Annotated in this window: 40 protein-coding genes; 29 read left to right on the forward strand and 11 right to left on the reverse strand. The window is 72.1% G+C overall.

The window, feature by feature from the left end; translation table 11 throughout:
* Position 1: 1 nt before the first annotated feature.
* From IF88_RS0107870 to IF88_RS0107900, 7 genes are all read left to right on the forward strand, one after another.
* Positions 2-1324 (forward strand): hypothetical protein, encoded by a 1323-nt coding sequence (locus IF88_RS0107870; RefSeq protein WP_030708653.1) that lies wholly within the window; start codon positions 2-4, stop codon positions 1322-1324.
* Positions 1325-1344: 20 nt separating this feature from the next.
* Positions 1345-2598 (forward strand): 1-deoxy-D-xylulose-5-phosphate reductoisomerase, encoded by a 1254-nt coding sequence (gene dxr, locus IF88_RS0107875; RefSeq protein ID WP_030708654.1) that lies wholly within the window; start codon positions 1345-1347, stop codon positions 2596-2598.
* Positions 2595-3896 carry a M50 family metallopeptidase gene (locus tag IF88_RS0107880; protein ID WP_030708655.1) on the forward strand — a complete coding sequence of 434 codons (1302 nt, stop codon included), beginning with the start codon at positions 2595-2597 and terminating at the stop codon, positions 3894-3896. The genes dxr and IF88_RS0107880 overlap by 4 nt, the downstream gene beginning before the upstream one ends.
* 177 nt (positions 3897-4073) lie before the next feature.
* Positions 4074-5231 (forward strand): flavodoxin-dependent (E)-4-hydroxy-3-methylbut-2-enyl-diphosphate synthase, encoded by a 1158-nt coding sequence (ispG, locus tag IF88_RS0107885; protein WP_030708656.1) that lies wholly within the window; start codon positions 4074-4076, stop codon positions 5229-5231.
* A 173-nt stretch (positions 5232-5404) separates the two neighbouring features.
* Complete coding sequence (locus IF88_RS0107890; protein WP_030708657.1) at positions 5405-6250, forward strand: GNAT family N-acetyltransferase; 846 nt, start codon at positions 5405-5407, stop codon at positions 6248-6250.
* A gap of 113 nt (positions 6251-6363) precedes the next feature.
* Complete coding sequence (locus tag IF88_RS0107895; protein WP_030708660.1) at positions 6364-6906, forward strand: GNAT family N-acetyltransferase; 543 nt, start codon at positions 6364-6366, stop codon at positions 6904-6906.
* A gap of 42 nt (positions 6907-6948) precedes the next feature.
* Complete coding sequence (locus IF88_RS0107900) at positions 6949-8646, forward strand: proline--tRNA ligase (RefSeq protein WP_030708662.1); 1698 nt, start codon at positions 6949-6951, stop codon at positions 8644-8646.
* 137 nt (positions 8647-8783) lie between these two features.
* Here the strand turns inward: IF88_RS0107900 and IF88_RS0107905 are convergent, their stop codons facing one another.
* From IF88_RS0107905 to IF88_RS0107920, 4 genes are read right to left on the reverse strand one after another with little or no spacing between them, the layout of a single operon-like run.
* Entirely contained in the window at positions 8784-9731 is a 948-nt protein-coding gene (locus IF88_RS0107905; RefSeq protein ID WP_051836563.1) for a slipin family protein, read from the reverse strand.
* A 42-nt stretch (positions 9732-9773) separates the two neighbouring features.
* Positions 9774-10676: an aminoglycoside phosphotransferase family protein gene (locus IF88_RS0107910; protein WP_030708666.1), complete on the reverse strand. Its 903-nt coding sequence runs from the start codon at positions 10674-10676 to the stop codon at positions 9774-9776.
* Between the two features lie 16 nt (positions 10677-10692).
* Complete coding sequence (locus tag IF88_RS0107915; RefSeq protein ID WP_030708668.1) at positions 10693-11160, reverse strand: ferritin-like domain-containing protein; 468 nt, start codon at positions 11158-11160, stop codon at positions 10693-10695.
* Positions 11157-11699, reverse strand: a complete 543-nt coding sequence (locus IF88_RS0107920) for a hypothetical protein (RefSeq protein ID WP_030708670.1) — start codon at positions 11697-11699, stop codon at positions 11157-11159. The genes IF88_RS0107915 and IF88_RS0107920 overlap by 4 nt, the downstream gene beginning before the upstream one ends.
* A 156-nt stretch (positions 11700-11855) precedes the next feature.
* On the opposite strand from IF88_RS0107920, the gene rimP reads away from it, so the two are divergent.
* The 9 genes from rimP to IF88_RS0107965 all read left to right on the forward strand — a co-directional run bounded on the left by rimP (position 11856) and on the right by IF88_RS0107965 (position 23978).
* Positions 11856-12389 carry a ribosome maturation factor RimP gene (gene rimP, locus IF88_RS0107925; protein ID WP_030708672.1) on the forward strand — a complete coding sequence of 178 codons (534 nt, stop codon included), beginning with the start codon at positions 11856-11858 and terminating at the stop codon, positions 12387-12389.
* Positions 12390-12391: 2 nt separating this feature from the next.
* Positions 12392-13402, forward strand: a complete 1011-nt coding sequence (gene nusA, locus IF88_RS0107930; protein ID WP_030708674.1) for a transcription termination factor NusA — start codon at positions 12392-12394, stop codon at positions 13400-13402.
* Between the two features lie 169 nt (positions 13403-13571).
* On the forward strand, positions 13572-13859 hold the full coding sequence (locus IF88_RS0107935; protein WP_030708676.1) for a YlxR family protein: 288 nt from the start codon (positions 13572-13574) through the stop codon (positions 13857-13859).
* A gap of 148 nt (positions 13860-14007) precedes the next feature.
* Complete coding sequence (infB, locus tag IF88_RS43250; protein WP_078892758.1) at positions 14008-17130, forward strand: translation initiation factor IF-2; 3123 nt, start codon at positions 14008-14010, stop codon at positions 17128-17130.
* A gap of 185 nt (positions 17131-17315) precedes the next feature.
* A complete protein-coding gene (locus IF88_RS0107945) occupies positions 17316-17609 on the forward strand; it encodes a DUF503 domain-containing protein (protein WP_030161467.1) in 294 nt (97 codons plus the stop codon).
* Positions 17610-17637: 28 nt separating this feature from the next.
* Positions 17638-18099 (forward strand): 30S ribosome-binding factor RbfA, encoded by a 462-nt coding sequence (rbfA, locus tag IF88_RS0107950; protein ID WP_030708679.1) that lies wholly within the window; start codon positions 17638-17640, stop codon positions 18097-18099.
* Positions 18096-19004, forward strand: coding sequence for a tRNA pseudouridine(55) synthase TruB (gene truB, locus IF88_RS0107955; protein ID WP_030708681.1), 909 nt, complete (start codon positions 18096-18098; stop codon positions 19002-19004). The genes rbfA and truB overlap by 4 nt, the downstream gene beginning before the upstream one ends.
* Before the next feature lie 226 nt (positions 19005-19230).
* Positions 19231-22893, forward strand: a complete 3663-nt coding sequence (locus IF88_RS0107960) for a hypothetical protein (protein WP_051836565.1) — start codon at positions 19231-19233, stop codon at positions 22891-22893.
* A 128-nt stretch (positions 22894-23021) separates the two neighbouring features.
* Entirely contained in the window at positions 23022-23978 is a 957-nt protein-coding gene (locus IF88_RS0107965) for a bifunctional riboflavin kinase/FAD synthetase (RefSeq protein ID WP_030708683.1), read from the forward strand.
* A 112-nt stretch (positions 23979-24090) separates the two neighbouring features.
* Here the strand turns inward: IF88_RS0107965 and IF88_RS40125 are convergent, their stop codons facing one another.
* The 3 genes from IF88_RS40125 to eccE all read right to left on the reverse strand — a co-directional run bounded on the left by IF88_RS40125 (position 24091) and on the right by eccE (position 28653).
* Positions 24091-26577, reverse strand: coding sequence for an SCO5717 family growth-regulating ATPase (locus IF88_RS40125; protein WP_063754760.1), 2487 nt, complete (start codon positions 26575-26577; stop codon positions 24091-24093).
* Positions 26578-26683: 106 nt separating this feature from the next.
* Positions 26684-27382, reverse strand: a complete 699-nt coding sequence (locus IF88_RS0107975; RefSeq protein ID WP_030708684.1) for a hypothetical protein — start codon at positions 27380-27382, stop codon at positions 26684-26686.
* Positions 27379-28653 (reverse strand): type VII secretion protein EccE, encoded by a 1275-nt coding sequence (gene eccE / locus IF88_RS0107980; protein WP_030708685.1) that lies wholly within the window; start codon positions 28651-28653, stop codon positions 27379-27381. The genes IF88_RS0107975 and eccE overlap by 4 nt, the downstream gene beginning before the upstream one ends.
* A gap of 287 nt (positions 28654-28940) precedes the next feature.
* Here eccE and eccB point away from each other — a divergent pair, with 287 nt between their 5' ends.
* The 4 genes from eccB to IF88_RS0108000 all read left to right on the forward strand — a co-directional run bounded on the left by eccB (position 28941) and on the right by IF88_RS0108000 (position 32708).
* The gene (gene eccB, locus IF88_RS0107985; RefSeq protein ID WP_030708688.1) at positions 28941-30527 is read left to right on the forward strand and encodes a type VII secretion protein EccB; all 1587 of its coding nucleotides are present in this window, start codon (positions 28941-28943) and stop codon (positions 30525-30527) included.
* 11 nt (positions 30528-30538) lie between these two features.
* Positions 30539-31795: a type VII secretion-associated serine protease mycosin gene (mycP, locus tag IF88_RS0107990; protein ID WP_030708690.1), complete on the forward strand. Its 1257-nt coding sequence runs from the start codon at positions 30539-30541 to the stop codon at positions 31793-31795.
* A 217-nt stretch (positions 31796-32012) separates the two neighbouring features.
* Entirely contained in the window at positions 32013-32354 is a 342-nt protein-coding gene (locus IF88_RS0107995; RefSeq protein ID WP_030708692.1) for a WXG100 family type VII secretion target, read from the forward strand.
* Between the two features lie 45 nt (positions 32355-32399).
* A complete protein-coding gene (locus IF88_RS0108000) occupies positions 32400-32708 on the forward strand; it encodes a WXG100 family type VII secretion target (RefSeq protein ID WP_030708694.1) in 309 nt (102 codons plus the stop codon).
* A gap of 82 nt (positions 32709-32790) precedes the next feature.
* Here the strand turns inward: IF88_RS0108000 and IF88_RS0108005 are convergent, their stop codons facing one another.
* Together IF88_RS0108005 and IF88_RS0108010 are read right to left on the reverse strand one after the other, a co-directional pair.
* The gene (locus IF88_RS0108005) at positions 32791-33036 is read right to left on the reverse strand and encodes a DUF397 domain-containing protein (RefSeq protein ID WP_030708695.1); all 246 of its coding nucleotides are present in this window, start codon (positions 33034-33036) and stop codon (positions 32791-32793) included.
* 130 nt (positions 33037-33166) lie between these two features.
* The gene (locus IF88_RS0108010; RefSeq protein ID WP_030708697.1) at positions 33167-37123 is read right to left on the reverse strand and encodes a type VII secretion protein EccC; all 3957 of its coding nucleotides are present in this window, start codon (positions 37121-37123) and stop codon (positions 33167-33169) included.
* 195 nt (positions 37124-37318) lie between these two features.
* On the opposite strand from IF88_RS0108010, the gene eccD reads away from it, so the two are divergent.
* From eccD to IF88_RS0108040, 6 genes are all read left to right on the forward strand, one after another.
* On the forward strand, positions 37319-38824 hold the full coding sequence (eccD, locus tag IF88_RS0108015; RefSeq protein ID WP_030708699.1) for a type VII secretion integral membrane protein EccD: 1506 nt from the start codon (positions 37319-37321) through the stop codon (positions 38822-38824).
* 183 nt (positions 38825-39007) lie between these two features.
* Positions 39008-39295: a 30S ribosomal protein S15 gene (gene rpsO, locus IF88_RS0108020; protein ID WP_030011220.1), complete on the forward strand. Its 288-nt coding sequence runs from the start codon at positions 39008-39010 to the stop codon at positions 39293-39295.
* A 308-nt stretch (positions 39296-39603) separates the two neighbouring features.
* Positions 39604-41826, forward strand: coding sequence for a polyribonucleotide nucleotidyltransferase (locus IF88_RS0108025; RefSeq protein ID WP_030708702.1), 2223 nt, complete (start codon positions 39604-39606; stop codon positions 41824-41826).
* Positions 41823-43202 carry a M16 family metallopeptidase gene (locus IF88_RS0108030; protein ID WP_030708704.1) on the forward strand — a complete coding sequence of 460 codons (1380 nt, stop codon included), beginning with the start codon at positions 41823-41825 and terminating at the stop codon, positions 43200-43202. The genes IF88_RS0108025 and IF88_RS0108030 overlap by 4 nt, the downstream gene beginning before the upstream one ends.
* 25 nt (positions 43203-43227) lie before the next feature.
* On the forward strand, positions 43228-43980 hold the full coding sequence (gene dapB, locus IF88_RS0108035; protein WP_030708706.1) for a 4-hydroxy-tetrahydrodipicolinate reductase: 753 nt from the start codon (positions 43228-43230) through the stop codon (positions 43978-43980).
* A 7-nt stretch (positions 43981-43987) separates the two neighbouring features.
* The gene (locus IF88_RS0108040) at positions 43988-44440 is read left to right on the forward strand and encodes a hypothetical protein (RefSeq protein WP_030708708.1); all 453 of its coding nucleotides are present in this window, start codon (positions 43988-43990) and stop codon (positions 44438-44440) included.
* Between the two features lie 35 nt (positions 44441-44475).
* On the opposite strand, the gene IF88_RS0108045 is transcribed toward IF88_RS0108040, so the two are convergent.
* Both IF88_RS0108045 and IF88_RS0108050 read right to left on the reverse strand, forming a co-directional pair.
* Complete coding sequence (locus IF88_RS0108045) at positions 44476-45048, reverse strand: PH domain-containing protein (RefSeq protein WP_030708710.1); 573 nt, start codon at positions 45046-45048, stop codon at positions 44476-44478.
* Positions 45049-45096: 48 nt separating this feature from the next.
* Complete coding sequence (locus IF88_RS0108050; RefSeq protein ID WP_030708711.1) at positions 45097-45336, reverse strand: hypothetical protein; 240 nt, start codon at positions 45334-45336, stop codon at positions 45097-45099.
* Between the two features lie 214 nt (positions 45337-45550).
* Between IF88_RS0108050 and thyX the strand changes: the two genes are divergently transcribed.
* From thyX to IF88_RS0108065, 3 genes are all read left to right on the forward strand, one after another.
* Positions 45551-46291: an FAD-dependent thymidylate synthase gene (gene thyX, locus IF88_RS0108055; protein WP_030708713.1), complete on the forward strand. Its 741-nt coding sequence runs from the start codon at positions 45551-45553 to the stop codon at positions 46289-46291.
* 230 nt (positions 46292-46521) lie between these two features.
* Entirely contained in the window at positions 46522-47421 is a 900-nt protein-coding gene (gene dapA / locus IF88_RS0108060) for a 4-hydroxy-tetrahydrodipicolinate synthase (protein ID WP_030708715.1), read from the forward strand.
* 122 nt (positions 47422-47543) lie between these two features.
* Positions 47544-49229: a ribonuclease J gene (locus IF88_RS0108065; RefSeq protein WP_030708717.1), complete on the forward strand. Its 1686-nt coding sequence runs from the start codon at positions 47544-47546 to the stop codon at positions 49227-49229.
* The last annotated feature ends 374 nt before the right edge of the window (positions 49230-49603 follow it).

The raw sequence follows: 49603 nt of genomic DNA on the forward strand, positions 1-49603 counted from the left end.
GATGCCGACGGCCGAGGAAGACCGCGCCAGCCGACGGCTGGCCTGGTGCGTGGCGCACCTGCTGCGCCACGCACCGGACCACGTCGTCACCGACATGACCCGCCGGCTCGACGGGCCCGCCCTCAAGTACCTGTGCCGGGACGAATGGCTGGCGGCCTCGACCGTCACCCTGCTGCTGCGCCACGGCGGCGCGACCGACCGGACCTACATCGCCCGCAACCCCCGCGTCGTCGGCCGGCCGCTGCCCGGCCTGCCCGGCCCCGCCCGCTACGCCCGCCGCCGGACCCCGCCGGAACTCCTGCCGGTGCTCCGCGCCGAGCTCGGCCGGGACCCCGGCGAGGAGCCGCTCACCGCGGCCGAACTGATCGGCCTGCTGCGCCGCCACGGCCGGCGCGGCCCCAGGGTCCCGCTGGACATCCTGGCGCTCCGCCACCGCCCCGATCCCGAACTGCTGCTCGCCGAGCACCTGCGCCGGCCGCTGCCCGCCGGCTCCGTCGAGGCCCTGCTGCTCGTCGAGGACCTGCCCCCGGAGACCGTGCGCGGGCTGCTCGCCACCACGGCGGCGGACGAGCGCTCCTGGCACCGGCCCGCCGTCCGCGCCGTGCGGATGGGCCGCGTCACGCACGAGGAACTCGTCGCCCACGTGGCCCCCGCACGCCACACCCTGCTCCTCGGCCACCTCCCCGCCCTCCGCTCCCTGCGCTGGACCCTGCCCGAACAGGCCGGCATGCAGACGGCCGTGATGCGGGCCCTGCGCCCGCTGGGGGACGACCCGCGCCTGTGGGCGGAGCTGCTCAGGCACGCCCCCGGCCACCCGGGCCCGCTGCCCTCGCTCGTGGCCGCCGTGACCGACGGGACCCTGCCCGAGCCGGCCGCCGCGCGGGAGCCGGGCCCCGAGCTCATCCGGGCGGTGCGCCACCTGGCCCCGGCGGCCGCCGAGCCGCCCGGCGAGGTGGAGCGCGAGCTGGCCCTGGCCAGCCTCGCCGTCCCGATGGACAGCGTCGAGGAAGACATCCGCTGGGTGCGCGACTGCCTCGACCGCGGCCTGCTCACCGGCATCGACGTGATCCGGCACAAACTGCCGGCCTGCTGGGCCCTCGACGAGGACCACTGGCTCGGCGAGGTGGACCACCCCGACCGGCACGACCACCCCGAGGCCGTCCTCGCCGCCCACGCCGAGGCCGACCGGCTGTTCGCCGCGGCCCTCGGCGAGGACCCGGACGCCTGGTGGCGCGTGGCCCGCACCCTCCCGGACTTCGCCGGAACCCTCCCGCACCTGCTGCTCCGCGTCACGGAAGGGGGCTCCGTGTCCGGCCGCTCCTGACTTCCGGCAACAATGGGGGCATGAGCGACCGCCCAGCCCCCCTCGCCGATCCGCACCTCCTCTTCGACCCCGCGGCCGGCCTCCGGGACATCGTCATCCTCGGGTCGACCGGGTCCATCGGCACCCAGGCCATCGACCTCGCCCTGCGCAACCCGGACCGGTTCCGGGTCACCGCACTGTCCGCCGCCGGCGGACGGGTCGGGCTGCTGGCCGAGCAGGCCCGGCTGCTGCGGGTCACGACGGTGGCCGTCGCCCGCGAGGACGTCGTACCGGCTCTGAAAGAGGCGCTGAGCGCCCAGTACGGTCCGTCCGAGCCCCTGCCCGAGATCCTGGCCGGACCGGACGCCGCGACCGAGCTCGCCGCCTCCGAGTGCCACACCGTCCTCAACGGCATCACCGGTTCCATCGGCCTGGCGCCGACCCTCGCCGCCCTGCGCGCGGGCCGCACCCTGGCCTTGGCCAACAAGGAGTCGCTGATCGTCGGCGGCCCGCTGGTCAAGGCCCTCGCGAAGCCCGGCCAGATCATCCCGGTGGACTCCGAGCACGCGGCGCTGTTCCAGGCGCTCGCCGCCGGCACCCGGGCCGACGTGCGCAAGCTCGTGGTCACCGCCTCCGGCGGGCCCTTCCGCGGCCGCACCCGCGCCGAGCTGGCGAACGTCACCGTCAAGGACGCCCTCGCGCACCCCACCTGGGCCATGGGCCCGGTGATCACGGTCAACAGCGCCACCCTGGTCAACAAGGGGCTGGAGGTCATCGAGGCGCACCTGCTCTACGACATCCCCTTCGACCGCATCGAGGTCGTGGTCCATCCGCAGTCCTACGTGCACTCGATGGTGGAGTTCACGGACGGCTCCACGCTCGCCCAGGCGACCCCGCCGGACATGCGCGGCCCCATCGCGATCGGCCTCGGCTGGCCCCAGCGGATCCCGGACGCGGCCCCCGCCTTCGACTGGACCAAGGCCTCCACCTGGGAGTTCTTCCCCCTGGACACCGAGGCCTTCCCCGCCGTGGGCCTGGCCCGGCACGTGGGCACCCTCGGCGGCACCGCCCCCGCCGTGTTCAACGCGGCCAACGAGGAGTGCGTGGAGGCTTTCCTGGCCGGCCGGCTGCCGTTCACAGCAATCATGGATACCGTCTCTGCCGTGGTCGATGAGCACGGGACACCGGAGTCGGGAACTTCCCTGACCGTCCAGGACGTCCTTGAAGCTGAGGCCTGGGCCAGGGCCCGGGCGCGGGAGATGGCGGCGCGGGCCGCCGTGGAGGCGCGCGCATGACACTACTGATGACGGTGCTCGGGGTCGTGGTCTTCGCGGTCGGCCTGCTGGTCTCCATCGCGTGGCACGAGCTGGGGCACCTGTCCACGGCCAAGCTCTTCGGCATCCGCGTGCCGCAGTACATGGTGGGCTTCGGCCCGACCGTCTGGTCGCGGCGCAAGGGCGAGACCGAGTACGGGATCAAGGCCATCCCCATGGGCGGCTACATCCGCATGATCGGGATGTTCCCGCCCGGCGAGGACGGCAAGGTCACCGCCCGCTCCACCTCACCGTTCCGGTCGATGATCGAGGACGCGCGCTCGGCCGCGTACGAGGAGCTCCAGCCCGGGGACGAGAGCCGGCTCTTCTACACGCGCAAGCCGTGGAGGCGCGTGATCGTGATGTTCGCCGGCCCCTTCATGAACCTGGTCCTGGCCGTGGCGATCTTCCTCACCACGCTGATGACCTTCGGGCTGAACACCCAGACCACCTCGGTCGCCACCGTCTCGGACTGCGTCATCCAGCAGAGCGAGAAGCGCGACAAGTGCGCCCCCGGCGACCCGGCCGCCCCCGCCAAGGCGGCGGGCCTGAAGGCGGGCGACAAGATCGTCGCCTTCAACGGCCGCGCGGTCCGGGACTGGTCCGCCCTGCAGAAGGACATCCGCGCCACCGTCGGCCCCGCCACCATCACGGTGGAGCGGGCCGGGGAGCGCGTGGACCTCACGGCGAACCTGATCGAGAACAAGGTCGCCAAGACCGACGGCAGCGGACGGTACGTCAAGGACGAGTACGTCACCGCCGGCTTCCTCGGCTTCGCCCCCGCCTCCGGCTACGTCCCGCAGTCCTTCGGCCAGTCCGTCGACCGCATGGGCGAGATGATGGAAGCCGGCGTGCAGTCGCTGGTCCAGCTGCCGTCCAAGGTCCCGGACCTGTGGAACGCGGCCTTCAACGGCGCCGAGCGCAAGCAGGACAGCCCGATGGGCGTCGTCGGCGCGGCGCGGGTGAGCGGTGAGATCTTCACCCTCGACATCCCCGCCCAGCACCAGCTGGTGTTCTTCCTCAACCTGCTGGCCGGCTTCAACCTCTCGCTGTTCCTCTTCAACATGCTGCCGCTGCTCCCGCTCGACGGCGGGCACATCGCCGGCGCCCTGTGGGAGTCGGTCCGGCGCAATGTCGCGCGGGTCTTCCGGCGCCCCGACCCCGGCCCCTTCGACGTGGCGAAGCTGATGCCCGTCGCGTACGTGGTCGCCGGTCTGTTCATCTGCTTCACCCTGCTGGTGATGGTCGCGGACGTGGTGAACCCCATCAAGATCACCTAGTCGGCGCGGGGTCCCACCCCGCGTCCACGGGAGCCGGGCACACATCGTGCCCGGCTCCCTACGTTCGGGTGGCTCACCCCCCTCGGATGCACGAGGCGCCCCGGGCTTGGCGTAATCTCGAAGCCTGGAGCCCGCCGAATTCGGGACCTTGATCCACACCTTGGGGTTGCACAGCAGATGACTGCCATCTCTCTCGGAATGCCGGCCGTGCCGACGAAGCTTGCCGACCGCAGGGTCAGCCGCAAGATCCAGGTCGGCAGGGTCGCCGTCGGTGGCGACGCACAGATCTCCGTGCAGTCGATGACCACCACCAGGACCTCGGACATCGGGGCGACGCTCCAGCAGATCGCCGAGCTGACCGCCTCCGGCTGCGACATCGTCCGCGTGGCCTGCCCGACGCAGGACGACGCCGACGCGCTCGCGGTGATCGCGAAGAAGTCACAGATCCCGGTGATCGCCGACATCCACTTCCAGCCCAAGTACGTGTTCGCCGCGATCGACGCCGGCTGCGCCGCGGTCCGCGTGAACCCGGGCAACATCAAGCAGTTCGACGACAAGGTCAAGGAGATCGCGCGGGCCGCGAAGGACGCGGGCACCCCGATCCGGATCGGCGTCAACGCGGGCTCGCTCGACGCGCGGCTGCTGAAGAAGTACGGCAAGGCCACCCCCGAGGCGCTGGTCGAGTCCGCGCTCTGGGAGGCCTCCCTCTTCGAGGAGCACGGCTTCAGCGACATCAAGATCTCGGTCAAGCACAACGACCCGGTCGTCATGGTCAACGCCTACCGGCAGCTGGCCGCCGCCTGTGACTACCCGCTCCACCTGGGCGTCACCGAGGCCGGCCCCGCCTTCCAGGGCACCATCAAGTCCGCCGTCGCCTTCGGCGCGCTGCTCTCCGAGGGCATCGGCGACACCATCCGCGTCTCCCTCTCGGCCCCGCCGGTCGAGGAGATCAAGGTCGGCATCCAGATCCTGGAGTCGCTCAACCTCAAGCCGCGCCGCCTGGAGATCGTCTCCTGCCCGTCCTGCGGGCGCGCGCAGGTGGACGTCTACAAGCTGGCCGAGGAGGTCACGGCGGGCCTGGAGGGCATGGAGGTCCCGCTGCGCGTCGCGGTCATGGGCTGCGTCGTCAACGGCCCCGGCGAGGCCCGTGAGGCCGACCTCGGTGTCGCCTCCGGCAACGGCAAGGGCCAGATCTTCGTCAAGGGCGAGGTCATCAAGACCGTCCCCGAGTCGAAGATCGTGGAGACCCTCATCGAAGAGGCCATGAAGATCGCCGAGCAGATGGAGAAGGACGGCGTCACGAGCGGCGAGCCCACCGTCGCCATCGGAGTCTGAGTCCTCAGGGCTCGGCTCGCTCGCACGCCCAAGCTCGATCAGTGGCCCTGGCCCTGGCCCCGTCCCCGCAGTTCGCGGGCGGGGCCGGGGCCTTTTCGTGACCTGCGACGCGGCGTCGCCAGGCATCGCCGGGTACAGTGCGGAGATCAGCAGACTTGCATGGTGAGGCCCCAGTGTTGACGCAGACCACCACCCGGGTCCTTGACCCCAGTGATCTCGACGCCGCGCTCGACATCCTCGGACGCGAGCCGGTCGAGAACGCCTTCGTCACCTCCCGGGTCCAGGTCGCCGGACTCGACCCCTGGCGCCTGGGCGGCGAGATGTGGGGCTGGTACGCCGACGGCGAGCTCCGCTCGCTCTGCTACGCCGGCGCCAACCTGGTCCCCGTCTGCGCCGAGCCCGACGCCGTCCGCGCCTTCGCCGACCGCGCCCGCCGCACCGGCCGCCGCTGCTCCTCCATCGTCGGCCCCGCCGAGGCCACCCGGCTGCTGTGGCAGCTCCTGGAGCCCAGCTGGGGACCGGCCCGCGAGGTCCGCTCCCACCAGCCGCTCATGGTCATCGAGCACCCGTCCACCACGGTCGAGGCCGACCCGCGGGTCCGCCGGATCCGCAAGGACGAAATTGACCTGATCATGCCCGCCTGCGTGGCCATGTTCACCGAGGAGGTCGGCATCTCGCCGATGGCCGGGGACGGCGGGCTGCTCTACCAGGCCCGTGTCGCCGAGCTCGTCGCCGGAGGCCGCTCCTTCGCGCACATCGACGACGGCAAGGTCGTCTTCAAGGCGGAGATCGGCGCCGCCACCGCGCGTGCCTGCCAGATCCAGGGCGTGTGGGTGGCCCCCGAGTTCCGCGGCCGCGGGCACTCGGAGACCGGGATGGCCGCCGTCGTCGCGTACGCGCTGCGGGACGTCGCTCCCGTGGTCAGCCTCTACGTGAACGACTTCAACACCGCCGCGCGAGCCGCCTACCGCCGGGTCGGCTTCCGCGAGGTCGGCGCGTTCATGAGCGTGCTGTTCTGAGCGTGCCTTTTCGATCGGGGCCACCGGTTCCCCACCGCCCCGATCGAAAAGGCCGCCCCCGGACCCCGCCGATGGCATTCCGGCACGCCCCTACCGCGAAGTAAGGTCGCCGCATGCTGCCTTCCGGACTCCGCATCGGCCCCCTCGACCTCGCCGCCCGCGTGGACGAGGCCCTGCGCGTGCAGGCCGTCGCCTTCGGCCTCAGCGAGGAGGAGGTGGGCATCCGGCGCTACATCGTCCAGCGCCACATGACCTGCCGCGGCGCCCGCGCCCTCGGGGCGTTCGCCGAGGACGGGGCCCTCACCGGGTTCGTCTACGGGATGCCGAACGACCGGACCCACTGGTGGTCCACGATCGTCGAGCCCTACCTGCGGGCCGGCGGACACGAGGGCTGGCTCGACGACTCCTTCGTGATCACCGAACTGCACGTCCACCCCGGCTTCCAGGGCCACGGAGTGGGCCGCGAGCTGATCACCCGGATCACCGACGGCGCCGCCGAGCCCCGCTCGATCCTCTCCGCCGTCGACACCGAGAGCCCCGCCCGCGGGCTCTACCGGGCCCTCGGCTACACCGACCTCGCCCGCCAGGTCCACTTCCCGAGCGCGAGCCTCCCGTACGCCGTCATGGGCGCCACACTGCCGCTGAGCAGGCACTGAATTGATTACCGGGGCCCCCGCGGGCCCCGGTAACCTCCCGGCATGTCTACGCAACACGTGCAGCGCATGTCCCGCCTCATGGCCAAGACCCTCCGCGAGGACCCGGCCGACGCCGAAACCCTCAGCCACCGGCTCCTGGTCCGCGCCGGCTACGTCCGGCGCAGCTCGGCCGGAGTGTGGACGTGGCTGCCGCTCGGCAAGCGGGTCCTCGACAACGTCTCGCGCATCGTCCGCGAGGAGATGGACGCCATCGGCGCCCAGGAGGTGCTGCTGCCGGCGCTGCTGCCGAAAGAGCCGTACGAGGTCAGCGGGCGCTGGTCGGAGTACGGGGACCTGCTCTTCCGCCTCAAGGACCGCAAGGGCGCCGACTACCTCCTCGGCCCCACCCACGAGGAGATCTTCACCCTGGTCGTCAAGGACCAGTGCACCTCGTACAAGGACCTGCCGGTCATGCTGTACCAGATCCAGACCAAGTACCGGGACGAGGCGCGGCCCCGGTCCGGCGTGCTGCGCGGGCGCGAGTTCCAGATGAAGGACTCGTACTCCTTCGACGTGTCCGACGAGGGGCTGGAGGAGTCCTACCGGCTCCACCGCGAGGCGTACGTCCGCATCTTCGAGCGGCTCGGCCTCGACCACCGGATCGTGTCGGCGGTGTCGGGCGCGATGGGCGGCTCGGCCTCGGAGGAGTTCCTGGCCCCGGCCGGGGCCGGCGAGGACACCTTCGTGGACTGCCCGTCCTGCGACTACGCGGCGAACACCGAGGCCGTGACCTTCGCCCTGACCCCCGTGGCCGCGGAGCACCCGCTGCCGGAGGAGGTGGACACCCCGGACACCCCGACCATCGAGACCCTCGCGGCGCACCTGGGCGTCCCCGCCTCGGCGACCCTGAAGAACCTCCTCGTGAAGGTGGACGGCGAGATCGTGGCCGTGGGCGTGCCGGGCGACCGCGAGGTGGACCTCGGCAAGCTGGGCGAGCACCTGGCCCCGGCGGTGGTCGAACTGGTCACGGCCGAGGACTTCACGGACCGGCCCGACCTCGTGCGCGGCTACGTGGGCCCGCAGGGCCTGGACAAGGTCCGCTACCTGGCCGACCCGCGGGTCGCGCCCGGCACGGCCTGGGTGACCGGGGCCAACCGGGCGGACACGCACGTGCGCAACGTCGTCTGCGGCCGCGACTTCGAGGTGGACCAGTACCTCGACGTGGTGGTCGTCGAGCCCGGCGACCCCTGCCCGAACTGCGGCGCCGGACTGCGCCTGGACCGGGCCATCGAGATCGGCCACATCTTCCAGCTGGGCCGCAAGTACGCCGACGCCTTCGGCCTCGACGTCCTCGGCAAGGAGGGCAAGCCGGTCCGCGTCACCATGGGCTCCTACGGCATCGGCGTCTCGCGGGCGGTGGCCGCGCTCGCCGAGCAGACGGCGGACGAGCGGGGGCTGTGCTGGCCGGCGGCGGTGGCGCCGGCCGACGTCCACGTGGTGGCCGCGGGCAAGGCCGTGCCGCTGGCGCTGGCGGAGGAGGCGGCGACCGCCCTGGCCGGCTCCGGCCTGCGGGTCCTGCTGGACGACCGGCCCGGGCTGTCGCCGGGCGTGAAGCTCACGGACGCGGAGCTGATCGGCGTACCGTGGATCCTCGTGGCGGGCCGACGCTCCGCGGAGTCGGTGGTCGAGCTCCAGGACCGCGCGTCCGGCACCCGCGAGGAACTCCCCCTGGCCGAAGCCCTGTCCCGCCTGACGCGCTGACCGCGCGGACGCCGGCGAAGCCGAAGGACCGGGTCGCCGCCCCGCACCCCGGGCCTCAAACGCCGGCGGGGCTGAAAGATCGCCTCAAGGACCGGGTCCGGGCGGAGCCCTGGGGGCACAGGAGGCCCGCGCGGCGGCTAGTCGCGCGGCCCGTCAGGCTCATGCTCCGGCGACGGCGCGTCCAGCATCAGGCCGGGCTCCGAGCCGTCGAGCGCGGCCGACGCCCGGGCGTCGGCCGCCGCGTCGGCGACCTCGGCCGGCCCGGGGCCTTCGGAAGCCGGGCCGGCCGGGGCCGGTTCTTCGGGCGCGGCCGTCGCCGGAGGCGAAGGGGCCGCGCGTTCCAGGAACCGCAGCAGTTCCACCGGAAACGGCAGCACCAGCGTCGAGTTCTTCTCGGCGGCGACCGCGACGACCGTCTGCAGCAGCCGCAGCTGCAGCGCCGCCGGCTGCTCCGACATGACCTCCGCCGCCTCGGCCAGCTTGTGCGAGGCCTGCAGCTCCGCGTCCGCGTTGATCACGCGCGCCCGCCGCTCACGGTCCGCCTCCGCCTGCCGGGCCATCGACCGCTTCATCGTCTCCGGCAGGGAGACGTCCTTGATCTCGACCCGGTCGATCTGCACGCCCCAGCCCACCGCCGGGCTGTCGATCATCAGCTCCAGACCCTGGTTCAGCATCTCCCGGTTGGACAGCAGATCGTCCAGGTCGGACTTTCCGATGATCGACCTGAGCGAGGTCTGCGCCATCTGCGAGACCGCGAACCGGTAGTCCTCCACCGCCACGATCGCGCTCGCCGGGTCGACGACCTTGAAGTACACGACCGCGTCCACCCGCACGGTGACGTTGTCCCGGGTGATGCCCTCCTGCGCGGGCACCGGCAACGTCACGATCTGCATGTTCACCTTGTGGAGCCGGTCGATGACCGGAACGACCATCGCGAAGCCGGGCGGCCGTATCTGCTCGCGCAGTCTGCCGAAGCGGAAGACCAAGCCCCGCTCGTACTGCTTCACCACCCGGGCCGCGGCGCCCACGTAGATCCCGACGCCCACACCCGCGGCGATCGCCGCTGTCAGCAGTTCTTCGACCATGACGGCCCCCTGCCGGACGTACCTTCCTACCTACGGTATGCCCTACAGCCAGGCCGCGAACTCCAGCAGCAGCTCCGCGTCGCGGCGCCGTCCGGCGGCCAGGGCCCGGTTGCCCGACTCCACGGCCCGGAAGAGCGTCCAGCCCCGCAGCCGGTCCCGGTCCACCTCCAGGGCGTCGGCCAGCTTGTTCACCCGGCGCCGGGCGCCCGCCGCCCCCGCCGACGAGGCCACTTGGTCCTCCAGCCGGTCCCGGACCAGCCGTGCCAGGTCGTACGCCCGCTCGCCGACCAGCGGGTCGGGTCCCACCGTCAGCCACGGCGCCCGCTCGCCCGCGAGGACCTTGCCCTGCCGGAAGTTGCCGTGCAGCAGCAGTTCCTCCAGCGGGGCCGCGACCAGTTCCTCACGCATCGCCAGGGCCGTGTCGGCCAGGGCCCGGACCTCCGCCGGGGCCACCCGCAGCGCCGCCGCCTGCTGCCCGGTGCGCTCCGCCACCGTCTCCCAGACGTGCCCGGCCGGCGGGGCCACCCACAGCCTGCGCAGGGTGCCGCTGGCCTCCAGCAGCGCCTTCGCCTCCGGCAGCGACCGCAGCGACACCTCCGGGTGCAGCCGCTCCAGCAGCAGCGCCCCGTCGTCCTCGTGATGCCGGGTGTCGAGGATCCGTACGGCGCCGAAACCGCCCCAGTGGGCCAGCGCGGCCAGTTCCCGGTCGGGCCGGGCGTGCGGCGGCGCCAGCTTCAGCGCGGCCGGGGTCCCGTCCGCGTACGTGACGAGGACCACCAGGCTGCTGCGGCCGCCGGGCGCCTGGACCCGCTGGGCGCGTACCCCGCGCCGGGACAGCGCGGCCTCGGTGAGTCGGGGCAACTGCCCCAGCCAGTCCTCGTCCTGCGCCGTTTCCGGCATCTCGCCGAGCGCCCGTACAAGCCGCTGCGGCGGTTCGAAAGCCATGCGTGCGTGGTCCCTTTCAGCTGTGCTGGGCCCGTTGCGCCTCGTCGGCGCGTTCCGCGAGCCCAGGGAAGGCTACGCCGACACCGCGCCAGCGTGCCGCGCGCACGGCCGCGGCGCTCAGCGCGTCGGCCGCCTCGCGGCGCAGCGGACCCTCCGCCGCGCGCACCAGATCGGAGTACGCACCCGCCACCCGGTCCTCGACCACCGCGGCCAGCCGTTCGGCGTCGGCCTGCCCGCGCACCTCGAACGGCAGCGCGTAAGCCGCCTCCGCGGGCCGGGGCGCACCGCCCAGTTCCCGTACGGTCCGGGCGAGCGCGTCACGGCGCGCGAGGTGGGCGCCGTACGCCTCACGGGCCTCGGTCGCGCGGGCGCCGGTGGTGCGGGCGCCGATCACCCCGTAGCCGTAGGCGGCCGCGTGCTCGGCGGCAAGTGCGGCCTGGGCGGCCTCCAGGGCCCGGCCGGCGGCGGGGGGTTCGGGCTTCACGACGTGGCTCCGGGGGTCGAGGTCAGCAGGTACGCGTGGACGGCGCCGCAGGCGGCGACCGAGGCCAGCATCCGGGCCAGCTCGCCCGGGGCCCCGGCCAGATCGATGGTGCGGGCTTCCGACAGGCTCCGCTCGGCGTCCGCGAGGGCGGTCAGGGCTTCCGCGGGCTTCGGGGGCACCGGCTCGCCGCCCGGCGCGGGCGCGGCGGCCCCCGTGCCGCCCGAGGCGGACGCGGAGGGCGACGGCGAGCCGGCCGAAGCCGGGGCCAGGGCCGCGGAGTGCGCGGCGACGGCGGCGCGCAGCGGCGCCAGCCGGGCGGCCAGGGCCGGATGGGCGGCGGCCGTGGCGTCGTAACGTTCCAGCAGGCGCGTACTGTCACGAACGGCCGCCTCCCGCATCCGCCGTTCGAGTGGAATCCCGCTCTCGCCTGCGGCCGGGCGGTCGTCGGAACACCCCGTCAGCAGCGCGGCTCCGGCCACGCCGGCGGCTCCGGCGAGCAGGCTCCGGCGCGAGGGTCTCGAAGGCAGAGTCCAGGGCACGGCGACGTCCTCGGGGGTGATGGCGGGGCAGGGTGTGATCACGGTACCCGGGGCCCCGTCCACAGGGCGGACGGCAACACCCTCCGACACCGGATACCCTTTGACCTGACACACGACGGAAATCACAACAGCACACGCGGCCGAGGAGTCACCCGGATGAGCACCACCCAGAGCGACAGGCTGCGCGGACTGCTGGAGCCGCTCGTCGCCGCCAAGGGCCTGGACCTCGAAGAGATCGAGATGTCGCGGGCGGGCAAGCGCCGGATGCTGCGGATCATCGTGGACTCCGACGAGGGCGTGGAGCTGGACGCGTGTGCGGAGCTGAGTCGCGAGGTCTCCGACAAGCTCGACGAAACCGATGTGATGCTCGACGAAACCGATGTGATGGGTGAGGACGAGTACGTCCTCGAAGTGAGCTCGCCGGGCGCCGACCGCCCGCTGACCGAGCACCGTCACTACGTGCGGGCCATCGGCCGTCTCGTGAAGTTCCAGCTGTCCGCCGGGGGGGACGAGGCCGCCGGGGAACTGGTCGCCCGCATCCTCGACGTCGACGACGAGGGACTGGACCTCGAAGTCCCGGGCGTGAAGGGCCGCAAGGCGACCGCCCGCCGTATCGCTTTTACCGACATCGCCAAGGCGCGTGTCGAGATCGAGTTCAACCGCAAGGACAAGAAGGAAGAGGAGGCGTAGCCGTGGACATCGACATGAGTGCCCTGCGGGGTCTGGTCCGGGAGAAGGAGATCTCCTTCGACCTGCTCGTCGAGGCGATCGAGTCGGCCCTCCTCATCGCGTACCACCGGACCGAGGGGAGCTTCCGCCGCGCACGCGTCGTGCTGGACCGCACCAACGGTCACGTGGTCGTGTGGGCGACGGAAGACCCGAGAGATCTCGAAGAGGGCCAGGAGCCCAAGGAGTTCGACGACACCCCGTCGGACTTCGGCCGGATCGCCGCGACGACCGCCAAGCAGGTGATCCTGCAGCGTCTGCGCGACGCCGAGGACGACCTGACCTTCGGCGAGTTCGCCGGCCGTGAGGGCGACGTCATCACCGGCGTGGTGCAGCAGGGCAAGGACCCGAAGAACGTCCTCGTCGACATCGGCAAGCTGGAGGCCATCCTGCCGGTGCAGGAGCAGGTCCCCGGTGAGGAGTACACGCACGGTCTGCGCCTGAAGGCGTACGTCGTGCGGGTGGCGAAGGGTGTCCGCGGTCCGTCCGTGACCCTCTCCCGCACCCACCCCAACCTGGTGAAGAAGCTCTTCTCGCTGGAGGTCCCGGAGATCGCCGACGGCAGCGTCGAGATCTCGGCGATCGCGCGTGAGGCTGGTCACCGCACCAAGATCGCCGTGCGGTCCACCCGCTCGGGCCTGAACCCGAAGGGCGCCTGCATCGGCCCGATGGGCAGCCGCGTGCGCAACGTCATGGCCGAGCTGCACGGCGAGAAGATCGACATCGTCGACTGGTCGGACGACCCGGCGGAGATGGTCGCGAACGCGCTGTCACCCGCTCGGGTGAGCAAGGTCGAGGTCGTCGACTGGGACTCCCGGTCCGCCCGGGTGACCGTGCCCGACTACCAGCTGTCGCTGGCCATCGGCAAGGAGGGCCAGAACGCCCGCCTCGCCGCGCGGCTCACCGGCTGGCGCATCGACATCCGTCCCGACACCGAGGCGTCCCCGGACGCGGACCGGGACCAGGGCGGGGAATAAACCGGTACCGGCCGGGGCTACCCGGACGGTAGACAGGGCGTACGGCCGCCGCCGAGGCGGTGCCGTACGGCCGCTGCGAAGGCAGCGGATCAAGACAACACAACAGCCGTTCGATTTTTCACCCGCCACTTGTCGGGAGAGAGGTCGGTGCGGGGAGGTAGACTTAGGCGTGTCTGGCCGGACGCAAGCCCGCGCATGCCCCGAACGCACCTGTGTGGGGTGTCGGGAGCGAGCGGCCAAGAGCGATCTGCTGCGGATCGTGGCGATCGAGGACGCATGCGTCCCCGATCCTCGCGGTACGCTGCCCGGCCGGGGTGCCTACGTGCACCCCGCCGTGGTCTGCCTCGACCAGGCGGTCCGCCGCCGAGCGTTCCCCCGGGCCCTTCGGTCCGCCGGAGCACTCGACACGGCGGAACTGCGCAAAGCCCTGGTCGACGAGGCCGGGGCCACACCGTAAGACGTAGAACGGCACGGATACCCCGTGCGGTCAGGTACCTCGCGAGTTGGAAGTAGGTCGAGATTGCGATGAGCACTCGATGAGTACGCGATGAGTACGCCCATGAAGTAGCAACGGTCCGGCGTAACCCGGACCTAAAAGGAGCGAAGTGGCTAAGGTCCGGGTATATGAACTCGCCAAGGAGTTCGGAGTTGAGAGCAAGGTCGTCATGGCCAAGCTCCAGGAACTCGGTGAGTTCGTCCGTTCGGCGTCCTCGACGATCGAGGCGCCGGTTGTGCGCAAGTTGACCGATGCACTGCAGGGGCCCGGCGGCAACGCCGGCAAGTCCGCTGCCAAGCCTGGTGCGCCCCGCAAGGCGGCGCCCGCCAAGCCCGGGGCTCCGACCCCGGGTGCCGTTGCACGTCCCGCTGCGCCGAAGCCCGGCGCACCGGCCCCCAAGCCGGTCGTCGCGGAGGCTCCGGCCGCCGCAGCGCCCGCCCCGGTGACTCCGGCCGCCTCCGGCCCGCGTCCCGGCCCGAAGGCTCCGGCCGCCCCGAAGCCCGCTCCGGCGGCGCCCGTGGCGACCGAGTTCTCCGCGCCTCCGGCGGCTCCGGCCGCCCCGGCGCGCACCGAGCGTCCCGCCGCCGCGGCCCCCGGTCCCCGTCCGGCGCAGCAGCGTCCGGCCCAGGGTGGCCAGGCCGGCGCCCGTCCCGGCGCCCCGCGTCCGGCCGGCGCCACCCCCGGTGGTCAGGCCCCGCGCCCCCAGGGTGCGCAGGCCCCGCGTCCCCAGGGCGCCCGTCCGGCCGGTCCCCGTCCGGGCAACAACCCCTTCACCTCTGGTGGCTCCACCGGCATGGCGCGCCCGCAGGCGCCCCGTCCGGCCGGCGCTCCCCGTCCCGGTGCCCCCGGCGCCGGTGGCGGCCAGGGTGCTCCCCGCCCGCAGGGCGGCCCCGGCGGCGCCCCGCGTCCGCAGGGTCCCGGCGGCGCCCGTCCGACCCCGGGCGGCATGCCGCGTCCGCAGGCCGGCGCCCCGCGTCCCGGTGGTGCCCCCGGTGGTAACCGTCCGAACCCGGGCATGATGCCGCAGCGTCCCGCTGCCGGTGGTCCCGGCCCCCGTCCCGGTGGCGGCCCCGGTGGCCGTGGTCCCGGTGCGGGCGGTGCCCGTCCCGGTGGCGGCGCTGGTCGTCCCGCGGGCGGCGGCTTCGCCGGCCGTCCGGCCGGTCCGGGCTCGCGTCCCGGCGGCGGTGGCGGCTTCGGCGGTCCCCGTCCCGGTGGCGGCGGCTTCGGTGGCGGTCCGGCCGGTGCCGGTGGCGGCGGTCGTCCCGGCTTCGGTGGTCGTCCCGGCGGTCCCGGTGCCCGTGGTGGCACGCAGGGTGCCTTCGGCCGTCCCGGTGGTCCGGCCCGTCGTGGTCGCAAGTCCAAGCGTCAGAGGCGCCAGGAGTACGAGGCCATGCAGGCCCCGTCCGTCGGCGGCGTGATGCTGCCCCGCGGTGGCGGCGAGACCGTTCGCCTGTCGCGCGGTGCGTCCCTCACCGACTTCGCGGAGAAGATCAACGCCAACCCGGCGTCGCTCGTCGCCGTGATGATGAACCTCGGCGAGATGGTCACTGCCACGCAGTCCGTCTCCGACGAGACGCTCGAGATGCTGGCCGGCGAGATGAACTACGTCGTCCAGATCGTCAGCCCGGAGGAAGAGGACCGCGAGCTCCTCGAGGGCTTCGACATCGAGTTCGGCGAGGACGAGGGCGGCGAGGAATACCTCATGCCGCGTCCGCCGGTCGTGACCGTCATGGGTCACGTCGACCACGGTAAGACCCGACTGCTGGACGCCATCCGCAAGACGAACGTCGTTGCGGGCGAGGCCGGCGGCATCACGCAGCACATCGGTGCGTACCAGGTCGGTACCGAGGTCAACGGTGAAGAGCGCAAGATCACCTTCATCGACACCCCCGGTCACGAGGCGTTCACCGCCATGCGTGCCCGTGGTGCGAAGTCGACCGACATCGCGATCCTCGTGGTCGCGGCCAACGACGGCGTCATGCCGCAGACGATCGAGGCGCTCAACCACGCCAAGGCCGCCGGCGTCCCGATCGTCGTCGCGGTCAACAAGATCGACGTCGAGGGTGCCGACCCGGTCAAGGTGCGCGGTCAGCTCACCGAGTTCGGTCTGGTCGCCGAGGAGTACGGCGGCGACACGATGTTCGTCGACATCTCCGCCAAGCAGGGTCTGCACATCGACTCCCTGCTCGAGGCCGTCGTCCTCACCGCCGACGCCTCGCTCGACCTCCGCGCCAACCCGGAGCAGGACGCTCAGGGTATTGCGATCGAGTCCCACCTCGACCGCGGCCGCGGTGCCGTCGCCACCGTCCTCGTCCAGCGCGGTACCCTCCGCGTCGGCGACACGATGGTCGTGGGCGACGCCTACGGCCGAGTGCGCGCCATGCTCGACGACAAGGGCAACAACGTCGAGGAAGCGGGTCCGTCGACCCCCGTCCTGGTCCTGGGTCTCACCAACGTCCCCGGCGCCGGCGACAACTTCCTCGTCGTCGACGAGGACCGTACGGCCCGTCAGATCGCCGAGAAGCGTGCTGCGCGTGAGCGCAACGCCAACTTCGCCAAGCGCGTCCGTCGTGTGTCCCTCGAGGACCTCGACTCCGTGCTCAAGGCCGGTCTGGTCCAGGAACTCAACCTCATCATCAAGGGCGACGCGTCCGGTGCGGTCGAGGCTCTCGAGTCCTCGCTGCTCCAGCTCGACGTCGGTGAAGAGGTCGACATCCGGGTCCTGCACCGCGGCGTGGGTGCGGTCACCGAGTCCGACATCTCGCTGGCGATGGGCTCCGACGCCATCGTCATCGGTTACAACGTCCGTGCGGCCGGCCGTGCCGCGCAGATGGCGGACCGCGAGGGCGTCGACGTTCGCTACTACTCGGTGATCTACCAGGCCATCGAGGAGATCGAGGCGGCTCTGAAGGGCCTCCTCAAGCCGGAGTACGAAGAGGTCGAGCTCGGTACGGCGGAGGTCCGCGAGATCTTCCGCTCGTCCAAGCTGGGCAACATCGCCGGTGTCCTCATCCGGTCCGGCGAGGTCAAGCGCAACACCAAGGCGCGGCTCCTGCGCGATGGCAAGGTCATCGCGGAGAACCTCAACATCTCCGGTCTGCGCCGCTTCAAGGACGACGTCACCGAGATCCGCGAAGGCTTCGAGGGCGGTATCAACCTCGGCAGCTACAACGACATCAAGATCGACGACGTCATCGCGACGTACGAGATGCGCGAGAAGCCCCGCGCGTAAGCGCGAGGCGGTTCGCACCGTGTCGTAACTCGTAACACCGGGGCCGGTCGGCGGAATATCCGTCGATCGGCCCCGGCCGTTGCGTGTACGGTTCTGGTGACCCGGCCGCGCGAGCGCCGGGTGATCCTGCCGGGCGAGGGCCCGGCAGGCCACCGAACCCGCACCGGCGGGATATCCGGAACTGCATGTACGTGGGGACTCTGTCCTTCGACCTGCTCCTCGGCGACGTCCACTCGCTGAAGGAGAAACGCTCCGTCGTCCGGCCCATCGTGGCCGAGCTCCAACGCAAGTTCTCCGTGAGCGCGGCTGAAGTGGGCGACCAGGACCTGCACCGCAGGGCCCGTATAGGGGTCGCTCTGGTGAGCGGGGACACGGGGTTCCTCTCGGATGTACTGGACCGCTGCGAGCGGCTGGTCGCGGCACGTCCGGAAGTGGAGCTGCTGTCCGTACGACGGCGCCTCCACGGTGATGAAGACTGACAGCAAGACATAAGAAGGAGACGGACCAGTGGCCGACAATGCGCGGGCGAAGAAGCTGGCGGACCTCATCCGGGAGGTGGTGGCGGAGAAGCTGCAGCGTGGTGTCAAGGACCCCCGCCTCGGTACGCACGTGACCATCACGGACACCAGGGTCACCGGCGACCTGCGGGAGGCCACGGTCTTCTACACGGTCTACGGAGACGACGAGGACCGCGCCAGCGCGGCAGCGGGCCTGGAGAGCGCCAAGGGCGTCCTGCGCTCCGCGGTCGGCCGGGCGGCGGGCACCAAGTTCACGCCCACCCTGACCTTCGTCGCGGACGCCCTCCCGGAGAACGCCAAGACCATCGAGGACCTCCTCGAGAAGGCGCGCACCTCCGACGCCCAGGTGCGCGAGGTGTCCTCCGGCGCGCAGTACGCCGGCGACGCCGACCCGTACAAGAAGCCGGGCGAGGACGCCGACGACTCCGACGAGGACGCAGCCGCGGAATGAGCACCAACGCAGGGAAGACGCCGGACGGCCTTGTCATCGTCGACAAGCCGTCCGGCTTCACTTCGCACGACGTGGTCGCCAAGATGCGCGGGATCGCCAAGACCCGCCGCGTCGGCCACGCCGGCACGCTCGACCCGATGGCGACGGGCGTGCTGGTCCTGGGCGTCGAGAAGGCCACCAAGCTCCTCGGCCACCTCGCGCTCACGGAGAAGGAGTACCTCGGCACGATCCGGCTGGGGCAGAACACCCTGACGGACGACGCCGAAGGCGAGATCACCTCCTCCACGGACGCCGCCGGGGTCACCCGGGACGCCGTGGACGCCGGCATCGCCAAGCTGTCCGGCGAGATCATGCAGGTCCCGTCCAAGGTCAGCGCCATCAAGATCAAGGGCGTGCGCTCCTACAAGCGCGCCCGGGACGGGGAGGACTTCGAGATCCCGGCCCGTCCGGTGACCGTCTCCTCCTTCCAGGTGTACGACATGCGGGAGGCGGAGGCCGAGGACGGCACCAAGGTCGTCGACCTCGTCGTCTCCGTCGTCTGCTCCAGCGGTACGTACATCCGCGCCCTCGCCCGCGACCTGGGCGCCGACCTCGGCGTCGGCGGGCACCTGACCGCGTTGCGGCGCACCCGGGTGGGCCCGTACAAGCTCGACCGGGCGCGGACCCTGGACCAGCTCCAGGAGGAGCTGACCGTCATGCCCATCGACGAGGCGGCCGCCGCGGCCTTCCCGCGCTGGGACCTGGACGCCCGGCGGGCCTCGCTGCTCGCCAACGGCGTCCGGATCGACATGCCGGAGGAGTACGAGTCCGGCCGCACGATCGCGGTCTTCGGACCGCAGGGGCAGCTGCTCGGCCTCGTCGAGAGCAAGAACGGGAAGGCGAAGTCCCTCGCGGTCTTCGTCTGATCCTTTGACGTGGAACGGTGAGCGCACATGGACTGCTGCTCACCGCTCCACGACCCCCCTCGGGTAGGTCTCTATCCACCCGGACCCCCGTATTCACCCGTCCGAGCAGGCGCTCGGAGTGAATGGAGGGAGCGTAAGGGGGCGCGTTCGCCTCGCGTGCTTTTCGTGCTGATCTTCACCTGCCTACCGTCGTGACCACGGGGCGTTGCGGGGGAGTGGTGCGGCCATGGCGGAGCTCGTCAAGATCAGCGATGCCGCCGGGCGGGTGCGCGGCAGTGGATTCGTCGCCGACGACCGCGGCACGGTGGTCACCAGCCACGAGGCCGTCGCCGGACTGACCCGGGTGCTCCTGCACGGCCCCGGACGGACCTGGCTGGCCGAGGCGGCCGACGTGACGGCGCTGCCGGGGCTGGCGCTGGCGCTCGTACGGACCGACGGGCTCGGCATGCGGCCGCTGCCGGTGGCGATGCGCGAGGCGATCGATCCCGGGACCTACGTACGGCTGCCCGCGCGGGGCTGGCGCCAGGCGCGGGTGCTGGGGGGCGCGCAGGCCGCGTACCCGGCGGTGGAACTGGCGATCGGCACGGACGGCCGGGACGCGCTGCTGCTCGGCGGGGAGGCCTGCGGGGGCCCGGTCCTCGACGCCGCGACCGGAGCGGTGCTCGCGGTCCTGGGCGCCGCTCTCCCCGCGGAACACCGCTCGGCCCCCTTCGCGGTGGCCCTGCGCCCGGCCGCCGCAGCCGACCCCTGCGGCCCCCTGGCCGTCCTGCTGGAGCGCAACGCCGCCACCGTGCCGGGCCACGGCCCCGACCTGAACCTCGCCGGGGCACTGGAACTCACCGCCACCACCCTGGAACCCCCCGGGACAAGCCCCGACCCGGTGGAACGCCCCAGGATCACCTCGGCACTGACGGAGTTCACGGAAGGCGACAGGCCGGTCCTGGGCCTGGTCGGCGACCCCGGCACGGGCCGCACCACCGCACTCGCGGCCCTGGCCGCACACCGAGCCCACGGCCCCCGTCCCGCCCCCACCCTCTGGCTCCGCGGCGCGGACCTCCACCCCGACGACACCTCCCTGTCCAACGCCCTGACCCGCACCCTGACCAGAGCCGCCCGCATCACCGATTCCGATGGGGCCGGGTATCCACAGGCGCTCTCCGACCCCCAGGGTGGTTCCGGCGGGGCCGGGCGTGTGCCGGGGCGATCCCCACAGGGCCCGGACCGCAACGAGGCTCGGCTCTCCGACCCCCAGGGCGGTTCCGGCGGGGTCGGGTGTGTGTCGGGGCGATCCCCGCAGGGCGCCGAACGCACTTCCGCCGAGCTCTCCGACCCCTCGTCACGTTCGGCGTCCGAGGAGACGTCCCGGCGCGCGCCCGGCCCCGCCGGAACCGCCCCCACCCCCACCCCGCCCGGCAGCGCAACCGGCGCGCCGGGTCCCGACCCATCGGCGACACCCCCCGGTGGAACCGACTCAGCACCCCCCGGTGGAACCAACTCCGCACCCCCCGGAACCGACCCGGCCGCACATCTGGCCTACGTGGCCGCCCGGGCCCGACGCCCCCTGCTCGTGGTGCTCGACGCCCCCGAGGAGATGCCGCCGGAGCTCGCCCACCGCCTCGGCCCCTGGACCGAGGCCACCGCCGCCTGGCTGCGCGGGACCGGCGCCCGCCTCGTGGTCGCCGCCCGGCCCGAGTACTGGGAGCGGGCCGGCGCCCTCCACCCGCCCGACGCCCTGCACACCCCGGCCCGTCCGGCCCGCCGGATGCCGCCCGCGCTCCCGATCGGCGACCTCACCGTCGCCGAGGCCGAGACCGTCCGGGACCGGCTCGGCATCCCCTCCGACGCCGTCCGCGCGGCCGACGCCCGCCACCCGCTCACCCTGAGCCTGCTGGCCGGCATCCGCGCCGCCGGGGTCACCGCCGGCCGCCCCGGCCGGGACGAGGTCTTCGCCGCCCACCTGGACCTGCTGTGCCTGCGCAGCGCCCTCCGCACCGCGGCGGCCTGCGCCGACCCCGGCGGAGCCAGGGTGCACGGCCCCGGGATCCGCCGGCTGGCCGCGCGCATCGCCGGCAGCGTCCACGAGGCCGCGCGCCGCTGCCTGGGGCCCGGGCCGGGGCAGCTGGACCGGGCCTCCTTCGAGGAGCTGTTCCCGTGGCGCACCGGCTGGGCCTCCGCCGTGCTCACCGAGGGCCTGCTGGTGCCCGCCGGAGCCGGCTACCGCTTCGCCCACGAGGAGCTGTCCGACTGGATCCAGGCCGGCCACTTGGACGTCCCGACCGCCCTCGGCCACCTCGTGCACGGCCCCGCCGAGCCTGGCCCACCCGTGCCCCGGCACCGGATCGGCCCCGTCCTGGAGGCGCTGCGCAGACTTGCCCCGGACCGGCTGCGCCACGAGCTCACCCGGCTGGTGCACGCCCTCAACGGCCTCGCCGAGGAACCGGCGCCGGACGACCCGGACCGCGCCTGGTGGGCCACCCGGCTGCTGCGCGAGAGCCTGCTCCGAGCCCCCGACGCGCACCCCCACCTGCCCGTCCTGCACGCCCTCGCCGAGCACGTGGCCCGCGCCGGCCCGGGGGAGTTCGGCGGCTGGTTCTGGAACCGGCTCCGGCTGCCCGAGCCCGACCGGCTCGACCTGCTGCGCCGCCTGCTGCCCGCCGACCCGGCCGAGGCGGTCCCCGGCGACCGCTACCTCGACGCCGCGGCCCGCCGCCTCGCCCGGGACCCGCAGCGCGCACAGCCGCTGCTCTGCGCCTGGTTCGGCGACGGCCGCCGGCTGCGCGGCCGCCCCGGGGCCACCGTCGCCACCGCCGCGCAGGCCCTGCTGCACACCCACCGCCGGCTCGCCGTGGACGACCTCACCGAGGCGCTCGTCACCGCCGCGCACCCCCGCGCCGACGAGCTGCTGGCCGTACTCGCCGAGGAGGAGCCGTCCGCGATGTCCCGGGCCGTGGACCGGTGGGCGCACGACGAACGGCCCGGGCGACGGGTCGCGGCCGCCGCCTACGGGCTCGCCACCGCCCCGCACGTGCGCACCCCCGCCGACCGCGACCTGCTGCGCTACGCCGCCCAGGCGCTGCTCGCCCGGCCCGCGGACGCCACCCTGCACGGCAGCGCCCTCGCCGTGCTGCTGCGCGATCCGCAGGTGCGCGGCCGCTACCTGCCCCAGGCCCTCGCCTGCTTCCGCGACCCCGAGCACGGCTCCCGGCTGCCCGCGGCGGCGCTGGTCGCGGGCCTGCCCGTACTGTCCGACCCGGACGCGGTGTTCGCCGCCCTGCGGGCCCGGGCCGACGGGGAGGTGGTGCGCGCCCTGGCCGCGCTGACCACGCCGGGGTTGGCCCGCCGCGCGGGTGACCTCGTACGGGAACACCTCGCGCGGTGGCCCGGGGACGCACCGCACGCCGCCGTCTTCGTGGACCGGCGGCTCGAACAGGGCCCGGCCGCGGGTCCCGTGCTGCGCCCGCTGGTCCTGGAACTGCTGCGGAACGCCCCGGCGGGGGTCAGGGCGGAGCTCGCCGCCGTCCTGGCCGCGCCGGGCGGGGAGTGCTCGTACCCGCTGCGGGGCGAGCTGGCCGGCGTACTGCTCCGCGAGGAGGCCGATCCGCAGGTCCTCGGCGCGTTCCTCGCGGGGCTCGCGGCCGGGACCTCCCGGCGCCCGGAGGCCCGTACGCGGGAACTGCTGCGGCGCACCGGGCGGCAGCTGCTGCGGGCCCCCGGCGGGCCGGCGGTCTTCGAGCGGCGGACGGTGGAACTGGCCCGGGCCGAACCGGCCTTCGGGGCGCTGGTCGCCCGCTGGCTGGCGGAGGCGCGCGCGGAGGCCGCCGCCCTGCTGGGGCCGAGCGCACGGCGGACGGTGGAGACCCTCAGCAGGACGGCGCCGGACGTGACGTGACGATATGCCGCGGCAGTGGACCCCAGCCCGACGCCGATGCGGGGCACCGGCCACCGGCATGGCAGTCTTAGACCTGCAATCGGCAATCAGTTCAAGGACCAACCGGGTTCGGGCGAGGAGCGGTCACAGTGCAGCGCTGGCGTGGCTTGGAGGACATCCCCCAGGACTGGGGACGCAGCGTCGTCACCATCGGCTCCTACGACGGCGTGCACCGGGGACATCAGCTGATCATCGGACGGGCCGTGTCCACGGCGCGTGCGCTCGGCGTTCCGTCCGTCGTGGTCACCTTCGACCCGCACCCGAGCGAGGTCGTCCGCCCCGGCAGCCACCCGCCGATCCTGGCCCCCTACGACCGGCGCGCCGAGCTGATGGCCGGGCTCGGCGTGGACGCGCTGCTGATCCTGCCGTTCACGGCGGAGTTCTCGCAGCTGTCCCCGGCCGACTTCATCGTGAAGGTGCTCGTCGACAAGCTGCACGCGCGGTCCGTCATCGAGGGCCCGAACTTCCGCTTCGGCCACCGGGCCGCCGGGAACGTCGACTTCCTGCGCGAGCTGGGCGCCACGTACGACTACGAGGTCGACGTCGTGGACCTGGTCGAGCGGGGTGCGGCGGGCGGCGGCGTGCCGTTCTCCTCGACGCTGGCGCGCAGGCTGGTCGCCGAGGGCGACATGGACGGCGCGGCCGAGATCCTGGGCCGCCCGCACCGGGTCGAGGGCGTGGTGGTGCGCGGTGCGCAGCGCGGGCGCGAGCTCGGCTACCCGACGGCGAACGTCGAGACGGCGCCGCACACCGCGATCCCGGCGGACGGGGTCTACGCGGGCTGGCTGACGGCGGACGGCGAGCGGATGCCGGCGGCGATCTCGGTGGGGACGAACGTGCAGTTCGACGCCACGGAGCGGACCGTGGAGGCGTACGCGATCGACCGGGTCGGGCTGGACCTGTACGGGAAGCACGTGGCCGTCGACTTCCTCGCGTACGTGCGGGGGATGGCGAGGTTCGAGTCGCTCGACGGGCTGCTGGAGGCGATCGCGGACGACGTGAAGCGGGCGCGGGTGCTGACGGACACGTACGACCTGCGCCGCTGACGGACGAACGGGCGAGGGCCCGTACTGCCCCGGGACGGATCCTTCTCGATCCTGTTCGGGGCGGTACGGGCCCTTCCTGTTGTGCGGCTGCGCTCGCTCCGCTCCGCTCCGCTCAGCCGAGGCGCGGGTCGCGCGGGGGCTGCTGGGGCTGCGGCGGCTGCTGCTGCGGGGCCGGGGGCTGCTGCCAGGGCTGGCCGGGCTGCGGGTAGGGCTGGCCGTAGGGCTGCGGCTGCTGCGGCGGCTGCTGGTACGGGGGCTGGCCCTGGGGCTGTCCGTACGGCTGCGGCTGCTGGTGGGGCTGCGGCTGCGGCGGCTGCTGGTGCGGCTGGGGCTGCTGCGGTGCTCCCCAGTGCCCCTGCGGGGCCTGCTGCTGGGCCCGCAGGAAGTCCTCGGCCACGAGGGCGGAGAGGTTGAAGTACGCCTCGCGCGTCTTGGGCCGCATCATGTCGAGGTCGACCTCGGCGCCGGCCGCGAGGTGTTCGTCGAACGGCACCACGACGACACCGCGGCAGCGGGTCTCGAAGTGCTGCACGATGTCCTCGATCTTGATCATCTTGCTCGTCTCGCGGACCCCCGAGATGACGGTGAGGGAGCGGGAGACGAGGTCCGCGTACCCGTGCGCGGAGAGCCAGTCGAGGGTGGTGCTCGCGCTGCTGGCGCCGTCCACGGACGGGGTCGAGATGATGATCAGCTGATCGGCCAGGTCCAGGACCCCGCGCATGGCGGAGTAGAGGAGGCCGGTGCCCGAGTCGGTGAGGATGATCGGGTACTGGCGGCCCAGCGTCTCTATGACGCGGCGGTAGTCCTCGTCGTTGAAGGTCGTGGAGACCGCCGGGTCCACGTCGTTGGCGATGATCTCCAGACCGGAGGGCGCCTGTGAGGTGAACCGGCGGATGTCCATGTACGAGTTCAGGTACGGGATCGCCTGGACCAGGTCGCGGATGGTGGCACCGGTCTCGCGGCGCACGCGGCGGCCGAGGGTACCGGCGTCGGGGTTCGCGTCGATGGCCAGGATCTTGTCCTGGCGCTCGGTGGCGAGGGTGGCGCCGAGCGCGGTGGTCGTCGTGGTCTTGCCGACGCCGCCCTTGAGGCTGATGACGGCGATGCGGTAGCAGGACATGACCGGGGTGCGGATCAGCTCCAGCTTGCGCTGGCGCTCCGCTTCGGCCGCCTTGCCGCCGAAGCGGAAGCGGCCGCCGGCGTTGCCGTTGTTCTTGGGCTTCTGCTTGTTGCGCAGCAGGCGGTCCGAGGAGAGCTCGACCGCGGCGGTGTAGCCGAGCGGCGCCCCGCCGCCGGTCGGGCCGGCCGAGTAGCGCGGGTCGTGCGGCTGCGGCTGGGGCTGCGGCGGCTGTTGCTGCTGCCCGGGCCCCACGGGCCACTGCCCGGCGGAGCGGGGGTCGTACGGCTGGGGCTGCGGTTGCGGCTGCGGGGGCTGCTGCTGCGGGGCGGGTGCCGGTGCCGGCTGCTGGAACGGATAGGCGTCCTGCGTCGCGAACGCGGGCGGCAGCGGCGGCAGTTCACCACCGGGTCCCCCGAAGGGGGTCTCGCCGCCTGCCTGCGCCAGGGCCGGGGTCTGCTCGGCGGGAGGCAGCACGGGCACCCCGTCGGCGGGGGTGTCCCCCGGGCCGGCCCAGCCTCCGGACGAAGCCTGCGCCGCGGGGGCCGGGAACGGCGACGGCGCGTCGGGTGCCGGCCGGACGTCTTCGGCCGGAGCCGCAGCCGGAAGCTCGATCGGTGCCGGTGCCGGTGCCGGTGCCGGTGCCGGGTCCGGGACGGGCGCCGCGAACGGCGCCGGGGCGTCGAGCGCGGGCCGGGCGTCCTCGACCGGGGCCGGAGCCTCGACCGGTGCCGCGTCCGGGGCGGGAGCCGGGTACGACGGAGCCCCATCGGCGGGAGGGCCGAACGGCGCGACGGGGGCCGGGGCGTCGGGAGCGGGCAGGGCGTTCTCGGCCGGAGCCGCGACGGGGGCCGGGGCCGGGTCCGGGTCCGGGTACGAGGAGACCGGCGCCGGGTACGCCGGGAGCGCGTCGGCCGGAGCCGCCGCCTCGACAGGGGCCGGGGCCGGGTCCTCGACCGGCGCCGGAGCCGGAGCCGGAGTCGGCGCCGGAGCCGGGTACGGCGGGACGGCGTCGGCAGGAGCTGCCGCCTCGATCGGAGACAGTGCCGGAAGAGGCGCCTCAATCGGGGCCGGGGCCGGAGCCGGAGCAGGGGTCGGTGCCGGGTACGGCGGGACGGCGTCGAGCGGCGCCGGGGCGGACGCCTCGAACGGGCTCGGCGCCGGGGCCGGAAGAGGGGTCTCGGCCGGCGTGGGCGCCGGGAACGGGACGGGCAGGCCCGCGCCGTCGGACGCGGTCCGCGGCGCCGGCGGAGCGATCCGCATCGTCGAGGGGGACTCCACGTCCGCAGGGCGGTGCGGCTCGAAACCGCTGCCCTCGGGGAGCCCCGGCACCTGCGCGGCGGGGGCCGCGCCCTGCGTGTACCAGGCCGGCGGGGTGTAGTCGATGGTGAACTCGCCCGTCAGTTCGGGCTCCGCATCGGACTGATCGTCCGTCGGGACGTCCCACGTCCCGCCGCGCCTCTCGTTCCGATCGCCGCTCACTGGTCCTCCTGGTCTGTCGAACACCGGTCCGGCGTCCACCTCGCCGCGCCCGCACCCAGCCTAATCGCGCCCCGACACCACTGTCCGCCCCCCTCAGGGGCCGTGGTCAGTCGATGCGCCGGGCTCCGCCGAGCAGGCCCGTCTCCGCTTCCGTCCCCTGGGTCATCACGAACTGCCGGTCCCGTGGCGTGCACCACAGCGTCACCCCGTCGCCCAGCGTCGGCAGCGAGGCCACCGCCTGCCGCGGCAGCTGCATCAGGCGGCCGATCTGCTCCGCCTCGTCCGGGGACACCCGCTGCACGCCCACCAGCGAGGACTGCTGGAGCAAGCGCGGCGCCGTCGGGCTCAGATACGGCAGCAGGGTCAGCACCGACTGCCACGGCCCGGCCACCACGCGCCCGCGCGGCGGCCGCATCCCGCAGTCGCGGACCACCAGCACCGGGCTGCCGGCCGAGGCACCCTGCGGCGGCACCCGGCCCACCTCGTGCAGGGTCACGCACTGCTGCCCGCCGCCCGCCGCCTGGGCCAGCCCGGACCACACCTGGCCGCGCCCGGTCTCCACCGCCACCCGCGCGCCCGTGGCCGCCGCGCGCAGCGCCAGCACCTGCGCCGTCCACAGGCCGCCGATCAGCGTCACCTCGTACGGCGTCGGCCGGTTGATGCCGAGCACCGCCGGCCGCCCCTCGGCGTCCACGCCGATGACGACCCCGTCGTCCCCGACGGGCAGCGCCAGCGAGTCCAGGTCCGCCGAGGGCACCACGTGCCGTTCACGTCGCGGGCCGACCAGCCCGAAACCGCCCCTCATCGCGCCCCTCCCAGCGGCAGCGAGGCCAGCAGCCCCGGTACCTGTTCACGGTCGAGCCGGACCAGCCCGGCCTTCACGCCCCGCGCCGTCCTCTCCAACTCCCTTCGCGCGGCAACGAGTTCCTCGTCGCTGCGGCCGGTCACCCGTACGTGTCCGGTCAGGGTCACGCCCTGTCGCTCAGCCGGGGCCATCGTCAGGCTGAAGTTCGTGGCGAGCGCGGGCAGCGAGGTCAGCAGCGCCACGAACTGCGGCAGCGCCGCCGCTCCGGCACCGCCCAGCTGCGGCCAGCGGCCTATCCAGTACGTCGTGTGCCGCCGGTCGTCGCAGCGCCAGGTCCGCGGGGTCTCCTCGGTGCGCCGGCCGGTGCTGGCCGACCGCCCGGCCTGGGTGATCGCCATCGGGTTCGCGCACGAGGACGTGGCCAGCGCCGCCGTCAGCTCCTGCTCGGTCAGCACGGTGGCCGTGAACCCGGCCCCGGCCAGCCGGCTCGCCAACTGGTCGGCCGCGCGCACCACGCAGCGCTGCGCCCCCGCCAGCCCGCCGCCGCGCGCGGCGACGGCCTCGGGGCACAGCTCCGGGTCGAGCTTGAGGGCGATCCAGGTCAGCCGCACCGCCGGGGTCCCGGTCCGGGCCTGCAGGGGCGCGTAGTTGCGGGTGGCCATCGACTGGGCGGGCAGGTGCGGGGCCGGCGCCGGCTGGGTGTGCTGCACCAGCTGGGCGGACTCCAGCCGGATGCCGTCGACTTCGAGGATGTCCCGTACGAGCCCGAGCGGCAGCGGCCGCGCCGCCCGGTCGGGCCGCAGCGCGGTGGCGTCCGTGTCCACCTGGACGACCGCGGTCAGGAAGGTCCCGTCGCCGATCATCCCGACCGGACGCCGCTCGCGGTCGCTGAACGTCAGCGTGCGCAGCGCCGGATCGGCCTCGACCAGCGGGGCCAGCCCGGGCTCGGTGCCCGCGGGCACGACGTGGGAAGCGGCACGGCCGCGGCGCGCGCGCAGGGCGAGCGCGCTGCCGATCCACTCCGGCAGGGAGCGCTGGTGGCGGCGTACGACCGCGAGCACCACCAGCACGAGCGCCAGTGCGCCGACGGGCACCAGCAGCATCGGTTCGACCACCCAGGCCACGAGCAGCGCGGCCGCCGCGACCTGGAGCAGTACGAGTTGTTGCAGTCGGAACGGACCGAAGCGGCCGGGGCTCGACTTCGGATGCGGCGTCACCCCGCCACGGGCGGGTGCGGGCGCGCCGGTCTGCGGCTCCGTCGCGGTGGCCATCACGTGCGCACTTCCCCTTTCTCCCCCGGCTACCGCCGGGGGGTGCCCCCAGGGCGAAATCCCCTGAGTCCGGGCGTTGCGCGACACCTGCCGCACGGCCCCGGAATCTCCCCAATCCACCTCAACAAGCCCTGAATACCCCGGTGCGGGAGGCGCTGAGCGGCTGCCTCACCCTACCCGGCCCGTGCATACCGTCGGTCAAGAGGCATAGTAGGTGCCCGGTCCGACAATCGAGGCCCGGGGACCGTACTCACCGGCCGGGCCCTGCGGGGGAGAAACAGGCGGTCATGGCATCACGACGTGATGAGCTCAACGCGTACACCTTTGCGAAGCGGCGCACGGTGGCGGCGTTCCTCCAGCCGTCCGCCACGGGCACCGAGGAGGGCGCGCCGCGCCCGCTGCGCGCGGTCCTGCCGGGCCTGGTCGTCGGCGCGCTCGTGCTCGCCACGTTCGGCGCCTGGGGCATGTTCAAGCCGACGGCGCCCAAGGGCTGGGCGGAGCCCGGGACGAGGGTCATCGTCGGCAAGGACTCGACGACCCGGTACGTGGTCCTGACCACGAAGGTCAACGGCAAGGACCAGACGCGGCTGCACCCGGTGCTGAACCTCGCCTCCGCCCGACTCCTGCTGGATCCGCAGAAGTTCAAGGTGATCCAGGTCGAGGACAAGGTGCTCGACGCGGGCAAGCCGCCGCGCGGCCCCATCATCGGCATCCAGTACGCCCCGGACCGGCTCCCGTCCAAGGAGGACGCCGGCAAGGCCAAGCGCTGGGCCGTCTGCCAGCAGCCGGGCGGCAACGGCCGCGGCGTGCAGACCGCCACCTTCGTCCTCGCCGACCGCGAGGCGGCCAAGACGGACGACGCCCGCAGGCTCACCGAGACCCAGTCGCTGTACGTGCAGAGCACCGGCCCCGGCAAGGAGCGCTACCTGGTCGACTGGACCGGGACGAAGTACAAGTTCCCGGAGGGCACGCCCGCCGCCGGGACGATGACCAACGCGCTGGTCGGCACCGGCGCCACCCCGCAGCAGGTCACCCCGGAATGGCTGGGGACCCTCAACTCCGGCGACGACCTGGCCTTTCCCCAGCTCCCCGGCAAGGCCGGCGCCAACGCCGACGTCAAGGGCCTGGTCACCGCCGACAACAAGGTCGGCATGGTGCTCAAGGCGCAGACCGGCTCCGGCGCGCAGCACTACGTGGTGCTCCCCGGGAAGGTGGCACCCGTCTCCGACTTCGTCGCCTGGCTGCTGATCTCGGCGCCCGCGACCGACGGCCTCAACATGCACGGCAAGCCCCGCGAGGTCGACCTCCAGTCGCTCAGCCCGGACGCCGCCCCGTTCGCCGGCGACGTCAAGTGGCCGCAGGAGAAGTCCGACCGCATCAACCAGACGGCACCGGCCGCCGGCACCCAGACGGGCGGCGGCTCCAACAACCGCGACACCGTCTGCAACGTCCTGCGCTCCGTCGACGGCCAGGGCAACCAGACCCTGAGCACCTGGGCGGGCACCGGCTTCCCCATCGACATCACCGCCAGCGGCACCAGCGCGTACGTCACCCCTGGCTCGGGGCTGCTCTACATGCAGGTCCAGGGCAAGCAGACCACGGCCGGCGGCTCGCTCTTCCTGGTCACCGACACCGGTCTGCGGTACGCCGTCCAGGCCAACGGCGACAGCGACGCCGAGAAGTCGAAGATCGGCGCGCCCGACCCGCAGGCGAAGGGGAGCACCACCGACGGCCGCCCCGAGGCCAGCCAGGCACAGGTCCGGCTCGGCTACGGAAGCATCACTCCGGCCATGGTGCCCATCGCCTGGTCGGAGTTCCTCTCCAAGGGCCCGCGCCTGGACACCAACTCCGCCCGTCAGCCGCAGGGTTCGTGAGGAAGCCGCCGATGTCCCAGCCCCAGACGCCCCGGAGCGCGCTCCTCGCCGCCGCCTTCGCCCTCGCCCTGGTCTCCGGCGGCGCGGGCGCCGCCGCCGCGGCCGAGCCGCCCGCGCCGCGGCCTCCGTACGCCCTGCGCCCGGACGGGGCGGGGGAGTGCACCTTCCCCATGAAGAAGCAGATCGCGGACCGCCCCTGGGCCCTGCAGCGGCTGCTGCTCGACGAGCTCTGGGCGCAGACCAAGGGCAAGGACAAGAACGGCGCCAGTGTCCGCGTCGCCGTCATCGACACCGGCGTGGACCGGGCGAACCCGCAGCTCAGCGGCGCCCTCGACACCGGCGCCGGCAAGGACTTCGTCGACCCCAAGGGCGGCGACGGCACGAGCGACACGGTCGGCCACGGCACGAAGGTCGCCGGGCTGATCGCGGCCCGCCCCCAGGAGGGCACCGGCTTCGTCGGCCTGGCCCCGGACGCCACGATCATCCCGATCCGGCAGAACGACGGGCAGGGCAAGGGCAACGCCCTGTCGCTGAGCCAGGCGATCGACCACGCGGTCGCCAAGGGCGCCCAAGTGATCAACATCTCCCAGGACACCGACGCACAGCTGTCCCCGGACTCCGAGCTCGGCAAGTCGGTCCAGAAGGCCATCGCCGCGAACGTCGTGGTGGTGGCCTCGGCCGGCAACGACGGCATGAGCGGCGAGAAGCGCAAGACCTATCCGGCGGCCTTCCCCGGAGTGCTCGCCGTCGCCGCCTCGGACCGCAACAACGAGCGCGCCCCGTTCTCCCAGCCCGGCGACTTCATCGGGGTGGCGGCGCCCGGCGTCGACATGGTGTCCACCGTCCCGGGCTTCGGCCAGTGCATCGACAACGGCACCAGTTTCTCCGCCCCCTACGTCGCCGGGGTCGCCGCCCTGCTGCGCGCCGAGCACGGGGACTGGTCCGCGGAGCAGATCGTCTGGCAGATCCAGAACACCGCCGAGCGCTCGATCAACGGCCATGACGCCTACGTCGGTTGGGGCATCGTCGACCCCGTACGGGCCCTCAGCCAGGACCAGGAGGTCCCCAAGGCCCCCGTCCCGGACCCCGGACCGCCGCCGGCGGCGGCCCCCGAGGCGGCGGCGCTCCAGCTCACCGAGACGGCCCAGGAGCGTGAGGAGCGGTTCGGCACGTACGCTCTCGGCATCGGCGCCGTCCTCATCGCCGTCATCGCGGGTACCGCGACGGTCATCCGGGATGCACGCGGCCGCCGACGCCGTTTGCAGTGAACGGTCACAGTTCATCAACGGAAGCGGCCTACCGGTGTTGGGACTGGGCGCCGAACTGGCTAGAGTGACACCAGGCTTCACGAGTGTGATCGGGGGATCGCGTGGAGCGGAGGGGGAAGGCCCGAGGCGCGTGGCTCAAAGACCGCGCCGGGTCCGGATCCGCTCCGCCACGCAATCCGTCGGTTCCGCCGGCGAATTGAGAAGTGAGGAGCTTCGTATGAGCACGAACACTTTCGGACTTGCAGACACTCCGGTAGTCAAGGCGAAGACCAAGATCGAAGAGACGGCCACTGCCGTCTCCAGGCAGGCCCGCGAGATGGCCGACATCCTCGAAACTGTGAGTGCCGGCTGGACCGGTGTCGGTGCCGACGGGTTCAAGCGAGCCCAGATGTTGCTGAACGCTGACCACGACGAGATCCGTCGTCTGCTCCGCGTCCTGCACAACGCGGTGTCCCAGACCAAGAACCTGACCAACGCCCAGGACGACGAGGTGCAAGCGGCGTTCAGGCAGGGGATCCAGGCTCACGGTACAAGCAGCTCCGGCCTCAACAGCCTCTGACCCACGTCGTTTTCAGGTAACCCGCTCAGCGAGAAGGAGAAGCACATGGCTGCCGACGACGGCCACACTAAGGTCCGGTATGACAGCGTCCAGCAGATGGCCAACCGCCTCCGCCAGGTCTCGAAGCACATCATCGAGGACCTGGACGCGATGGAGCGGGCAGTGGCGGTCGTCACGGACACCTGGGACGGCGAGGCGCACGGCCAGTACGTCGAACTCCAGAAGAAGTACCGTGACAAGGCCGACCACATGAAGAACATGCTGGAGAAGGTCGCCCAGCTCATCGAGCGCGGCAAGGACGACTACCGCGCCACCGACAAGCGGGCGTCGAGCCTGTTCACCGAGGCCTTCTGAGCCCGGTCGCCGACAGGTCCGCACACGCCGAAGGGGCGCGCCCACACCGGGCGCGCCCCTTCGGCGTCGTCCTGCGGTCCCCTCAGGGACGGTGCCGGTCGAGGTCGAACTCGCCGTCCCTGGCCCCGAGTACGAACGCCTCCCACTCGGCGGCGGTGTAGCGCAGCACCGTGTCCCGGTCCAGCGAGGACCGCATGGCCACCGCCCCCTCGGGAAGCCGGGCGATCTCGACCCGCTCCTCGTCCGGGCTGGTCCCGGGCGGCCCCTCCCACTCCACGCCGCTGATGTCGAGCGCGTACAGCTCGTCCTTCTCCTGCTGAGTGCCCATGGGTGGCCTCTCCCTCGGTGGCGCGTGTTCACCGCCGATTATCGGTGCTGCGCCGCCGACAGGGAGAGGTTTCCACCCGATCCTTCCCGGTCGCCGGCCCCTGACGGGTGTCCGGCCACCGGGAAGGCGATCACATATGGCCCGGCATCCGCCCGAGCTGCACCAGCGACGTCCCCCGCCTGCGCGAGGCGAAGTACGCCCGGCCCGGCGGCATCGGACGCGGCCGCACGGTGCCGACGAGGTCGCCCTCGGACGGGTCGCCGGACAGGACGATGCCCTGCGCGCCCAGCTCCTTGATCCGCTGCATGAACGGCTCGTACATCGAACGCGAGGCACCCGCCGAGTTGCGGGCGATGATGAAGCGGACGCCCGTGTCCCGGGCGAAGGGCAGGAACTCCACCAGCGGCGCCAGCGGATTGCCCTGACTGGTGGCCACCAGGTCGAAGTCGTCGATCACGATGAACACGTCCGGGCCCGTCCACCAGCTGCGGTCACGCAGCTGTTGCGGAGTGACGTCGGTCGGCGGCTGCCGGCGCGAGAACACCCCGCCCAGCGCCTCCATGTGCATCTGCAGGGAGCTCGCCATCGGCGCGTACTCCAGCAGGTGCTCCTCCGGCAGCGCCCCGAGCAGGCTGCGCCGGTAGTCGCCCACGACCAGGCGCGCCTGGTCCGGCGTGTACCGCTCGGAGATCTGCTTGGCGATGAGCCGCAGCAGGTTCGTCTTGCCCGACTCGCTCTCGCCGAACACGAGGAGGAAGGGGTCGGACTCGAAGTCGACGAAAACCGGCTCCAGGTCGTTCTCGTCGATGCCGATCGCGATCCCGCGGCCGGGGAACTCCCCGCCCTTGGGCAGCTGGTCCGAGTGGAGCAGCCGCGGCAGAAGCCGCACGCCCGGAGCCGCCTGGCCCGACCAGTTCTGCTTCACCGCCTCCACGAACGCCGCCGTGGCCTCCGACAGGTCCCCGGCCTCGTGCGAGCCGTCGATCCGCGGCAGCGCACCCAGGAAGTGCAGCTTCTCCGCCACCTGGCCGCGGCCCGGCATGCCGGGCGGGACGTTCGCCGCGACCTTCCGGTCGAACTCGGAGTCCATGGTGTCGCCGAGGCGCAGCTCCAGCCGGCTGAGCATCTGGTCCTTGAGCGCGGCCCGGACTTCCATGTAGCGCGCCGCCGTGATCACCACGTGGATGCCGTAGCCCAGACCGCGGGACGCGATGTCCGTGACGATCTGCTCCAGGCCCTCGTACTCGCCCTTGAAGTTGCCCCAGCCGTCGACGATCAGGAACACGTCGCCCCACGGCTCACCGGGCAGGTCGCCCGCCGCCCGGCGCCGCCGGTAGGTGCCGATCGAGTCGATGTTGTTCGCGCGGAAGAACTCCTCGCGGCGGTTGAGGATGCCCCCGACCTCCGCGACCGTACGCCGTACCCGCTCCGGGTCCAGACGCGAGGCGATCCCGCCCACGTGCGGCAGCTCGGCCACCGCCGACAGGCTGCCACCACCGAAGTCCAGCCCGTAGAACTGCACTTCGCGCGGGGTGTGGGTGAGCGCGAAGGAGGAGATCAGCGTGCGCATCAGCGTCGACTTGCCCGACTGCGGACCGCCGACGACCATCATGTGGCCCGCCGCACCCGAGAAGTCCCGGTACAGCACCTCGCGCCGCTGCTCGAAGGGCTTGTCGATGAGGCCGAGCGGTACCACGAGCCCGCCGGGCCGCGTGTACCCGTCCGCGTGCAGCCCGCGCTCCGCGCTCGGCGCCAGCGCCGGCAGCAGCTGGTCCAGCGGCGGGGCCTGGTCGAGCGGCGGCAGCCACACCTGGTGCGCCGGCACCCCCTGCCCCTCCAGCCGGCTCACGATCACGTCGAGCACCGTGTCGGCGAGCGCGTCGTCCTCCCGCGGCGTCTGCGCCGCCAGGTACGCCGGGTCCGGGGCCGCGTACACCACCGGCACCGGAGCCGCCGTGAACAGCGCGGGCCGCCGCTCCACCGGGAACAGCCCCACCGACAGGTCGGGCCCGCCCGAGCGGTAGGTGCCCGACACGTACGCCGCCTTGAAGCGGGTCATCTCGTCCGTACCGAACTTCAGGTAGCCCGAACCGGGCACCGACGGCAGGTGGTAGGCGTCCGGCACGCCGATCGCGGTCCGCGACTCCGCCGCCGAGAAGGTCCGCAGACCGATCCGGTACGACAGGTACGTGTCGAGGCCGCGCAGCTTGCCCTCCTCCAGACGCTGCGAGGCCAGCAGCAGGTGCACACCCAGCGACCGGCCGATGCGGCCGATCTGGATGAACATGTCGATGAAGTCCGGCTTCGCCGTCAGCAGCTCGCTGAACTCGTCGATGACCAGCACCAGCGAGGCCAGCGGCTCCAGCGGGGCGCCGGCCGCGCGGGCCTTCTCGTAGTCGTGGATGTTGGCGTAGTTGCCCGCCGAACGCAGCAGCTCCTGACGGCGCTGCAGCTCGCCGCGGATCGAGTCGCCCATGCGGTCCACGAGCGTGAGGTCGTCCGCCAGGTTGGTGATGACGGCCGCGACGTGCGGCATCTGTCCCATGCCCGTGAAGGTCGCACCGCCCTTGAAGTCGGCGAGCACGAAGTTCAGCGTCTCCGAGGTGTGCGTGACCGCCAGGCCCAGCACCAGCGTGCGCAGCAGCTCCGACTTGCCGGAACCGGTCGCGCCCACGCACAGGCCGTGCGGGCCCATGCCCTCCTGCGCGGCCTCCTTCAGGTCCAGCATGACCGGAGTGCCGTCCTCGCCGACACCGATCGGCACGCGCAGCCGCTCACCGGCCGACCTCGGCCGCCAGGTCCGTGCCACGTCCACCGCGGCCGCGTCGCCCAGGTTCAGCAGGTCCGTGAAGTCCAGGTTGGCGAGCAGCGGCTCGTCGTCGTCCCCGCCACCCGTGCGCAGCGGCGCCAACTGCCGGGCCAGGGCCTCCGCCGCGGGCAGTGACAGGGTGTCCGGGACGCCCTCGTACGCGACACCCGCGCCCGACTCCAGGCGCAGCCGGCCCGGCCGCACCACGACCGACAGCCCGCCGCGCGGCTCGTCCAGCTCGCCCGCCACCACCTCGACTATCGTCACGCCCTGCAGCCCCTCGGCCGCCGCGAACACCGAGTCCGGCGGCACCAGGCCCCCGTCCAGCACGACCACCAGGTGCGGCTGGTCCAGGACCGGGGACACGTCACGGCTGAACCGCGGCCGGCCCTCCAACCGGGGCCCCAGCAGCCCCTCCAACTCGGCGAGGTCGTCGCCGAACAGCCGCTTCGTACCGGCCCCGTCGACCTGCCCCGGGAGCTGCGTGTGCGGCAGCCACTTCGTCCAGTCCCACGAGGGCACCGCACCCGGCGCGGCCACCACGGCCACCATCAGGTCCTCGGGGGAGTGCAGCGTCGCCAGCTGCGCGACCATCGCCCGCGCCGTACTGCGCGCGGAGTCCGGCTCCCCGGACACCGTCACGTGGTAGAACGCCCGGATCGACAGCGCCACCGGCAGGCCGTCCAGAGTGGAGTGCACCTTCAGGAAGCGCTGCATCGCGCCCGCGGTCAGCGGCTCCAGCTCGTCCACCGGCGCCGTCTCCGGCGCCACCAGCGTGGTCGCCAGCCGCTGCGCGCCCAGCCCGAGCCGGGCCTGCCCGAAGTCCGGGTCGCCGACGCGCCGCTCCCACAGCCGCGAACCCTCCGCCACGACCGACCACAACTGCTCGGGGGCCGGGTGCAGATACAGCTGCGCGTCGCGCTGCGCCCGCGCGGTACGCCGTACCTGACGGCGCGTCTGCGCAAGGTATTTGAGGTAGTCCCGGCGCACATCGGCCATTTGCCCCTGCGTACCGCGCCGGTGGCGCATCAGCTGGGCGATGACCATGCCGACGGTCGACACGAGCATCAGCACACCCATGATGCGCATGAACGGTGCCGCGCCCGGCATGAAGAAGAAGACGACGGAAGAGCCCATGCCGAGCATCGGCAGGAGCTGCATCAGCATGCCCTCCTGCTGCCCGCGCGGAAGTTCGGGCGGAGCTTCCAGCCTCAGCTCGTCCGAGGGAACCTCGGGCGGCAGGGACCGCGGCGGGCGTTTGACGACGATCTGGCTCACCGGAGCATCAATCCCTCGAAAACGGACGGGACGTCATAACCGGCGCCCCCAAGTCCCGGGCGCGAAGGGGGTTCCCCCACGCGTCGGTGATCCTACTTGCCGACAGTAGGCCAGACGCCCGGTAGGGTGGCGCGCGCAGCATGCGCATCCGCGAATCGTCCGCCGGTGCGGGCACCAACCAGGGGGGTCACACAGGTGAGTACGGCCGCAACGACGGGCTTCTGCAGGGTCACCGTCGTGGCTCCTGACAGTCGGATCGACGTCGCCCTCCCCGAGGACATCGCCGTCGCCGACGTCTATCCCGAGCTGCTGCGCCTCACCGGCCAGACCCAGCCCGTGGGCGCCCCGACCGGGTTCCACCTCGTACGCCGCTCCGGCACCGTCCTCGACGGCGCCCGCACCCTCGCCGCCCAGCAGATCCTCGACGGCGAGGTGCTGAGCCTGCGCCCCTTCGCCGAGTCCCTGCCGCCCGCGGTGTTCGACGACGTCTCCGACGCCGTCGCCTCCGCCGTCGTCCGCGACCGGCACCGCTGGAGCGACGACATGCTGCGCGGCGCGGGCCTGGCCGGCGCCGCCCTGCTGCTCGTCATGCTCGGCTTCGTCCTCTGGTACGCCGACCCGGTCCGCCACGACATGCACGGCCTGCCGGGGATCATCGCCGGGGCCGTCGGCGTCCTGCTCACCGGCGTGGCCGGAGTCCGGGCCCGCGTCTACCGCGACAGGCTCTCCGCCGTGGCCCTCGGCCTCGGCGCCCTCCCGCACCTGCTGATCGCCGGCTCCGGGATCATCGCCCCGGCCGTCGGCGACGGTCCCGGCCGGCTCCAGTTCCTGGTCGGTTGCGTCTGCGTCCTGGTCGCCTCCGTCGCCCTGGTCGCGCTCACCCCCAGTGGCGACGCCCCCTTCGTCGCGGCCACCTTCGTCGCCGCCACCGGAACCCTCGCCACCTTCGTCGCCATCGCCACCGAGGCCTCCGCGACCCACACCGCCGCCGCCTGCGCCCCCGTCGCCATCGGCCTCGTCGCCTTCCTCCCCGGCCTCTCCGCCCGCTTCGCCCGGCTGCCCATCGGCTACGCCGCCCCGCAGAGCGCCACCGAGGATTACGAGACCCCGGACCGCTACGAGACCGAGCCGTACGGTGACCAGCCCGGCTCCGACCAGCACGAGCAGGGCGCCCCGCTCGACGCCGAGGCCATCGCCGCCCAGGCCCGGCGCGGCCACGAGATGCTCCTCGGCCTGGTCGGCGGCTGCGCCGCCGTCGCCGTCGCGTCCGCCGCCGTCCTCGGCTTCTCCGACAACACGTGGGGCCGGCTGCTGGCCCTGGCCACCGGCCTCGCGATGCTGCTGCGCGCCCGCCTCTTCCGCTACACCTCGCAGGTCGTGTGCGCCCTCGCCGCCGGCCTGGCCGCCATCGCCCTGCTGATCCTCGGCATGGCCCTGCACCCGCCGACCGACCTGATCGAGGCCCTGGTCGTCGAGCAGGACAGCAGCGGCCTGGACCTCCGTACGATCTGGCTGACCGCCGCCGTCGCCGCCGGCGCGGCCCTCCTCGCCGGAATTGCGCTTGTCATCCCGCGCAAGGGTCTGTCACCCTTCTGGGGAAGGCTGCTCGACCTCACCGAGGCGGCGGTCCTGCTCAGCCTGGTCCCCCTGACCCTGGCCGTGCTGGACGTTTACTCCCGGGCCCGCGCTCTCACCAGCTGAGACGCCGCGTCCCGGCAGCCTGGTACGCTGTGTGACGGCCGTTTGTGTACGCGTCCCCCGGATTCCTTCCCAAGGGTCTGTGGACTGCGCTCAGCGGACCCCGCCTCCCGAGTTACGGAAGCTCCCCAGAGACTCAGACCTGGGGCACTCGGTGGCAACGAAGACCTAAAACGAGGAGTACGCGTGCCGCTCGACGCCGCTACGAAGAAGCAGATCATCACCGAGTTCGGTGCCAAGGAGGGCGACACCGGCTCCCCCGAGGTCCAGGTTGCGATGCTCTCCCGCCGCATCTCGGACCTGACCGAGCACCTGAAGACGCACAAGCACGACCACCACTCCCGTCGTGGTCTGCTGATCCTGGTCGGCCAGCGTCGCCGCCTGCTGCAGTACCTGGCCAAGAAGGACATCCAGCGCTTCCGTACGCTGGTCGAGCGCCTCGGCATCCGCCGCGGTGCGGCCGGCGCCAAGTAACACGCCGTGAAGGGAGCGGTTCCCACATCAGGGGGCCGCTCCCTTTGCTGTACGTGCGCACCGGACCGGACCCTTTGTAGTCTGGAACGGACGCACGTGCGCGTCTGAGGAAGACGGCGCGCACAACTGAAGAGGAGGAGCGCCCTCCCACGCCGCCGGTCCTCGGTAGTGGCACCCGGAATGCCCCCAGGGGGCAACGAACCGGATGCTTCGATCGAAGACCGGCCCGCACGCCAGGAGCGCTTCTCCGCAACCGTCCACCGCCACACGGGCGGCGGACGGAGACGACGAAAATGGAGAAAACGCTAGTGGAGAACGAGACCCACTACGCCGAGGCCGTCATTGACAACGGTTCCTTCGGCACCCGCACCATCCGCTTCGAGACGGGCCGTCTGGCCCGCCAGGCCGCCGGCTCCGCCGTTGCCTACCTGGACGACGACACGATGGTGCTGTCCGCCACCACCGCGTCGAAGAAGCCCAAGGACCAGCTCGACTTCTTCCCCCTGACGGTGGACGTCGAGGAGCGGCAGTACGCGGCCGGCAAGATCCCCGGCTCCTTCTTCCGCCGTGAGGGCCGCCCCTCCGAGGACGCGATCCTCACCTGCCGCCTGATCGACCGCCCGCTGCGCCCGTCCTTCAAGAAGGGCCTGCGCAACGAGATCCAGGTCGTCGCCACGATCATGGCGCTCAACCCCGACCACCTGTACGACGTCGTCGCGATCAACGCCGCGTCCGCGTCCACGCAGCTGGCCGGCCTGCCCTTCTCCGGCCCGATCGGCGGCGTCCGCGTCGCGCTGATCCGCGGCCAGTGGGTGGCCTTCCCGACGCACACCGAGCTCGAGGACGCCGTCTTCGACATGGTCGTCGCGGGCCGCGTCCTGGAGGACGGCGACGTCGCGATCATGATGGTCGAGGCCGAGGCCACCGAGAAGACCATCGCCCTCGTCAAGGGCGGCGCCCAGGCGCCGACCGAGGAGATCGTCGCCGCGGGTCTCGACGCCTCGAAGCCCTTCATCAAGGTCCTCTGCAAGGCCCAGGCCGACCTGGCCGCCAAGGCCGCGAAGCCCGAGGGCGAGTTCCCGGTCTTCCTGGACTACCAGGACGACGTGTACGAGGCCCTCGCGGCCGCCGTCAAGGGCGAGCTCTCCCAGGCGCTGACCATCGCGGGCAAGCAGGACCGCGAGGCCGAGCTGGACCGCGTCAAGGAGCTCGCCGCCGACAAGCTCCTCCCGGCCTTCGAGGGCCGCGAGAAGGAGATCTCCGCCGCCTACCGCAGCCTGACCAAGGCCCTGGTGCGCGAGCGCGTCATCAAGGACAAGGTCCGCATCGACGGCCGCGGGATCACGGACATCCGTACCCTCGCCGCCGAGGTCGAGGCCATCCCGCGCGTGCACGGCTCGGCGCTGTTCGAGCGTGGCGAGACCCAGATCCTGGGCGTCACCACCCTCAACATGCTCCGCATGGAGCAGCAGCTGGACACCCTCTCCCCGGTGACCCGCAAGCGCTACATGCACAACTACAACTTCCCGCCGTACTCCGTCGGTGAGACCGGCCGCGTCGGTTCGCCGAAGCGCCGCGAGATCGGCCACGGCGCGCTCGCCGAGCGCGCGATCGTGCCGGTCCTCCCGACCCGCGAGGAGTTCCCGTACGCGATCCGTCAGGTGTCCGAGGCCCTCGGCTCCAACGGTTCGACGTCCATGGGCTCCGTCTGCGCCTCCACCATGTCGCTGCTGAACGCCGGTGTGCCCCTCAAGGCCCCCGTCGCCGGTATCGCCATGGGCCTGATCTCCCAGGAGATCGACGGCAAGACCCACTACGTCGCCCTCACCGACATCCTCGGTGCGGAGGACGCCTTCGGCGACATGGACTTCAAGGTCGCCGGCACCAAGGAGTTCGTCACCGCGCTCCAGCTGGACACCAAGCTCGACGGCATCCCGGCCTCCGTTCTGGCCGCCGCCCTCAAGCAGGCCCGCGACGCCCGCCTCCACATCCTCGACGTGATGATGGAAGCGATCGACACGCCGGACGCCATGTCCCCCTTCGCCCCCCGGATCATCACCGTCAAGATCCCGGTGGACAAGATCGGTGAGGTCATCGGCCCCAAGGGCAAGATGATCAACCAGATCCAGGAGGACACCGGCGCCGAGATCACGATCGAGGACGACGGCACCATCTACATCGGTGCCTCCGACGGCCCGGCCGCCGAGGCCGCCCGCGCCACGATCAACGCCATCGCCAACCCGACCATGCCGGAGGTCGGCGAGCGCTACCTGGGTACGGTCGTCAAGACCACCACCTTCGGTGCCTTCGTCTCCCTGATGCCCGGCAAGGACGGCCTGCTGCACATCTCGCAGATCCGCAAGCTGGCCGGTGGCAAGCGCGTGGAGAACGTCGAGGACGTGCTCGCGGTCGGCACCAAGGTCCAGGTGGAGATCGCCGAGATCGACCAGCGCGGCAAGCTCTCCCTGATCCCCGTGATCGACGGCGAGGCCGCCGGCGACGACGCTGACAAGGACGACTCCGACAAGTGATGTCGCGTAGTTCCCGTGTGACGGCCCGCCCCTCTCCGGAGGGGCGGGCCGTCGCCCGTACCCAAACCCTCCTCAAGGGGAGCAACGGCATCGGCACCGTCCGGCGCACGGTCCTCCCCGGCGGACTGCGCGTCGTCACCGAGACGCTGCCCTCGGTCCGCTCCGCCACCTTCGGCATCTGGGCGCACGTCGGCTCCCGTGACGAGACGCCGACGCTGAACGGCGCCACGCACTACCTGGAGCACCTCCTCTTCAAGGGCACCGCCAAGCGCACCGCCCTCGACATCTCCTCCGCGATAGACGCGGTCGGCGGCGAGATGAACGCCTTCACGGCGAAGGAGTACACCTGCTACTACGCCCGGGTGCTCGACACCGACCTGCCGCTCGCCATCGACGTGGTGTGCGACATGCTCACCGGCTCGCTGATCCGCGAGGAGGACGTCGACGCCGAGCGCGGCGTCATCCTCGAAGAGATCGCGATGACCGAGGACGACCCGGGCGACGTGGTCCACGACCTGTTCGCGCAGACCATGTACGGGGACACCCCCCTGGGCCGCCCCGTCCTCGGCACCGTCGACACGATCAACGCCCTGGGCGCCGAGCGGATCCGTCGCTTCTACAAGAAGCACTACGACCCGACCCACCTCGTCGTGGCCGCCGCCGGCAACGTCGACCACAACAAGGTCGTACGCCAGGTCCGTGCCGCCTTCGAGAAGGCCGGCGCCCTGGGCCGCACCGACGCCGAGCCGATCGGCCCGCGCAGCGGCGCCAAGCGCATCCGCACCGCCGGCCGCGTCGAGCTGGTGAACCGCAAGACCGAGCAGGCCCACGTGGTCCTCGGCATGCCGGGCATCGCCCGCACCGACGAGCGGCGCTGGGCGCTCGGCGTGCTGAACACGGCCCTCGGCGGCGGCATGTCCTCGCGGCTCTTCCAGGAGGTCCGGGAGAAGCGCGGCCTCGCCTACAGCGTGTACTCGTATACCTCGGCCTTCGCCGACACCGGCCTCTTCGGCGTGTACGCGGGCTGCCGGCCCAACCAGGTCCACGACGTGCTCCGGATCTGCCGCGACGAGCTGGACAAGGTCGCGAACGAGGGGCTCGGCGACGACGAGATCAAGCGGGCCATCGGCCAGCTGTCCGGCTCCACCGTCCTCGGCCTGGAGGACACCGGCGCCATCATGAACCGGATCGGCAAGAGCGAGCTGTGCTGGGGCGACCAGATGTCGGTCGACGACATGCTGGCCCGGATCGCCGCGGTGACCCCGGACGACGTCCGCTCGGTCGCACAGGATGTACTGGCCCAGCGCCCCTCGCTCGCGGTGATCGGCCCGCTGAAGGAGAAGCAGGCCGCCCGTCTCGACGAAGCGGTCGCCTAGTTCCGTACGTGAGTAAGGAAGCAACATGAGCAAGCTGCGCGTGGCAGTCCTCGGCGCCCAGGGCCGCATCGGCGCTGAGGCGGTCAAGGCGGTCGAGGCCGCCGACGACATGGAGCTGGTGGCCGCCCTCGGCCGCGGCGACAAGCTGGAGACGCTGGCCGAGGCCGGCGCCCAGGTCGCGGTCGAGCTGACCACCCCGGCCTCGGTGATGGGGAACCTGGACTTCCTCATCCGCCACGGCATCCACGGAGTGGTCGGCACCACCGGCTGGACCGAGGACCGCCTCGCCCAGCTGAACACCTGGCTCGCCGGCTCCCCGGAGACCGGTGTGCTCATCGCCCCGAACTTCTCCATCGGCGCCGTCCTCACCATGAAGTTCGCGGCCCAGGCCGCCCGCTACTTCGAGTCCGTCGAGGTCGTCGAGCTGCACCACCCCAACAAGGTCGACGCCCCCTCCGGTACGGCGACCCGCACGGCGCAGCTCATCGCGGCGGCCCGCGCCGAAGCCGGCCTCGGCGCGCAGCCCGACGCCACCGCCACGGCCCTCGACGGGGCCCGCGGCGCGGACGTCGACGGCGTCCCGGTGCACGCCGTCCGCCTGCGCGGACTGCTGGCCCACCAGGAGGTGCTCCTCGGCGGTGAGGGCGAGACCCTGACCATCCGTCACGACTCCCTGCACCACAGCAGCTTCATGCCGGGCATCCTGCTCGGCGCGCGCCGCGTGACGCAGACCCCGGGCCTCACCTTCGGCCTGGAACACTTCCTCGACCTGGGCTGAGTTCACGATGCGCGCGAAGATCACGTACTTCCTCACGGCCGCCGTCCTGGTCGTCTACTTCGTCCTGGTCGGCAGCCGGGGCCTGATGCTGATCGGGCACGGTACCTGGCTCACCGTCACCTTCGGTGTGGCCGTGCTGATCCTGCCGGTCATCGGTGTCTGGTTCCTCTGGAAGAACACGCAGTTCGTCACCCGGGCCAACCACCTCGCCGGCGAGCTGGAGGCCGAGGGCGGACTGCCCGTCGACGAGCTGGAGCGGGACGCGTACGGTCGGATCCTGCGGGATTCCGCCGACGAGGTCTTCGCGCGCCGCAAGGCGGAGACCGAGGACGCGCCGGGGGACTGGCGCAGCTGGTTCCGGCTCGCCGTCGCCTACCACGACGCCCGGGACACCCCGCGGGCGCGCAAGGCCATGCAGCGGGCGATCGCCCTGCACGACAAGAAGCCCGTACAGGTCTGACACCTGTACGGGCTTCCCGGGCGCGCCGCGGCGGATCAGGCGGCCACGGGCCGGTACTCGTCGGCCCAGGCACCCACCGTGTCGGCCGCCCGGTCGAAGGCCTCCGCCCGCGACAGGAAATCGGCGTTGTGGTCGGTCATTAGCACCGGCGCCGGGAACTGCGCGCCGTTGTGCCCGGACATCGTCAGCGCCTGCCCCTGCACGGTCCTCGGCAGTCCGAGCCAGCGCACCGGCTGCTGCACCGTACGGAGCTCGGCGATCTCGCTCCACTTGACCGTGCGGGTCACGAGGAACCCCACCCGGCGCAGCCCCGCACGGCTCACCCACACGCCCACGCGCAGCGTCTGCACCGCCGATGCCACGACCACGAGGGCGGCCGCCAGGCACACGCCGGCTCCGCCCCACGCACCCGCGAACGCGATGATCATCGTGGCGAGCAGCATGAAGGCGGACAGCAGGAGCAGCAGCGCGGAGATGGCCACGCGCCAGGGGCCGGGGCGGTAGGGCCGGCGCCAGCGGTCGTGGTCGGCATGGGCCAGGACCTCGTCGCCGTCGCCGTCGTCATCCGCATCGGATACGCCGTCGGCCGTCAGGAAGGGCAGGGGCACGGCTGGACCTCACTCACATGCACGTTCGGTTGGGCTGTGCCCGTGAGGCTACCGCCCCTCGGACGCCTCCGACTGCTGCGACTTCTCCGGTGCCTTGCTCGGCTGCAGTGCGGGCATACCGAAGAGCAGTGAGCCGGCGAGCCCCGCAACCACGGTCAGTCCGACCAGACTACGGGCGGCCATCTGGGTCCGGCTCAGACGCTCGCGCGGCGGCGGAGTGACGTTGCTTCGGAAACGGTCGGCTTCGGAGACGAAAGCGAACGGGACGGCTTCACGCCGGAGGAACATCAGAGCGAATCTCCTCGGGATGGAATGGGTGTGCGGTCTCCTAGGTAGGACGAACGAACCGGTCAATCGGTGCCGGATTTCGGGACATTCACCAGATTTCATGGCTGTGCGTCAGCTGTGAGGGGTCCGCCGTGCGCGTGCGTTTGCGCGAGGACCCGCGGGGGGCGCCGTAGAGTGGGCGCGCCCCAGGAACGCACGTTTGGAAGGACCCCCGGTGAGCGAGACCGCCGCTTCAGATCTGAAACCCAGCTTCCGCAGTGACGTGACGGTGGAGCTGGTGAAGCACTCCGCCGCCGACTCCGACGTGCTGTGGGCCGCGCGCGTCTCCACCGCCGGCGAGCAGTCCCTGGAGGAGCTGCAGAAGGACCCGGAGCGCTCCAAGGGCCTCATCAACTACCTGATGCGGGACCGTCACGGCAGCCCCTTCGAGCACAACTCGATGACCTTCTTCATCAGCGCCCCGATCTTCGTCTTCCGCGAGTTCATGCGCCACCGCGTGGGCTGGTCGTACAACGAGGAATCGGGCCGCTACAGGGAGCTCGAACCGGTCTTCTACGTCCCGGACGCGGAGCGCAAGCTCGTCCAGGAGGGCCGCCCGGGCAAGTACGTCTTCGTCGAGGGCACCCGGGCGCAGCAGGAGCTGACCGGCCGCGTCATGGAGGACTCCTACGTGCGGGCCTACGAGGCCTACCAGGAGATGCTCGCCGCGGGCGTGGCCCGGGAGGTTGCCCGTTCGGTCCTGCCGGTCGGTCTTTTCTCCTCGATGTACGCCACCTGCAACGCGCGCTCGCTGATGCACTTCCTCGGCCTGCGCACGCAGCACGAGCTCGCGGCGGTGCCGTCCTTCCCGCAGCGGGAGATCGAGATGGTCGGCGAGAAGATGGAGCAGCACTGGGCGAAGCTCATGCCGCTCACGTACGCGGCCTACAACGGCAACGGGCGCGTTGCCCCGTAAGGCCCGTTGCTCCTGCGGCGTACAGATGTGCTGCGTCAAGTCCTAAGTGTCCGTATTGCGACGTTTCGTAAACTTCATCTAGGCTGATCAAACGGACCCGGCACTGCTTGAACCCCCGAGCAGGCAGTGCCGGCGTCCAACAGCCCCGCCCGGCCGCCGCCGGGCGGCACACCCCGTTGAACGTCCCCCGAGGGGACACCGCGAGCATGGCAGCGAGTAGCGTGTTACCCATGGCTCCGATCTCGACTCCGCAGACCCCCTTCGGGCGGGTCCTCACCGCCATGATCACGCCGTTCACGGCGGATGGCGCACTCGACCTCGACGGCGCGCAGCAGCTCGCCGTCCACCTGGTGGACGCAGGCAACGACGGCCTGATCATCAACGGCACCACTGGCGAGTCGCCGACCACCACCGACGCGGAGAAAAACGACCTCGTACGAGCCGTCCTCGAAGCCGTCGGAGACCGCGCCCACGTGGTCGCCGGCATCGGTACCAACGACACCCGCCACACCCTGGAACTGGCCCGCCAGGCCGAGCGCACCGGCGCCCACGGCCTGCTCGCGGTCACCCCGTACTACAGCAAGCCGCCGCAGGAGGGCCTCTACCGGCACTTCACGGCCATCGCCGACGCCACCGAGCTGCCGGTCATGCTCTACGACATCCCCGGCCGCAGTGGTGTCCCGATCGAGACGGAAACTCTCGTACGGCTGGCCGAGCACCCCCGTATCGTTGCCAACAAGGACGCCAAGGGCGACCTCGGCCGCGCCGGCTGGGCCATCGCCCGGAGCGGCCTGGCCTGGTACTCCGGCGACGACATGCTGAACCTGCCGCTCCTGTCGGTCGGCGCGGTCGGCTTCGTCTCCGTGGTCGGCCACGTGGTCACCCCCGAGCTGCGCGCCATGCTGGAGGCCCACCTGGACGGAGACGTCCAGAAGGCCGCCGAGATCCACCAGAAGCTGCTCCCGGTCTTCACCGGCATGTTCCGCACCCAGGGCGTGATGACGACCAAGGGCGCGCTGAACCTGCAGGGCCTGCCCGCGGGCCCGCTCCGGCTCCCGCTGATCGAACTGACCGCCGAAGAGACGGCGCAGCTCAAGATCGATCTTGCCGCCGGCGGGGTACAGCTCTGACAACAGACTTCACAACTGAATAGCAAGTACGAACAAATACGGAACAGACAACAGCAAGTGCACGAATGACATGCGCGCCACGTGCCTTCCGGGTACGTGGCGTGCGTGGTGAGGAGACACTTTTGAGCCATCCGCATCCGGAACTCGGTCCGCCGCCGAAGCTGCCCAAGGGCGGCCTCAGAGTCACCCCCCTGGGTGGTCTCGGCGAGATCGGCCGCAACATGACCGTCTTCGAGTTCGACGGTCGCCTGCTGATCGTCGACTGCGGCGTCCTCTTCCCCGAAGAGGAGCAGCCGGGCATCGACCTGATCCTGCCGGACTTCTCGTCCATCAGGGACCGCCTCGACGACATCGAGGGCATCGTCCTCACGCACGGTCACGAGGACCACATCGGCGCCGTCCCCTACCTCCTCCGGGAGAAGCCGGACATCCCGCTGATCGGCTCCAAGCTGACGCTGGCCCTCATCGAGGCGAAGCTCCAGGAGCACCGCATCCGCCCCTACACCCTTGAGGTGAAGGAAGGCGAGCGCGAGGCCCTGGGCCCCTTCGACTGCGAGTTCATCGCGGTCAACCACTCCATCCCCGACGCCCTGGCCGTCGCGATCCGGACCCCCGCGGGCCTGGTCGTCGCCACCGGCGACTTCAAGATGGACCAGCTCCCGCTGGACCAGCGCCTCACCGACCTGCACGCCTTCGCGCGCCTGAGTGAAGAGGGCATCGACCTCCTCCTCTCGGACTCGACGAACGCCGAGGTCCCGGGCTTCGTCCCGCCCGAGCGCGAGATCTCCAACGTCCTGCGCACGGTCTTCGCGAACGCCCACAACCGGATCATCGTGGCCAGCTTCGCCAGCCACGTGCACCGCATCCAGCAGATCCTCGACGCCGCCCACGAGTACGGCCGCCGGGTCGCCTTCGTCGGCCGCTCGATGGTCCGCAACATGGGCATCGCCCGCGACCTCGGCTACCTGAAGGTCCCGGCCGGACTCGTGGTGGACGTCAAGACCCTCGACGACCTGCCGGCCCACGAGGTCGTCCTGGTCTGCACGGGTTCCCAGGGCGAGCCGATGGCGGCCCTGTCCCGCATGGCCAACCGCGACCACCAGATCCGGATCGTCCCCGGCGACACCGTGATCCTGGCGTCGTCCCTGATCCCGGGCAACGAGAACGCGGTCTACCGCGTGATCAACGGCCTGACCCGCTGGGGCGCCAACGTCGTGCACAAGGGCAACGCCAAGGTGCACGTCTCGGGCCACGCCTCGGCCGGCGAGCTGCTGTACTTCTACAACATCTGCAAGCCGCGCAACCTGATGCCGGTCCACGGCGAATGGCGCCACCTGCGCGCCAACGCCGAGCTCGGTGCCCTGACGGGCGTCCCGAAGGACCGCATCGTCATCGCCGAGGACGGCGTGGTCGTCGACCTGATCGACGGCAAGGCCCGGATCTCCGGCAAGGTCCAGGCCGGCTACGTCTACGTGGACGGCCTCTCGGTCGGCGACGTCACGGAAGTCCACCTCAAGGACCGCAAGATCCTCGGTGACGAGGGCATCATCTCGGTCTACGTCGTGGTCGACAGCAGCACCGGCAAGGTCGTCAGCGGCCCGAACATCCAGGCCCGCGGCTCCGGCATCGACGACTCGGCCTTCGGAACGGTCATCCCGAAGATCGAGGAAGCCATCGCCCGCGCCGCGGCCGACGGCGTCGCCGAGCCGCACCAGATCCAGCAGCTGATCCGCCGCACGATGGGCAAGTGGGTCTCGGACGGCTACCGACGCCGTCCGATGATCCTCCCGGTCGTCGTCGAGGTCTGAGCCTCGTCGTAACGCCGGAAGGGGAGCGGGGCAACCGGATTTGCATCCGGGGGCCCCGCTCCAGTACGTTTACGTCTCCACCTCGCAGATGCCCGGGCACACACGTGTGTCCGGACGGTCCGCGCGAGCGGGTGTGAATCCAGACCAGGGAGACCTGATAAAGTCTGATCCGCCCGAAAGGGAAAGGCCCTCCGAAGGCCATTGGAATTCGAATCCGGCCGGAAACGGCCCGGAGAGAATCTGATAGAGTCGGAATCGCTGGAAAGGGAAAGCGTGAAAGCGCAGGAACTGGAAAGCGCCGAGGAAGTCGGACACGAAAGAGTCTGATAGAGTCGGAAACGCAAGAACACAGAACGAAAGCCCGGAGGAAAGCC

Source organism: Streptomyces sp. NRRL F-2580 (assembly GCF_000720115.1).
GTDB lineage: Bacteria > Actinomycetota > Actinomycetes > Streptomycetales > Streptomycetaceae > Streptomyces.

Coding starts and splice junctions, on each gene's coding strand:
- IF88_RS0107870 (WP_030708653.1), top strand. CDS start 2: ATGCCGACGGCCGAGGAAGACCGCGCCAGCCGACGGCTGGCCTGGTGC.
- dxr (WP_030708654.1), top strand. CDS start 1,345: ATGAGCGACCGCCCAGCCCCCCTCGCCGATCCGCACCTCCTCTTCGAC.
- IF88_RS0107880 (WP_030708655.1), top strand. CDS start 2,595: ATGACACTACTGATGACGGTGCTCGGGGTCGTGGTCTTCGCGGTCGGC.
- ispG (WP_030708656.1), top strand. CDS start 4,074: ATGACTGCCATCTCTCTCGGAATGCCGGCCGTGCCGACGAAGCTTGCC.
- IF88_RS0107895 (WP_030708660.1), top strand. CDS start 6,364: ATGCTGCCTTCCGGACTCCGCATCGGCCCCCTCGACCTCGCCGCCCGC.
- IF88_RS0107900 (WP_030708662.1), top strand. CDS start 6,949: ATGTCTACGCAACACGTGCAGCGCATGTCCCGCCTCATGGCCAAGACC.
- IF88_RS0107905 (WP_051836563.1), bottom strand. CDS start 9,731: ATGGTCGAAGAACTGCTGACAGCGGCGATCGCCGCGGGTGTGGGCGTC.
- IF88_RS0107910 (WP_030708666.1), bottom strand. CDS start 10,676: ATGGCTTTCGAACCGCCGCAGCGGCTTGTACGGGCGCTCGGCGAGATG.
- rimP (WP_030708672.1), top strand. CDS start 11,856: ATGAGCACCACCCAGAGCGACAGGCTGCGCGGACTGCTGGAGCCGCTC.
- IF88_RS0107945 (WP_030161467.1), top strand. CDS start 17,316: ATGTACGTGGGGACTCTGTCCTTCGACCTGCTCCTCGGCGACGTCCAC.
- truB (WP_030708681.1), top strand. CDS start 18,096: ATGAGCACCAACGCAGGGAAGACGCCGGACGGCCTTGTCATCGTCGAC.
- IF88_RS0107960 (WP_051836565.1), top strand. CDS start 19,231: ATGGCGGAGCTCGTCAAGATCAGCGATGCCGCCGGGCGGGTGCGCGGC.
- IF88_RS0107975 (WP_030708684.1), bottom strand. CDS start 27,382: ATGAGGGGCGGTTTCGGGCTGGTCGGCCCGCGACGTGAACGGCACGTG.
- eccE (WP_030708685.1), bottom strand. CDS start 28,653: ATGGCCACCGCGACGGAGCCGCAGACCGGCGCGCCCGCACCCGCCCGT.
- eccB (WP_030708688.1), top strand. CDS start 28,941: ATGGCATCACGACGTGATGAGCTCAACGCGTACACCTTTGCGAAGCGG.
- mycP (WP_030708690.1), top strand. CDS start 30,539: ATGTCCCAGCCCCAGACGCCCCGGAGCGCGCTCCTCGCCGCCGCCTTC.
- IF88_RS0107995 (WP_030708692.1), top strand. CDS start 32,013: ATGAGCACGAACACTTTCGGACTTGCAGACACTCCGGTAGTCAAGGCG.
- IF88_RS0108000 (WP_030708694.1), top strand. CDS start 32,400: ATGGCTGCCGACGACGGCCACACTAAGGTCCGGTATGACAGCGTCCAG.
- IF88_RS0108005 (WP_030708695.1), bottom strand. CDS start 33,036: ATGGGCACTCAGCAGGAGAAGGACGAGCTGTACGCGCTCGACATCAGC.
- dapB (WP_030708706.1), top strand. CDS start 43,228: ATGAGCAAGCTGCGCGTGGCAGTCCTCGGCGCCCAGGGCCGCATCGGC.
- IF88_RS0108040 (WP_030708708.1), top strand. CDS start 43,988: ATGCGCGCGAAGATCACGTACTTCCTCACGGCCGCCGTCCTGGTCGTC.
- IF88_RS0108050 (WP_030708711.1), bottom strand. CDS start 45,336: ATGTTCCTCCGGCGTGAAGCCGTCCCGTTCGCTTTCGTCTCCGAAGCC.
- dapA (WP_030708715.1), top strand. CDS start 46,522: ATGGCTCCGATCTCGACTCCGCAGACCCCCTTCGGGCGGGTCCTCACC.